At 43.5% G+C, this 57,671-nt stretch carries 52 protein-coding genes, 1 tRNA gene and 2 pseudogenes (2 of these 55 cut by a window edge); 12 read left to right on the forward strand and 43 right to left on the reverse strand.

Annotated elements, in window-relative coordinates:
* Positions 1 to 250 carry the 5' end (the start) of a Tex family protein gene (locus AB4X21_RS07375; protein ID WP_320910535.1) on the reverse strand. It extends 1,877 nt beyond the left edge of the window, so 250 of the gene's 2,127 nt are visible here — the first part of the coding sequence; its start codon is at positions 248 to 250; its stop codon lies off the left edge, out of view.
* Between the two features lie 178 nt (positions 251 to 428).
* Here AB4X21_RS07375 and AB4X21_RS07380 point away from each other — a divergent pair, with 178 nt between their 5' ends.
* The 4 genes from AB4X21_RS07380 (at position 429) to zwf (ending at position 3,955) form a co-directional block, all read left to right on the forward strand.
* Positions 429 to 578 (forward strand): SPJ_0845 family protein, encoded by a 150-nt coding sequence (locus tag AB4X21_RS07380; RefSeq protein WP_173018942.1) that lies wholly within the window; start codon positions 429 to 431, stop codon positions 576 to 578.
* A complete protein-coding gene (locus tag AB4X21_RS07385) occupies positions 578 to 1,483 on the forward strand; it encodes a permease (RefSeq protein WP_003005412.1) in 906 nt (301 codons plus the stop codon). Before AB4X21_RS07380 ends, AB4X21_RS07385 begins: the two co-directional genes overlap by 1 nt.
* On the forward strand, positions 1,480 to 2,295 hold the full coding sequence (locus tag AB4X21_RS07390) for a TIGR03943 family protein (RefSeq protein ID WP_134974107.1): 816 nt from the start codon (positions 1,480 to 1,482) through the stop codon (positions 2,293 to 2,295). The genes AB4X21_RS07385 and AB4X21_RS07390 overlap by 4 nt, the downstream gene beginning before the upstream one ends.
* A gap of 193 nt (positions 2,296 to 2,488) precedes the next feature.
* Entirely contained in the window at positions 2,489 to 3,955 is a 1,467-nt protein-coding gene (zwf, locus tag AB4X21_RS07395; protein ID WP_320910533.1) for a glucose-6-phosphate dehydrogenase, read from the forward strand.
* A gap of 91 nt (positions 3,956 to 4,046) precedes the next feature.
* Here zwf and ftsY read toward each other — a convergent pair whose 3' ends face one another.
* The 5 genes from ftsY to rnc are packed head-to-tail and all read right to left on the reverse strand — an operon-like array spanning position 4,047 to position 11,551.
* Complete coding sequence (gene ftsY / locus AB4X21_RS07400; RefSeq protein WP_369087740.1) at positions 4,047 to 5,708, reverse strand: signal recognition particle-docking protein FtsY; 1,662 nt, start codon at positions 5,706 to 5,708, stop codon at positions 4,047 to 4,049.
* A complete protein-coding gene (locus AB4X21_RS07405; protein ID WP_369087741.1) occupies positions 5,709 to 6,530 on the reverse strand; it encodes a Cof-type HAD-IIB family hydrolase in 822 nt (273 codons plus the stop codon).
* Positions 6,527 to 7,333, reverse strand: a complete 807-nt coding sequence (locus tag AB4X21_RS07410) for a Cof-type HAD-IIB family hydrolase (RefSeq protein WP_369087742.1) — start codon at positions 7,331 to 7,333, stop codon at positions 6,527 to 6,529. The genes AB4X21_RS07405 and AB4X21_RS07410 overlap by 4 nt, the downstream gene beginning before the upstream one ends.
* Entirely contained in the window at positions 7,323 to 10,859 is a 3,537-nt protein-coding gene (smc, locus tag AB4X21_RS07415) for a chromosome segregation protein SMC (protein ID WP_369087743.1), read from the reverse strand. The genes AB4X21_RS07410 and smc overlap by 11 nt, the downstream gene beginning before the upstream one ends.
* The gene (rnc, locus tag AB4X21_RS07420) at positions 10,850 to 11,551 is read right to left on the reverse strand and encodes a ribonuclease III (RefSeq protein WP_320910529.1); all 702 of its coding nucleotides are present in this window, start codon (positions 11,549 to 11,551) and stop codon (positions 10,850 to 10,852) included. Before rnc ends, smc begins: the two co-directional genes overlap by 10 nt.
* 333 nt (positions 11,552 to 11,884) lie before the next feature.
* Here rnc and AB4X21_RS07425 point away from each other — a divergent pair, with 333 nt between their 5' ends.
* The gene (locus AB4X21_RS07425; protein ID WP_320910528.1) at positions 11,885 to 12,346 is read left to right on the forward strand and encodes a hypothetical protein; all 462 of its coding nucleotides are present in this window, start codon (positions 11,885 to 11,887) and stop codon (positions 12,344 to 12,346) included.
* 251 nt (positions 12,347 to 12,597) lie between these two features.
* Here the strand turns inward: AB4X21_RS07425 and AB4X21_RS07430 are convergent, their stop codons facing one another.
* The 4 genes from AB4X21_RS07430 to yycF all read right to left on the reverse strand — a co-directional run bounded on the left by AB4X21_RS07430 (position 12,598) and on the right by yycF (position 15,967).
* A complete protein-coding gene (locus AB4X21_RS07430; RefSeq protein ID WP_320910527.1) occupies positions 12,598 to 12,984 on the reverse strand; it encodes a YbaN family protein in 387 nt (128 codons plus the stop codon).
* 119 nt (positions 12,985 to 13,103) lie between these two features.
* Positions 13,104 to 13,913 carry an MBL fold metallo-hydrolase gene (locus AB4X21_RS07435; RefSeq protein ID WP_369087744.1) on the reverse strand — a complete coding sequence of 270 codons (810 nt, stop codon included), beginning with the start codon at positions 13,911 to 13,913 and terminating at the stop codon, positions 13,104 to 13,106.
* A 7-nt stretch (positions 13,914 to 13,920) separates the two neighbouring features.
* Positions 13,921 to 15,273 carry a cell wall metabolism sensor histidine kinase VicK gene (vicK, locus tag AB4X21_RS07440; protein WP_003005638.1) on the reverse strand — a complete coding sequence of 451 codons (1,353 nt, stop codon included), beginning with the start codon at positions 15,271 to 15,273 and terminating at the stop codon, positions 13,921 to 13,923.
* A complete protein-coding gene (gene yycF / locus AB4X21_RS07445) occupies positions 15,266 to 15,967 on the reverse strand; it encodes a response regulator YycF (protein ID WP_003005102.1) in 702 nt (233 codons plus the stop codon). The genes vicK and yycF overlap by 8 nt, the downstream gene beginning before the upstream one ends.
* A gap of 501 nt (positions 15,968 to 16,468) precedes the next feature.
* Here yycF and AB4X21_RS07450 point away from each other — a divergent pair.
* On the forward strand, positions 16,469 to 17,518 hold the full coding sequence (locus AB4X21_RS07450) for a DUF389 domain-containing protein (RefSeq protein ID WP_320910525.1): 1,050 nt from the start codon (positions 16,469 to 16,471) through the stop codon (positions 17,516 to 17,518).
* Positions 17,519 to 17,729: 211 nt separating this feature from the next.
* Here the strand turns inward: AB4X21_RS07450 and thrS are convergent, their stop codons facing one another.
* The 4 genes from thrS to ccpA all read right to left on the reverse strand — a co-directional run bounded on the left by thrS (position 17,730) and on the right by ccpA (position 23,495).
* Complete coding sequence (gene thrS / locus AB4X21_RS07455; RefSeq protein ID WP_320910524.1) at positions 17,730 to 19,673, reverse strand: threonine--tRNA ligase; 1,944 nt, start codon at positions 19,671 to 19,673, stop codon at positions 17,730 to 17,732.
* Between the two features lie 353 nt (positions 19,674 to 20,026).
* Entirely contained in the window at positions 20,027 to 21,349 is a 1,323-nt protein-coding gene (locus AB4X21_RS07460; protein WP_125826745.1) for a glycosyltransferase family 4 protein, read from the reverse strand.
* Between the two features lies 1 nt (position 21,350).
* Positions 21,351 to 22,349 (reverse strand): glycosyltransferase, encoded by a 999-nt coding sequence (locus AB4X21_RS07465; protein ID WP_320910523.1) that lies wholly within the window; start codon positions 22,347 to 22,349, stop codon positions 21,351 to 21,353.
* A gap of 141 nt (positions 22,350 to 22,490) precedes the next feature.
* Positions 22,491 to 23,495, reverse strand: coding sequence for a catabolite control protein A (gene ccpA / locus AB4X21_RS07470; RefSeq protein ID WP_369087745.1), 1,005 nt, complete (start codon positions 23,493 to 23,495; stop codon positions 22,491 to 22,493).
* Between the two features lie 160 nt (positions 23,496 to 23,655).
* Between ccpA and AB4X21_RS07475 the strand changes: the two genes are divergently transcribed.
* Both AB4X21_RS07475 and AB4X21_RS07480 read left to right on the forward strand, forming a co-directional pair.
* The gene (locus AB4X21_RS07475) at positions 23,656 to 24,738 is read left to right on the forward strand and encodes a Xaa-Pro peptidase family protein (RefSeq protein WP_155172265.1); all 1,083 of its coding nucleotides are present in this window, start codon (positions 23,656 to 23,658) and stop codon (positions 24,736 to 24,738) included.
* Between the two features lie 21 nt (positions 24,739 to 24,759).
* The gene (locus tag AB4X21_RS07480) at positions 24,760 to 25,098 is read left to right on the forward strand and encodes a hypothetical protein (RefSeq protein WP_155172268.1); all 339 of its coding nucleotides are present in this window, start codon (positions 24,760 to 24,762) and stop codon (positions 25,096 to 25,098) included.
* Between the two features lie 126 nt (positions 25,099 to 25,224).
* Here AB4X21_RS07480 and AB4X21_RS07485 read toward each other — a convergent pair whose 3' ends face one another.
* The 4 genes from AB4X21_RS07485 to AB4X21_RS07500 all read right to left on the reverse strand — a co-directional run bounded on the left by AB4X21_RS07485 (position 25,225) and on the right by AB4X21_RS07500 (position 30,506).
* Positions 25,225 to 25,668: an Rrf2 family transcriptional regulator gene (locus AB4X21_RS07485; RefSeq protein ID WP_155172271.1), complete on the reverse strand. Its 444-nt coding sequence runs from the start codon at positions 25,666 to 25,668 to the stop codon at positions 25,225 to 25,227.
* 111 nt (positions 25,669 to 25,779) lie between these two features.
* Positions 25,780 to 26,622, reverse strand: coding sequence for a metallophosphoesterase (locus tag AB4X21_RS07490; RefSeq protein WP_155172273.1), 843 nt, complete (start codon positions 26,620 to 26,622; stop codon positions 25,780 to 25,782).
* Between the two features lie 445 nt (positions 26,623 to 27,067).
* A complete protein-coding gene (locus tag AB4X21_RS07495; RefSeq protein ID WP_320910521.1) occupies positions 27,068 to 29,791 on the reverse strand; it encodes an FtsX-like permease family protein in 2,724 nt (907 codons plus the stop codon).
* 13 nt (positions 29,792 to 29,804) lie between these two features.
* On the reverse strand, positions 29,805 to 30,506 hold the full coding sequence (locus AB4X21_RS07500; RefSeq protein ID WP_369087746.1) for an ABC transporter ATP-binding protein: 702 nt from the start codon (positions 30,504 to 30,506) through the stop codon (positions 29,805 to 29,807).
* Positions 30,507 to 30,674: 168 nt separating this feature from the next.
* On the opposite strand from AB4X21_RS07500, the pseudogene AB4X21_RS07505 reads away from it, so the two are divergent.
* A pseudogene (locus AB4X21_RS07505) lies at positions 30,675 to 32,018 on the forward strand (Nramp family divalent metal transporter).
* A 340-nt stretch (positions 32,019 to 32,358) separates the two neighbouring features.
* Positions 32,359 to 32,901, forward strand: coding sequence for a TetR/AcrR family transcriptional regulator (locus AB4X21_RS07510; RefSeq protein ID WP_003013462.1), 543 nt, complete (start codon positions 32,359 to 32,361; stop codon positions 32,899 to 32,901).
* Positions 32,902 to 33,029: 128 nt separating this feature from the next.
* Here AB4X21_RS07510 and tehB read toward each other — a convergent pair whose 3' ends face one another.
* The 15 genes from tehB to AB4X21_RS07585 form a co-directional block, all read right to left on the reverse strand.
* Positions 33,030 to 33,890 (reverse strand): SAM-dependent methyltransferase TehB, encoded by an 861-nt coding sequence (gene tehB, locus AB4X21_RS07515; RefSeq protein WP_155126781.1) that lies wholly within the window; start codon positions 33,888 to 33,890, stop codon positions 33,030 to 33,032.
* A gap of 128 nt (positions 33,891 to 34,018) precedes the next feature.
* A complete protein-coding gene (gene smpB, locus AB4X21_RS07520) occupies positions 34,019 to 34,486 on the reverse strand; it encodes an SsrA-binding protein SmpB (RefSeq protein ID WP_003005443.1) in 468 nt (155 codons plus the stop codon).
* Positions 34,449 to 36,809, reverse strand: coding sequence for a ribonuclease R (rnr, locus tag AB4X21_RS07525; RefSeq protein WP_003013344.1), 2,361 nt, complete (start codon positions 36,807 to 36,809; stop codon positions 34,449 to 34,451). Before rnr ends, smpB begins: the two co-directional genes overlap by 38 nt.
* 96 nt (positions 36,810 to 36,905) lie before the next feature.
* On the reverse strand, positions 36,906 to 37,139 hold the full coding sequence (secG, locus tag AB4X21_RS07530) for a preprotein translocase subunit SecG (protein WP_003005710.1): 234 nt from the start codon (positions 37,137 to 37,139) through the stop codon (positions 36,906 to 36,908).
* Between the two features lie 41 nt (positions 37,140 to 37,180).
* Entirely contained in the window at positions 37,181 to 37,330 is a 150-nt protein-coding gene (gene rpmG / locus AB4X21_RS07535) for a 50S ribosomal protein L33 (RefSeq protein ID WP_003013480.1), read from the reverse strand.
* Positions 37,320 to 38,519: a multidrug efflux MFS transporter gene (locus AB4X21_RS07540; RefSeq protein ID WP_303660010.1), complete on the reverse strand. Its 1,200-nt coding sequence runs from the start codon at positions 38,517 to 38,519 to the stop codon at positions 37,320 to 37,322. The genes rpmG and AB4X21_RS07540 overlap by 11 nt, the downstream gene beginning before the upstream one ends.
* Positions 38,520 to 38,535: 16 nt before the next feature.
* Positions 38,536 to 39,132, reverse strand: coding sequence for a dephospho-CoA kinase (coaE, locus tag AB4X21_RS07545; RefSeq protein ID WP_369087747.1), 597 nt, complete (start codon positions 39,130 to 39,132; stop codon positions 38,536 to 38,538).
* Positions 39,133 to 39,957 carry a DNA-formamidopyrimidine glycosylase gene (mutM, locus tag AB4X21_RS07550; protein ID WP_369087748.1) on the reverse strand — a complete coding sequence of 275 codons (825 nt, stop codon included), beginning with the start codon at positions 39,955 to 39,957 and terminating at the stop codon, positions 39,133 to 39,135.
* 46 nt (positions 39,958 to 40,003) lie between these two features.
* Positions 40,004 to 40,903: a GTPase Era gene (era, locus tag AB4X21_RS07555; RefSeq protein WP_003004993.1), complete on the reverse strand. Its 900-nt coding sequence runs from the start codon at positions 40,901 to 40,903 to the stop codon at positions 40,004 to 40,006.
* Between the two features lie 29 nt (positions 40,904 to 40,932).
* Positions 40,933 to 41,331: a diacylglycerol kinase family protein gene (locus tag AB4X21_RS07560; protein ID WP_369087749.1), complete on the reverse strand. Its 399-nt coding sequence runs from the start codon at positions 41,329 to 41,331 to the stop codon at positions 40,933 to 40,935.
* Positions 41,312 to 41,809 (reverse strand): rRNA maturation RNase YbeY, encoded by a 498-nt coding sequence (gene ybeY, locus AB4X21_RS07565; RefSeq protein WP_003005431.1) that lies wholly within the window; start codon positions 41,807 to 41,809, stop codon positions 41,312 to 41,314. Before ybeY ends, AB4X21_RS07560 begins: the two co-directional genes overlap by 20 nt.
* A gap of 96 nt (positions 41,810 to 41,905) precedes the next feature.
* Positions 41,906 to 43,642, reverse strand: a complete 1,737-nt coding sequence (gene tetB(46) / locus AB4X21_RS07570; RefSeq protein WP_369087750.1) for a tetracycline efflux ABC transporter Tet(46) subunit B — start codon at positions 43,640 to 43,642, stop codon at positions 41,906 to 41,908.
* Between the two features lies 1 nt (position 43,643).
* The gene (gene tetA(46), locus AB4X21_RS07575) at positions 43,644 to 45,368 is read right to left on the reverse strand and encodes a tetracycline efflux ABC transporter Tet(46) subunit A (protein ID WP_369087751.1); all 1,725 of its coding nucleotides are present in this window, start codon (positions 45,366 to 45,368) and stop codon (positions 43,644 to 43,646) included.
* Positions 45,369 to 45,761: 393 nt separating this feature from the next.
* Positions 45,762 to 45,834, reverse strand: a tRNA-Thr gene (locus AB4X21_RS07580).
* A 50-nt stretch (positions 45,835 to 45,884) separates the two neighbouring features.
* Positions 45,885 to 46,454, reverse strand: a complete 570-nt coding sequence (locus AB4X21_RS07585; RefSeq protein ID WP_003013062.1) for a GNAT family N-acetyltransferase — start codon at positions 46,452 to 46,454, stop codon at positions 45,885 to 45,887.
* 200 nt (positions 46,455 to 46,654) lie between these two features.
* Here AB4X21_RS07585 and ald point away from each other — a divergent pair, with 200 nt between their 5' ends.
* The gene (gene ald / locus AB4X21_RS07590; RefSeq protein ID WP_369087752.1) at positions 46,655 to 47,767 is read left to right on the forward strand and encodes an alanine dehydrogenase; all 1,113 of its coding nucleotides are present in this window, start codon (positions 46,655 to 46,657) and stop codon (positions 47,765 to 47,767) included.
* Positions 47,768 to 48,075: 308 nt separating this feature from the next.
* On the opposite strand, the gene AB4X21_RS07595 is transcribed toward ald, so the two are convergent.
* From AB4X21_RS07595 to rplK, 7 genes are all read right to left on the reverse strand, one after another.
* Positions 48,076 to 49,068 (reverse strand): PhoH family protein, encoded by a 993-nt coding sequence (locus AB4X21_RS07595; protein ID WP_302692389.1) that lies wholly within the window; start codon positions 49,066 to 49,068, stop codon positions 48,076 to 48,078.
* A 79-nt stretch (positions 49,069 to 49,147) separates the two neighbouring features.
* Complete coding sequence (locus tag AB4X21_RS07600; protein WP_369087753.1) at positions 49,148 to 49,363, reverse strand: YozE family protein; 216 nt, start codon at positions 49,361 to 49,363, stop codon at positions 49,148 to 49,150.
* 10 nt (positions 49,364 to 49,373) lie between these two features.
* Positions 49,374 to 50,228, reverse strand: a complete 855-nt coding sequence (cvfB, locus tag AB4X21_RS07605; RefSeq protein WP_003005366.1) for an RNA-binding virulence regulatory protein CvfB — start codon at positions 50,226 to 50,228, stop codon at positions 49,374 to 49,376.
* Between the two features lie 99 nt (positions 50,229 to 50,327).
* Positions 50,328 to 50,885, reverse strand: a complete 558-nt coding sequence (gene frr, locus AB4X21_RS07610) for a ribosome recycling factor (RefSeq protein WP_023918770.1) — start codon at positions 50,883 to 50,885, stop codon at positions 50,328 to 50,330.
* 19 nt (positions 50,886 to 50,904) lie between these two features.
* Positions 50,905 to 51,636: a UMP kinase gene (gene pyrH / locus AB4X21_RS07615; RefSeq protein ID WP_369087754.1), complete on the reverse strand. Its 732-nt coding sequence runs from the start codon at positions 51,634 to 51,636 to the stop codon at positions 50,905 to 50,907.
* Positions 51,637 to 51,799: 163 nt separating this feature from the next.
* A complete protein-coding gene (gene rplA / locus AB4X21_RS07620) occupies positions 51,800 to 52,489 on the reverse strand; it encodes a 50S ribosomal protein L1 (RefSeq protein ID WP_369087755.1) in 690 nt (229 codons plus the stop codon).
* 97 nt (positions 52,490 to 52,586) lie between these two features.
* Complete coding sequence (gene rplK, locus AB4X21_RS07625; RefSeq protein WP_003005369.1) at positions 52,587 to 53,012, reverse strand: 50S ribosomal protein L11; 426 nt, start codon at positions 53,010 to 53,012, stop codon at positions 52,587 to 52,589.
* Between the two features lie 160 nt (positions 53,013 to 53,172).
* Here rplK and AB4X21_RS07630 point away from each other — a divergent pair, with 160 nt between their 5' ends.
* On the forward strand, positions 53,173 to 53,517 hold the full coding sequence (locus tag AB4X21_RS07630; RefSeq protein ID WP_369087756.1) for a DUF3397 family protein: 345 nt from the start codon (positions 53,173 to 53,175) through the stop codon (positions 53,515 to 53,517).
* 186 nt (positions 53,518 to 53,703) lie between these two features.
* Here the strand turns inward: AB4X21_RS07630 and AB4X21_RS07635 are convergent, their stop codons facing one another.
* The 3 genes and pseudogenes from AB4X21_RS07635 to AB4X21_RS07645 form a co-directional block, all read right to left on the reverse strand.
* Entirely contained in the window at positions 53,704 to 56,022 is a 2,319-nt protein-coding gene (locus AB4X21_RS07635) for an HAD-IC family P-type ATPase (protein ID WP_369087757.1), read from the reverse strand.
* A gap of 8 nt (positions 56,023 to 56,030) precedes the next feature.
* Positions 56,031 to 56,417 carry a VOC family protein gene (locus tag AB4X21_RS07640; protein ID WP_003013472.1) on the reverse strand — a complete coding sequence of 129 codons (387 nt, stop codon included), beginning with the start codon at positions 56,415 to 56,417 and terminating at the stop codon, positions 56,031 to 56,033.
* Between the two features lie 67 nt (positions 56,418 to 56,484).
* Positions 56,485 to 57,671, reverse strand: a pseudogene (locus AB4X21_RS07645) (DNA translocase FtsK); it runs 1,169 nt beyond the window's last position.

The following is a 57,671-nucleotide window of genomic DNA, read 5'->3' on the forward strand; positions in this document are numbered from 1 at the left end:
GCGCCTCTGTCAGTTTGCCTTGTTCCTCAATCTTAGCAAGGACGGTTTCCTTTCGTTCGGCCAGAACCGTTAAGGATTTGTCACGGTCAATAATGGCCTTGATCGCTACTTCATCTAAATTTCCCGTCATATCTTTTCGATAGCGGGCAATGAAGGGAATGGTTGAGCCTTCTGCGGTCAGACTCAATACGGTATCGATTTGTTTTAAGCTAACACCCAATTCTTGGGCTATTTTTTCATATTTATCCATAGCTTCTATTATAGCATATTTTGCTACCATCAAGGGGTGAGATCGCCTGTTCTGGTCTCTGTTTCAGGGATTTTCCATAGAATAATTTTGACCCTATTGATCTTTCCTTTTATACTCCATTTCCCCCTTGCTCTTTCCTTTTTGTTATAATGAAAGAAAATAAAAAGGAGGCCTAACAATGGCTATTAAATTCTCAAAAACAGATGATCTTGATAAAATGTTTGAAAATTTTGCGAGTTTTCCGGATGTAGAAAAGAAAGTAGAATTTCCTGAAGAGAAAAAGAAGGCAGAAACTGCTACAACTAAAGAATCAAAGAAGGCTAAGTAATGACATTCTTTCAACACCTTCCCTCTAGCGTCTTGCAGGCTGGGGCTATTTTTCTCTCGATTATTATCGAAGCCCTACCGTTTGTCCTAATCGGAAGTATCATTTCAGGGATTATTGAGGTCTATATCACCCCCGAGAGGGTCTACCGCTTTCTTCCCAAGAATAAATTTGGGCGGATCTTCTTTGGGACATTTATCGGCTTTATCTTTCCTTCCTGTGAATGTGGGATTGTTCCCATTATCAATCGCTTTCTAGAAAAGAAAGTCCCAAGTTATACTGCTGTCCCCTTTTTGGTGACAGCACCTGTCATCAATCCCATCGTTCTCTTTGCGACCTACTCAGCCTTTGGGAATTCTGTCAAGATGGCCCTCTACCGAGCCCTTGGTTCCCTACTGGTCGCAACGGTGCTAGGGATCTTTCTTGGTTTTATTCAAACAGATTCGATCCAAAAAGAACATCGTAAGGCTGTACATGAACATGATTTTAGGAACTTGAGCAAAGGTCAGAAGCTCTTCCAAGTCTTGGTGCAAGCCATTGATGAATTCTTTGATACGGGACGTTACCTGGTATTTGGTTGCCTCTTTGCCAGCCTCGTCCAAGTCTATGTCCCAACACGGATCCTCACTTCGATCAGTGCGACACCGGTTATTGCTATTCTCCTTCTCATGGTCTTGTCCTTTCTCCTCTCACTTTGTAGCGAGGCGGACGCCTTTGTTGGATCCTCTCTTCTAACAAGTTTTGGAGTAGCGCCTGTTCTTGCCTTTCTGGTGATTGGGCCTATGCTTGATGTCAAAAATCTCCTCATGATGAAAAATTATCTCAAGACCCGTTTCATCTGGCAATTTATCGGGATTGTGAGTGGAGTTGTGCTCCTTTATGCTTGGTTTGTGGGGGTAGTGCTATGATTCGTTTCTTGATATTAGCTGGCTATTTTGAGCTCACTATGTACCTGCAATTATCTGGTAAGCTCAATCAATACATCAACTTACACTATTCTTACTTGGCTTATATTTCCATGTTCTTGTCCTTTGTTTTAGCTCTTGTGCAGCTGATCATCTGGGTCAAGCAGATGAAGATCCACAGTCATCTCTCTAGCTTCTGGGCAAAAGTGGCGAGTATTTTCTTGCTCTGTATTCCTTTATTTGTCGGGCTATTTTTCCCTACAGTGACACTGGATTCCCAAACAGTCTCTGCCAAAGGCTACCACTTCCCGGTTGCTGCTGGTTCTTCCAAGGAAATCCAGCAGGACGAAGGAACAACTACCCAGTATCTCAAACCAGATACTAGTAGCTATTTTACCAAGTCAGCCTATGAGTCAGAAATGAAGCAGGCGGCAAAAAAATATGTTGATAAAAAAGTGATCCAGGTGACCACTGAGAATTACATGGAAGTCATGGAAGTGATTTATGATTATCCTGACCAATTTGCAGGAAAGACGATCGAGCTGACCGGTTTTGTATACAATGACCCCAATAACAAGGACAGCCAATTCCTCTTTCGCTTTGGGATCATCCACTGTATCGCAGATTCCGGAGTCTACGGTCTCTTAACGACAGGTGCTCCGCAGCATTTCGAAAACAATACTTGGATCCATGCGAAAGGAACCTTGTCCATTGAATACCACAAGCAGCTCAAACAAAGCTTGCCTGTCCTCCACATTAGCGATTGCCAGACCATTACGAAACCGGATAATCCTTATGTCTACCGCGTATTCTGATGGAGCTTCTGTTGTAGATCCAAACACCTTGTAACCGTTCAAGCTAGAATCCACATTGATTCTAGCTTTTTCTATGCTTTCCTCTCAAATCCTCTAATCCAAGCGGAAAATATTCGGAACAACGATTCCATCAAAGAAATCTTGTAGATTTTATGGTAAAATATGGTTAATAAAATAGGAAATAGGTACTTAAATGTCTTCAAAAGTTATTGTAACCATTTTCGGGGCCAGTGGAGATTTAGCTAAGCGCAAACTCTACCCATCCCTTTTTAGACTCTATAAATCAGGAAATCTATCTGAAAACTTTGCGGTTATCGGAACAGCCCGCAGACCATGGAGCAAGGAATACTTTGAATCAGTCGTGGTAGAATCCATCACAGATCTGGCAGATAGCCCTCAACAAGCTCAAGAATTCGCTAGTCATTTCTACTACCAAAGCCACGATGTCAATGATACCGAACATTACATCGCCCTGCGCGAATTGCAAAACAGCTTGGATGAAAAATACCAAACGGAACACAACAAGGTCTTCTTCTTGTCCATGGCTCCTCAATTTTTTGGAACCATTGCTAAACACCTAAAATCAGAAGGGATTGTAGATGGACAAGGTTTTGAGCGCCTGATCGTTGAAAAACCTTTTGGTACAGACCTAGAAACGGCTAGTCAGCTCAACAAGGAATTGGAAGAAACCTTTGATGAAGAACAAATCTTCCGGATCGACCATTATCTTGGAAAAGAAATGATCCAAAATATCTTTGCCATTCGTTTTGGAAATCTTATTTTTGATAATCTTTGGAACCGAGATTTTATTGACAATATCCAAATTACCTTTGCTGAACGCTTGGGGGTTGAAGAACGCGGTGGCTACTATGATCACTCAGGGGCCCTTCGGGACATGGTGCAAAATCATACCCTTCAGCTTTTGTCATTGCTTGCCATGGATAAACCAGCTACCTTTACTAAGGATGCGATTCGGGCAGAAAAGGTTAAAGTTTTTGAGCAATTGCACAATCCAACAGATGACGAATTAAAGAAATTCTTTATCCGTGGTCAATACCATTCAGGTACGATCGAAGGGAAAAAAGATATCTCTTATCGCAGTGAGCCCAATGTCGACCCTGAATCTACTACGGAGACCTATGCTTCTGGTGCGTTCTTTGTTGATAGTGAGCGCTTCCGCGGTGTGCCTTTCTTCTTCCGTACCGGAAAACGCTTGACCCAAAAAGGAACCATGGTCAATGTGGTCTTCAAGCAAACCGATTCCATCTTTGGACATAGTTTGCAACCAAATGTCTTGACCATTTATATCCAACCAAACGAAGGTTTCTCATTGAGCATCAACGGAAAAGAGGTCGGAGAAAAATTCAGTATCGCACCGATTTCCTTTGACTACGAAACAGATGCGACCGCAACTGGGGCTTCACCAGAGCCTTATGAAAAATTAATTTTCGACGTTTTAAACAATGACTCAACCAATTACAGCCACTGGCACGAAGTCCGTGCTTCATGGCAATTGATTGACCGGATTGAAAAACTATGGGCCGAAAATGGAGCACCGCTCTATGAATACAAGTCAGGATCCATGGGACCAACTGCATCCGATGATCTCCTTGCAGACTACGGAACCGAGTGGGTTTGGAAACCTGAACCTAAGAATTAAGGAAGGCCACCTTCGGGTGGTTTTTTTGATAGCGCAAGGAAACAAAAAGACAAATTGTTCTTCCAACAATTTGTCTTTTTCTATTTGACTCTTAAATCAAGCCTTCCAAGAGACCTCTCATGAAGTTTTCTGAGTGGAATGGTCCGATATCATCAATCTTTTCTCCGAATCCAATCAACTTCACTGGAATGTCCAACTCTTCACGGATCGCAAGGACGACCCCACCTCGAGCTGTTCCATCGATCTTGGTCAATACAATTCCTGTCACAGGTGTAATTTTTGAAAATTCTTTTGCTTGCACCAAGGCATTTTGACCGGTTGATGCATCAAGGGCCAGTATGGTTTCATGCGGTGCATCAGGTACCACACGCTTGATAATCCGGCCGATTTTTTCAAGCTCTGCCATGAGGTTGTCCTTGTTTTGCAGACGACCAGCTGTATCAATCATCAGAACATCGATGTTTTCAGCGATCGCGCGTTCCATTCCATCAAAGACGACGCTAGCAGGATCTGATTTTTCAGGACCTGTTACAACTGGAACATCTACGCGGCGTCCCCATTCTGCCAGTTGAGCCACTGCTCCTGCACGGAAAGTATCTGCTGCAACCAACATGACTTTCTTGCCTTCTTGTTTGTAGCGGTGGGCTAACTTCCCGATAGAGGTTGTTTTACCAACTCCATTGACCCCAACAAAGAGCATGACCGTGAGACCATCTTGAAAACGAATGGCTTCATTAAATTGGCCATCCTTTTCATACAAGTCCACTAATTTTTCGATGATCACGCGCTTGAGAGCATCTGGTTTTTTGGCATTTTCCAAACGGGCTTCATAACGCAACTCTTCGGTTAAATTAGAGGCCACTTGAACCCCAACGTCACTCATGATCAAGAGTTCTTCCAATTCTTCAAAGAATTCTTCATCAACTGAACGGAAATTAGCAAAGAAGGCATTGAGACGTGCTCCAAATCCAGTCCGTGTCTTTTTCAAGCTACGATCGTATTTTTCCTGAATGGTTTCTTGCTCTGACTCAACCTCGTCTGGAATTGGCTCTTCTGCCTCTTCAACAGTTCTTTCTTCAACTGCTGATGCTGCTTCTCCTTGAGGAAGTCTGGACTCGGCTTCTGCTACTTCTGAAGTTTCCTCCACTTGAGCGATCTCTTCTGATACTTCAGGTTCTGGGACCTCATCCTGAGCTTCTACTAGTTCTAGAACCTCCTCTTCTGTCGTGCTCCCTTCTACTAGCTCAGCTTCAGATGATGGAGAAGCAATTGGTAACTCTTCTTCCATTTCTGAACCGTTAGCCCCATCTGCTTCCTCACCATTTTCAGTTTCTTCCGCTTCCATTTTCACTTCTTCAAGAGGCTTAGTCTCCTCCGTGTCATCAGCTAGTGGTGAAACTTCTTCAGGACTTGCTTCTGTTTGAGCAGGTTCAAAGACCACTGGAGACTCCTCTACTGGTACTTGGTCTTCATTAGTCTCTGATGTCACTTTTTCTTCTACAAGAGGTTCCTCTGCCGGCTCTTCTTGAGCGACGGTTAAAACAGGTTGATGAGTGGCTGCAATTCGCGCTTTAAGCTCTTGGTAGTAAGCCTCCATATCAGCGATTTTTTGCTCTTCCTTGTCATTTAAGGTAGCCGCCGGCTCCTCTTTGACAGTTTCTTCAACCTTCGTACTGTCCGTCACTTCTTCAGAAGACGGAAGTACTTTTTCAGTTTCTTCTTTTTTTCCAAATAAACGATCAAATAATCCCATTTATTCACTCTCCTTTAGCACATAATTTTCAATTGCCCATGCGACGGCATCCTGGTCATTGGTCACAGGGGCCACAAGCGCTGCAACTTCCTTCACTGCTGGAATCGCATTGCCCATGGCAACCCCCAGTCCAGCCCACTGGATCATAGACAGGTCATTGGCTTCATCTCCACAGGCCATGACTTGATCTGCCTTAAGACCCAAAATAGCTGCCAGTGCCTCTAAACCTGTCGCCTTGTGAACATTTTTAGGGCACCATTCCAGCAACATTTCCCGAGATTTAAAAATTTCATAGTCTTGAAATAACTCTGGCTTGATCTGCTTTATCGCTACATCTAAAAAGTCTTGATCGACAGCTGTCACACACTTGTTGTAGGAAATCGTGGATGGTAGGTCTTTTAAATCTGTCTCAATAAAGTTCAGGTAGGGATTGTAAAGGGAATAGAGAGACTTTCGTTCTGCATGAATCTCATAAACCGTTCCCTCACTGATAGCATCCAGCGGAAGGCCTAGACGGGCGGTTTCATCATGAATGGTTGCGACATCTTCTGGTGCCAAGACAACTTTTGAGAGGATTTCTCCATTATTTCGCTGCACTAGACCACCGTTGAAGGTAATCGTATACTCTTCTTTGAGGCCTGCTGTTCCCAATTCTTCCAAAAGAAAATCCATGGCTTTCAAGGGGCGACCAGTGGTTAGAACCACCTTGACACCTTGGGCCTGTGCAGCGCCGAGGGTCGCTCTATTGCGAGGGGAGATCTTTTTTTCTGAATTGAGAAGGGTCCCATCTAAATCCAGCGCAATCAAGGAAATCTGACTCATACAATTTCCTCCATGTAGCGGAGGACAGAACCCGTCGCATGGTGGCCGATGACTTTTTCAGCAATCGCTAAGATTTCAGGACGTGCATTTTCTGGCGCTACAGGATGGCCCACGACTTGCATCATATGGAGGTCATTTAGGTTATCTCCAAAAGCCATCACCTGATCCATCGAGATCCCTAGTTTATCCACTAAGGCGGTAATGGCCACTCCCTTATCGACATAATCGAGGACAATATCAATCGATTCAAAACCTGTCGTCATCGCTTTGACACCGGGGATATTCTCAGTGACCCATTGCTCACCTTCAAGCACAAGAGCTGCATCAAAGTTGGTGGTCAATTTGAAAATTTCATCCTGAATATCCGCTAGGCTTTTCACTTTTTGAATATTTTCATTGTAGTTTTGACTCAAGGCCAGATAGTCGGGATCTACTGTTTCTAAGACATAGCTTCCTTTTTTCCCAGTCAAAAGCAGTTTATTAGGGTCTGCATAAGGGGAGGATTTCAAAGCTTCAAAAACACTCAAATAAAAGTCTTTGGACATGGTCGCTTCGTAGAGATCTTCTCCATGAAATTCTACCACACTACCATTTTCAGCAATGAAAATCATCTGGTCCTCAAATCCTTTAAAGAGGGATTTGAGAGAAAGAAGGGCACGGCCACTTGCAGCAGCAAAATAGATGCCTTTTTCTTTGCAGCTTGCTAATACCTTGCGTAAAAGGTCTTGATCGTACTGATGTTGGTCATTTAGAAAGGTTCCATCCATATCCGTAGCGATCAATTTAATATCATTATTCTTCATTTTCTAAGTCTTTCAATTTTACTGAGACGATTTTAGAAACCCCAGATTCTTGCATGGTCACACCATAGATGGAATCAGCAGCCGACATGGTTCCCTTCCGGTGTGTCACGACAATAAATTGGCTTTCCTTATCAAAGCGGTTCAAATAATCCCCAAAGCGCTTGACATTGGCCTCATCTAGGGCAGCCTCTACCTCATCCAGAATGACAAATGGAATGGTCTTGACACGAATAATCGAGAACAAGAGAGCCAAGGCAGACAAGGCCTTTTCTCCACCACTCATGAGGTTTAAGGATTGGATCTTTTTACCAGGTGGCTGCACAGAAATCTCAACACCAGCTGTCAGAAGATCTGGCTCTGTCAGAATCAAATCAGCAGAACCCCCACCGAACATTTGACGGAAAGTGACTTTAAAGGATTCACGAATGGCTTCAAAAGTTGATTTAAAGCGTTCCTTGACTTCGTCATTCATGTCGTTGATAGTAGACAGAAGCATGTTTTTCGCAGCCAAGACATCCTCCCGCTGGCTTGAAAGGAAATCAAAGCGCCCCTTCACCTCGTCATACTGCTCAATCGCATCCACATTGACTGGACCAAGTGCCTTAATATCTTTTTCGATGCTCTTGAGCTGGTTTTCAGCTGCTGCAAGATTTTCAACAGGTTTGGCCTGCTCTTTGGCTTGGTCAAAGCTTTGCATGAATTCATCGGTAATTTGCGTTAAGAGCTTGTTCAAACGATCCGCATGCTTTTCACGTGTCGCTTCAGCCTTGGCTTGTTGACGAATCCACTCTTCGTTTTTCTTGCGAGTTTGTTCCATCTGTTCTGCAACATCTTCGGCCTGGCCTTCCAAATCATCCAGCTCAAAGCGTTTCCGAATGACTCCTTGTTCCAAGTCCGTTTTCTTGGCTTGGGCCTGCATCAATTGATTGGCTAGCTGCTCCACATCCACTGTCTGAACTTGAGCCTCGCCTTGTTCAATCAGCAATTGCAACTGATGCTCTTCTACTTCCAACTGGGAGATCGTTTCTTCCAAGCGACGAGCATCTGTTTGCTCATAGCTTTGTTGGCTCTTACATTCCGTCTGTTGAAGTCGCAATTCTGCTAATTGCTCTTGCAAGTTTTGTATCTTTTGTTGCAAGACATCTTTGTCCGACTTCATGGTTTCAATGTCGCGATTTAAGTTTTCTTTTTGAAGCTCAATTTCTGCCAATTGCTCAGTAAGGGACTCCAGCTCTTCTTGGAGAGATTGGGTCGCATCTGTTGCCAATTCTGACTTCAAAGCTTCTAAGAGTTCCTGAATTTCTTTCAGCTGCTCTTGGCTTTGTTGGTAGGCCAATTGGGCCCGCTGTTGTTCCAGACGCGCTTGTTCACCTTGGCTTTGAATAGAGGCCAGGTATTCTTGCGCCTGCTTGAGCAGATTGTCCTTGGTCTCGACCTCCTGCTCAGCTTCTCTCAAACGAGCATCCAGAGCTTGCATTTCCTGCTTCAAACTATCCAATTCTGGTTTGACAAAGACCGTATTTTGGGAGCGATTGGCACCACCGGCATACGATCCTCCGGTCCGCAATTCGGTCCCATCCAAGGTCACCATCCGAACTTGATAGTTGACTTTACGAGCCGCCTCACGCGCATGCTCCGTCGTGTCAAAGATGGCCGTTACTCCAAGCAGGTTTTGGAAAATCTGTTCAAAACGATGCTCATAGGTCACTAAGTCACTCGCAATTCCTAGAAATCCTGCACTTGCTTGAATCAATTCCAGATTCCGAGGGGATAGTTGACGGGCTTTGATCGTCGTGAGCGGAAGGAAGGTTGCCCGTCCCAAGCGATTGCTTTTCAAGAAATCGATCGCTCGAGTTGCGACCTTTTCATCCTCGACAATGATCTGTTGGTCGCTAGCTCCCAGAGCAATTTCAAGCGCCGTCTGGTAGTCTTTTGAGAAACTCAAATTCTCACTAACAGCCCCACAGATGCCTCCTAACCGTTCTGCTTCTTGTAAGACACTCTTGACGCCTGCATAGAAGTTACTATGGTTCTTCTGAATAGCTTCCAAACTATTGATTCGCGCCCGCTTATTCTTGCTCTCATCCATCAAGTCAAACATGGCCGCTTGAGCCTCTTGGTAGGCAGCTTTGGCCTGCTCCACTTTTACCAATTGCTCTTGGTATTCTGCTAATAGGCCTTTGACCGTCGCTTGGGCCTGATCCAACTCTTCCAATTGTCGGACTTCTTTTTCCTTGGCAGTTTCAAAGTTTGTTTGTGCCTTGGTCAAATCCTCTTGACGATGGCTTGATTCTTGCAGGAGTGCCTGGATCCGGCTCTCAATGGCTGTCCGCTCATTCGATTTTTCAGCCTCCGTCTGCAAGAGCGCGACATACTGCTCGCGTAGATGCTCAATGACTTGTTCCGGATCTTCTTCGTAGTTGGCTAATTCTTTTTCCAACTCTTCTTGTTGCTGACGGTTCTCTGTCAGTCTTTGTTGAAGCACAGCTAGCGTCTCTTGTTTTTGAGCCAGCTCTTGTTTCGCTTCTTCCAGACGGGCCAAAATAGCATCCAACCGCTCAAGATTTTCCTTGCGACTATGGGCCGCTTGACTCGATTGCAACTTAGCTACTTCGATTTGCTTTTCCAAATCACTGATCAAACGAGTGACCTCAAGCAAGCTCGCCTGGTCCTCAGCTAAGCTCTCATCCAACTGATGACGGGCTTTCTTGATGCGTACATTCTCTTCTTCTAAGACCTGACGACGTTGGTAATAAGAGGCCAACTGTTCTTGAATAGCTTTTTCTTCTTGATCAGCCTTTTCGTAGAGCTCTTTTGTCAGATCGACTTGAGCGACCAAAACATCCAGCAAGAGAACCTGCCGTTCTTGGTCTAATTCCAAGAAACGGCGAGCGACCGTTGCTTGCTTTTCAAGAGGTTGGATCTGTCCTTCTAATTCATAGAGGATGTCTTCCAGACGGTCCAAATTCTCCTGGGTCTGATTAAGCTTAGTCTCCGTTTCCTTGCGCCGCGTCTTAAATTTCAAGACACCGGCAGCTTCTTCAAAGATAGCCCGGCGTTCTTCCGGTTTGGAGTTAAAGATCTCCTCTACCCGACCTTGGGAGATAATGGAGAAGGAATCACGTCCCAATCCCGTATCCATGAACAAATCATGAACATCTCTGAGACGTACTTTCTTACCATCGATCTTGTACTCACTGTCTCCTGAACGATAAATATGCCGTTCGACACGAATTTCTTTCCCTGCCTGTTGGATAAAACCATCCTGGTTATCTAAGACAACTGTGACACAGGCATAATTCAGCGGTTTACGCGATTCTGTCCCTGCAAAGATGACATCGGGCATCTTGCCCCCACGTAGACTCTTGACACTGGATTCCCCCAGGGCCCAGCGCAAGCTCTCCGTGATATTTGATTTTCCAGATCCATTAGGCCCTACAACGGCAGTGACCCCTTTGTCAAATACGACTTTTGTCTTATCCGCAAAGGATTTAAAGCCTTGGATTTCAATCTCTTTTAGATACATGGGCCATCATACCTCGTTTCAACTGCATTGCGGGCTGCTTCCTGCTCCGCTAACTTCTTGGAACGACCATGACCACGTCCCATCGTTTGACCGTTCACGAACACTTCTACTTCAAACTCTTTCGCATGTGCAGGACCGGACTCGCTAACCACTTGGTATTGGATCTCCACATCTCCGTGAACCTGTAACAGTTCTTGCAGGCGGGTCTTGTAGTCAATGACCTGAGAAAATTGACCCGTTTTAACCTTTGGAATCATGACCTGATAGATGAAGCGTTTGACTGCTTCCACTCCTTGATCCAGTAAAAGAGCACCTAAAAAGGCTTCAAATAAGTCTCCAAGAATCGTATCACGGTCCCGACCACCAGATTTTTCTTCGCCCTTGCCCAGTTTGATGAAATGGTCAAATTGGCAATCCCGAGAAAAGCCAGCCAAACTCTCTTCACGGACAATCATAGAACGGAATTTGGACAAATCTCCCTCCGGTCTGTTGGGGTGTTCCTTATACAAATATTCGGAAATAACTAATTGAAGAACAGCGTCTCCTAAAAATTCCAAACGTTCGTTATGTGAAATTTTTAAGAGGCGGTGCTCATTGGCATAAGAGGTGTGCGTAAAAGCGGTATCTAATAAACTGCTATCTGAAAAAACGATCTGAAACCGTTCCGATAACAGGGCTTGTAATTTCTCCATGGGAAGCCTTCTTTCTAATAAATTTATACTCTTAAGTATACCAAAATTTTAATACGATTACCATTAGATATCCATTAGATACAGCTAATTGCTTTTACTATATTTTAGGTGTATTTAGATATCGAGCGAATAAGTTGCATATCACGTTTTGTAAGTTTGCTCCATGAATTTTAAGTTTCTTCAACTTTCGCATTTCTATATCTTACCAACTTAATGCCCACTTCTTATAGTGAATTTTATTTCTTTACCTCGTTATTATTTCATTCCCCTTCGTTATTTGATATAATTAAAACAAAAGAGTTTGGGATTGAAATAATAATAAGGAGTATTACTATGAAAATAGGAGTTATAAAACCCAGTCTTTCAAAGAGTTTAAAAGCTCGGACAACATCGAAATTAAAGAGACAGGTTAAACGAGCAATCATTCCAACATACGGCCAAAAAGGGACAGGCCTTATTAAAGATCCTAAACGTGCAATATACAATAAGGTATATAACAAAACCACTGTGGATGCTTTCAGCAGTGTTAAGAAAGGAAATATAAATTACCAACGAACAAATCGTGGTCTTTATACATATAGAGGGGCAAAGGTATATCCAGCTTCTTCTTGGTATTTTCCTGTAGGATTATCTGCATTTTGTAGCCTTTTATACTTTACCATTAACCCTGTTATCGCTTGTATTTTTTTGATTATCACACTCATTCTCTTTGTTAAGAAAATAAAAAATAATCCTTTCAAGACGCAAAAGGATATACAAGAAATGTTAGAAAAGATAACTGAGTTAGAACAATGATATAATAGATACATATCACAATAATAGATATTTAATAAAAGATGGATCAACTCTTAAATATACTTTAATCATATTTAAGAGTTGATCCTTTTATAGAAAACTAAAAATCCTAAAGTAGATCGCTTATTAAAATTTCTTGAAGCGTAGTCAACGCACCAAAACCCTTGATACACAAGGGTTTTTTCTTTTATACAAAAAAAGAAGCACGAACGCACTTCTTTTCCTAGTTCTAGGGCCTGATTTCTCCATTTTTAATCAGGATCTTCGTCTGTTGGATTTTCAGGCTTATTAGGGATCACTTTTAAGAGATAAAAGGTGATAAAAATCGTCAAAGCCCCTAAAGCAAGCTTCACCCAAATAATCGGGGCCAGATAGATCGAAATGCCCATCAGGATGTAGATCTGAAGAAGGATCCATTTTTTCCGTTCTTTGGCAATCGATTTGGTCTCTCGATAATCCGATACATAGGTTTGATAAAGCTTGGTTTGGTAGAGCCAAGTTTCAAAGCGTTTGGAACTTTTAGCAAAGCAAGCCATAGACAACAGTAAAAAGGGAGTCGTCGATAAAATCGGTAATGGAATCCCAATAATTCCTAATCCCAAAGACATAAAACCAATCGTAAGATAAACAAGGCGCATTTACTTCTCCTTCACACAATACAAATTTCGAACCTTTTCAGTAAACAAAAAAATAAAAAACCTACATCTATATTTAAAAAAGGAAGCAACTAACAAGGTGACAGTTGCTTTTCTCTATTTTATATCTTCGTCAAAGGGGTCGCGGTATCTGGCGAGGTATCTAACACCTCAAAATCATGGCCGACAGCTAGATCTGCTCGAGCCAGTTGATTCTCCATGGTCATATGAGCCAATTCTTTAATATTGTTCTCTTTTGACAAATGCCCCAGATAAATCTTCTTGGTGCGATTTCCCAAGGTTCGGATCATGGCATCGGCACCATCTTCGTTAGAAAGGTGGCCTAGGTCTGACAAGATCCGCTGCTTCAAGCGCCAAGCATAAGAACCTGCTCGAAGGATCTCTACATCATGGTTGGACTCAATCAGATAGCCATCAGCATCCGCGACGATGCCTGCCAAGCGATCACTCACATAGCCCGTATCCGTCAGCATGACGAAGCTCTTTCCATCCTTCATAAAGCGATAGAATTGAGGGGCAACAGCATCGTGACTGACCCCAAAACTTTCAATATCGATATCGCCAAATGTCTTGGTCTTCCCCATTTCAAAAATGTGCTTTTGAGCATCATCGACCTTTCCTAGATACTTGGTGCCTTCCATAGCCTTCCAAGTTGCTTCATTAGCATATAGATCCATGCCGTATTTCCGCGCTAAAACACCCACACCATGGATATGGTCTGAGTGTTCGTGCGTAATCAAAATGGCATCTAAGTCTTCTGGTTTGCGATCAATTTCAGCCAATAGTCCCGTAATCTTTTTCCCTGATAGCCCTGCATCAATAAGCAGTTTTTTCTTTGGCGTCTCAAGGTAGAAAGAATTCCCACTAGAACCTGAAGCTAAAATACTATACTTAAATCCCTCTTCTGTCATTGACTCCTTATTCTTCCTCTTCTGTATCCCAGTCGTCTTTAATAGCGTCTTTGTCGTACGGCAAGACAATGGTAAAGGTAGATCCCTTGCCATATTCACTCTTGGCCCAAATAAAGCCTTTGTGTTGCTTAATGATCTCCTTAGCAATGGCTAGGCCTAGACCAGTCCCACCTTGGGCCCGGCTACGCGCCTTATCCACTCGGTAAAAGCGATCAAAAATGCGAGGCAAGTCTTTCTTGGGAATTCCCAAGCCCTCATCTGAGATGGAGATAATCAACTGGGCATCAGTTGTTCTCATCCCTACCTTAATCTTTCCACCATCAGGTGAGTACTTGATGGCATTGTTCAAGATATTGTCGATCACCTGGGTCATTTTATCCGTATCAATTTCAACCCAGATCGGTGTGATCGGGTATTCCCGGATCAGTTCATACTTCTTGGTATCTTCTTGCGATTGACTCTTGATCTTATCAAATCGGTTTAAAATAAAGGTGATAAAGGCCGTAAAGTTGGTCAACTCGATGTCCAACTGACTGGTTTCATTATCAATTCGTGACAAGCTCAATAGATCTGTGACCATACGCATCATGCGGTTGGTTTCATTGAGTGAAACCTTGACAAAATCTGGTGCTACTGGCTCTGACAAAGCGCCATCGTCTAGGGCTTCCAGATAGGATTTCACACTGGTCAAAGGTGTCCGTAATTCATGACTCACATTGGAGACGAAGAGGCGACGTTCCCGCTCTTCCTTGTCCTGCTCTGTCGTATCGTGCAAGACAGCTACCAGACCAGAGATAAAACCTGACTCGCGACGAATCAAGGCAAAGCGCACACGAAGACTTAAGTATTCCCCATTTTCATCCTGGGAATCAATGGTCAACTCTGGTACTTCTGTAATCAAGCTTCGCAAATCATAGTCATCTCCAAGCGAAAGCAAATCCAGAATACTGGTATTGAGCACCTCATCTGGATTAACGTTCAATTGCTTGGCTGCCATTTCATTGACCATGATGATCTGACCACGTCTGTTGGTCGCAAGTACCCCATCTGTCATGTAAGAAAGAATACTGGTCAAACGCTTGGTTTCTTGTTCCAAGTTTTCATGCGTCAGGCGAATAACTTCAGACAGATCATTGATACTATTGGTCATATCCGTCAGTTCTGGACTTCCTTGCATATCGACCACTTCGGAATAATCCCCTGCAATCAGATCCTTAATTTTAGCGTTTAATTGTCTGAGCTTGATATTGTCCCTACGGTTTTCCAGCAAAAGCAAGGCAACCACAATGATAAACCCAACCGTAATCAGCACAAAGACAAAGTTCGACGACATGACAAATTGTTTTAGTTGATCAATCATTGTTTCTCATATAATATCCAACACCACGGCGGGTCAAGATATATTCTGGACGTCCCGGTGTGTCCTCGATTTTTTCACGCAAACGACGAACCGTCACGTCCACCGTCCGAACATCACCAAAGTAATCATAGCCCCACACCGTCTCAAGAAGATGTTCACGGGTCATCACTTGACCGACATGGGTCGCAAGGTGATAGAGCAACTCAAACTCGCGATGAGTCAAGTCCAATTCTTTGTTGCCTTTTCGAACCAAGAAAGCGTCTGGAAGAATGTGAAGATCGCCAATGACAATTTCTGTATCGGCATCTTTTTCAAACTGAGGATCAGCCGCAAACTCCGAACGACGCAACAAGGCTTTCACACGCGCTTGTAATTCCCGATTAGAGAAAGGTTTGGTCACATAGTCATCCGCCCCGATTTCAAGCCCGATGACCTTATCAAATTCCGTATCCTTAGCAGATAGGACAATGATGGGCACATTGCTGGTCTTACGAATCGTCCGCGCCACTTCCAAGCCATCAATCTCTGGCAACATCAAATCTAGAATAATAACATCTGGGTTTTCAGCTGAAAAGACTTCTAAAGCTTCCCGCCCATCAAAGGCCGTTAAAACTTCATATCCCTCTTTTGCCATGTTAAATTTGATAATATCTGAAATTGGTTTTTCATCATCAACTACTAATATTCTTTTCATCTTACATACCTGTTTCTAATGCAACTTTTCCTTATCAATCTCTATCTTCTTATTATATCAAACTTATGAAGAAATGTGGAGTCTCAATTGCTGGACTTTCCAGGAAGAAAAAGCAAAAAGACTGAGATCATTACATCTCAATCTTTTTATTTTTTCATTATTTCTCAACACGTGATTTGTTGGAGATATCAGCTAGGATTGCTGCTACATACTCATCATGTTTAAACATTAAAACGGTATCTACTTTCAGAGGAGATATCGTTTTTCTTCTTCGGATAAGGATACAAAAATTTCTGCCTTCACTATCTTTTAAATTGATTGAGTTCTTCAGAGAAAGACTGTAAACTTTTTGATATAATATCAAGGATAGACTGATGGATATTTAAAAAATTATGTTCAAAAGAATGACAGGTGAGAATTAAAAATATGTCAGTTTAGACAGAGGTCTCTCTACCATCGTCTATGCAGAAACAAGATTATATGAAATAAAAGGAGCAACCAATGACCGGAAACTATTCAACACGTGAATACCGTGAGAAATTATATGATGACCTTCATGTTCGATTAAGAGATACAGTGATTTTGATGTGTGCGATTTTTATTGCCTCTATCGGACTAAATATGAATTCAACAGCTGTCATTATTGGAGCCATGCTGATTTCTCCTCTTATGACCCCGATTGTTGGACTGGGATTCGGTTTAGCTATTTTTGATACGCGTTTAATCAAGCAATCTCTAAAGGTTTTATTTACTCAAGTATTGGTCAGCTTGCTTGTCTCGACTCTGTATTTCTGGATTTCTCCCTTATCTTATGCAAGTAGCGAGCTGATTGCACGAACCTCTCCAACCATTTGGGATGTTCTCATTGCTTTTGCTGGTGGGATAGCAGGTGTCATTGGTTCAAGGAAAAAAGAAGCAAACAATATCGTGCCAGGAGTAGCCATTGCAACAGCTCTGATGCCACCTATCTGTACTGCAGGCTATGGTTTAGCTAATGGAAATGTACGATTTTTATTTGGAGCTCTCTATCTTTTCTTGATCAACTGTGTCTTTATCATGCTAACCAACATTGTTGGAACAAGAATTTTGATGAGAAAATCTCCCTTAAGTTCATTTAAAGAGCTAAACATTAAAATGAGAATTGGGTTGATATCCTTGATTGTATTATTGATTCTTCCGGCCAGCTATTCAGCAGTCACTCTGACGATAGATCAAGCACGAAAAGAAGGGATTAAACAGTTTGTAGGCAAAGAGTTCTCTAATCATACGATCATTAATCAAGTCTACAAGTCAAGTAGCAATGAATTAGTCTTGACAGTTGTTGGAGATCCGATTTCAGAAGAAGAATTAGAAACAATTCGCCAAAAGCAAGCCTCTTACGGTATTCAATCTGTTCAATTGAAAGTCAATCAAGTCCATAATTCGACAAAATTAGATAGTGAGATGACCAAGGAATTTTATGAAACCATTAACAAGTATATCGATCAAAAACTCTCTGAAAAAGATTCTCAAAAAGATCTCGTAAAAGAAAATGAAGCAGACAAGGATTGAGGATATTGACCTTATCTAACTCGAGGAAGCAAATCTTGGGAGGATATCCTATATCCAAAAGTTAGTGGATAGAAAGAATTGTTGATGAGGATACTATTTGTGGTGGTTTGACAGATCACTACTAGCTCAGCTTAATCAAAATGTAAAAAAGCAACAACTATTTCAGTTGTTGCTTTTTAGGTGGCTGAGATTTTGTTCTAGGTTAAATGGTTTATTTCTCAACACGGGATTTATTTGCAATATCTGCAAGAATCAATTCTACAAATGCATCCACTGACATGGTTTCTGTTTCTTTTTGACCATAACGACGTACGTTTACAGCCTTGTCTTCCATTTCCTTGTCACCAACAATCAATTGGTAAGGAATTTTTTGAGTTTGTGAAGCACGGATCTTGAACTGCATTTTTTCATTGCGTTCATCCACATCTGCACGAACACCACGGTCACGAAGTTTCTTAGCCACTTCCCAAGCATAGTCCACGTGTTTTTCGTTCGATACTGGGATAAGGGTTACTTGGTGAGGAGCAAGCCAGGTTGGGAAAGCTCCCTTGTAGTTTTCAATCAAGATCGCAGTAAAGCGTTCCATCGTTGAGATAACCCCACGGTGGATCATAACTGGACGGTGTTCTTCTCCATCTGCTCCAATGTAATGAAGATCAAAGCGTTCTGGAAGCAAGAAGTCCAATTGGATGGTAGAAAGGGTTTCTTCTTTACCAAGAGCTGTTTTCACTTGGATATCCAATTTTGGTCCGTAGAAGGCTGCTTCCCCTTCAGCTTCATAGTACTCAACACCCATATCATCAACAGCGGCTTTCAACATGCGTTGAGCATTTTCCCACATTTCATCGTTGTCAAAGTATTTGTGTTTGTCTTCAGGATCACGGTAAGACAAGCGGAAACGGTAATCTGTCAAGTTAAAGTCTTCATACACATCGATGATCAATTGAAGGATCTTCTTGAATTCTTCCTCGATTTGTTCTGGAGCTACAAAGGTATGACCATCATTCAGAGACATTTCACGGACACGTTGAAGACCAGTCAAAGCACCAGATTTTTCATAACGGTGCATCATACCGATTTCAGCGATACGGATTGGCAATTCACGGTAAGAGTGCACATGGTGTTTGTAGACTTCAATGTGGTGAGGGCAGTTCATTGGACGAAGAACAAACTCTTCTCCATCCCCCATATCCATTGGTGGGAACATGTCTTCGCGGTAGTGATCCCAGTGACCTGAAGTTTTATAAAGTTCTACAGAAGCAATTGGTGGAGTGTAGACGTGTTGGTAGCCTGCTGCTACTTCTTTATCAACGATGTAGCGTTCCAACTCACGACGGATGGTCGCACCATTTGGCAACCAGAATGGAAGACCTTGACCAACTTCTTGAGAAATCATGAAGAGATCCAATTCTTTACCAAGCTTACGGTGGTCACGTTCTTTAGCTTCTTCACGCATTTGGAGATAGTTCTTCAAGTCTTTCTTGTCAAACCAAGCAGTACCATAGATCCGTTGCATCATCGCGTTGTCGCTATTTCCACGCCAGTAAGCACCTGCTACATTGAGAAGGTGGAAGATTTGGATGCGACCAGTTGATGGGACGTGTGGCCCACGGCAAAGGTCAACGTATTCACCTTGACGATAGATGGTCAAACCACCTTCGTCATCTGAGTGTTCTTCAATCAATTCCAATTTGTATGGATCATTTTTGAAGATTTCACGCGCTTGGTCTTTAGTCACTTCTTCACGGATTGATGGGAAGTTTTCCTTCACGATTTTCTTCATTTCTTCTTCGATACGAGGAAGGTCTTCGTTAGAGATTTGACCCGCTTGGTTATCTGTATCGTAGTAGAAACCATCTTCGATCGCTGGACCAACACCCAAGTAAATATCTGGGAAGAGGCGACGAGCTGCTTGTGCAAACAAGTGTGCCGCTGAGTGACGCAAGATTGGAAGAGCATCTTCGTGATCAGGTGTCACGATTTCAATGCTTCCATCTTCAGTAATGGCACGAGTTGTGTCAATCAATTTGCCGTTGAATTTACCAGCAAGGGCTTTTTTAGCCAAAGAATTGCTGATAGATTGAGCAATTTCAAAAGTAGTAACGCCAGATTCGAATTCACGAACAGCGCCATCTGGGAAAGTAATCTTAATCATGATTTTCTCCTTATAAAGTTTTTAGTAGCTAAATGGGTGGGAGGTGTCTTTGAACATTGGAATCGTCACTCCTTTTGATTTCCTCATTAAAAAATCAAAAAAGCGACCTCCTCGAAAGGACGTCGCAACGTGGTTCCACCTTCATTTATGTTCCTCAAAAAAGAGGGACACCTCTGATTGGCTCTAACGTAGCCACCGTTTTATGTTTGCATAAAAGAATCACGAGTAGTCCCAAACCTATCCTCTACGCGATTTCCAGCCCCACGCGCTCTCTATCAGATTTCCTAGATTTGATATGTCTCTGTCAGTTATTATAGCACGATTGAAAAATTTTGCAAGAAAAAGTTTCATTTTCAATCAAAGAAATGTGTGATTTTACGGATTTTCTTCACTTGTTTGACCGAAGCCTTCATCATTTTCACAGATCCATTGACCGGAAGAGCAATCACCTTGGTCGGTATTTTCACAATGGTCTTAGACATCCGCTTGACCCGACTTTGTTCAGGATTCAAATCATTTGAGAAGTCTTTAGAGATGATTTTATCCAGGTAAAATTCGTAGACCCGACGGCCAAAGGTTGCTGCAGAAATATCATCGATCTTTTCCGCCCACTTGGTTTCATCAATTGCAGGCATCTCGTCAATCGCTTCAAGAATTGCTTGGGCCAGATCGCTCTCCTCATAAAAGAGCTTTCCAAACATAGGGTCATCAATCACATGTTCGAGATAAGGATTGCCATGAGCAATAATCGGGGTACCACTAGCAATACTCTCTAAATAGGTCAAACCTTGCGTCTCACTCGTTGAAGCTGAAATAAAGAAGTCAGCCGCCTTATAGTAGAGAGCTGTTTCATTGGGTGGGATCATCCCTGTAAAGACAACCGCATCTGAAATCCCCAGTTTCGCTGCCTGTTTTTTCAAATCATCCAAATAAGGACCATCTCCAGCGACAATCAACTTAACTTTTTGATTGACCTTTAAGACGTCTGGAAGGGCCGCAATAACAGCCTGAATATTCTTTTCATAAGAAACCCGCGAAAGGCTCAATAGAAGCGTTTCATCTTCTGCTACTTCATATTTTTCACGAAGAGCTGCTGTCTCTGTCGGAGTAATTTCCGGTCGGTCAAACTTGGCCAAATCAATCCCTGTCGGAATAATGCGTTTTTCTGCCTTAACCTTGTACTTTTGGAGCAAGTCATAGACGATCTCGCTTGGACAGATCACTCCGTCCAAATCATTCATATAGCTTCTCACAATGTATTTGACCATACTTGGGCGAATGACCATGCCTCTCGCAATATAGCGGACATAATCCTCATACTGGGTATGGTAGGTATGAATGACAGGAATCCTCAACTCACGTCCAATCCATACTCCTAAAAGTCCCAGTGAAAACTCAGTCTGGGTATGGATAATATCCAGCTGGTATTGCTTGGCAATGGCAAGCGCCTTTGAGAAGCCACGATAAGCGACCCGACGGTCCTTAAAGGCGAAGAAAGGCACACTTGGAATTCGAATAATCTGCCAATCTTCATAGCGGTTGACATCTTTATCCGTTGTCGTAAAGATAAAGACCGTGTGACCCAATTTTTCTAATTCTGTTTTGAGCGTCCGAATACTGGTCGCCACTCCCGAAACTTGCGGGAAATAGGTATCTGTAAATAACCCTACACGCATCTTACATCTCCAAAACTGTTTGATAGGCTTCGACCAATTGATGTGCCACTAAGTCGATCGAACGACTTTCAGCGACCTTGTAGCCCGCCTCTCGCTTGTCTACTTGTCCGTTCAAGACCTTATTCAAGGAATCCACAAATTCGTCTACATTGTGGCACAATTCAGATGACATCTCGTCGATCCAGCCATTGTATACTGGAATATCCCTCAAGACCGTGTGCTGATGACTGGCCAAGGCTTCCAAAACAACGATACCTTCTGTTTCTTCATAAGAAGGGAAAAAGAAAGCATCTGAACCCGTCATGGCCCCTTGGAAGACCGCTCCCTTGAAGTAGCCAGGGAATTCCACATTACTAGGATGATCCTTTTCCACGATACGACGAATCTTACGCGGAATGATCCATTTGTTGATAGAACCTAGCCAAATAAAGCGCACATCCGGCATGCGACGGGCTACTTCTACAAAGTCTTCGATCCCTTTACGTTTAAAATAAAGCCCGGCACAGATAACAACCTTTTGGCCTTCTTGGATATTAAAATGCTTGCGAAAGACTTCTTCTCTTTTCGGATCCTTCTCATATTTTTCCAAATCAATCCCATTGGAGACCGCAATAATCGGTGTGGTCACCCCATAAGACTGAATCAGGTGTTTGGAATACTCAGATGGTGTGATCACATAGTCTGCCTTTTGGTACATGTGAGCCAAATACTTCCCAAACAAGGGCGCAAAAAAGTTAGACCCGATAAAGGAATTTTCAAAATCCTCACGGGTTGAATGGCCATGCATGATGACTTTCTTTCCACGACGCTTTGCTGCATGGAGCAAAAGGAAACTCCGTGGGCCATAGGTATTGATATGCACCACATCATAATCTCCTAAAATATCTGTCGTATACGGAATACCAGCCAAATCAAGTGCATGCATTTGATGCTGCAAGGCTCGACCAATTCCTGATTTTTGTAAGACGGATTTTCCTTCTAAATACAGTAAAACTTTCATACCTTCTATTATACCGAAATAAAGAGTGCCCAGCAAGTCTCTACCTGTTTGCAGTATAAAAAAGAGGCTAGAACAGTTCTGTTCTAACCTCTCAGACTAGTAGACACGTCTTCCCAAGTCGAGACTCTATTCTACTAATCCTTATTTTTTGGTCGTTCCACGTTGGTTGATCGTATGAGACAACAGTACCTCGCGTTCTTCCAACTCTTCTTTGTGCATGATCTTGGTCAACATACGCATACTGATTGCACCAAGGTCATACAAAGGTTGGCCAATCGTTGATAGATTTGGACGCGTGTAACGAGTTACTTGTGAATCATCGCTGGTGATAATTTCAAAGTCTTCTGGTACCTTGATCCCTTTATCAGACAAACCGTTCAAGAGACCTGCAACCAATTCATCACCTGTTACAAAGGCGACTGTTGCTTTCGATGCAATGATGCGTTCTGCCAAGTTATATCCTTCATCGTAACGGTACTTGGATTCAAACACAAGTCCTTCGCTATAGCTCAATTTTTTCGCTTTCAAAGCTTCTTTGTAGCCTGTCAAACGAATTTTTCCATTAATATCATCCACCAATGGGCCGCTTACAAAAGCAATTTTCTTGTTGTGTTTTGCCAACTGTGTAACAGCATCAACGGTTGCTTGCTTGTAGTCAATATTGACACTTGGTAATTGGTGTTCAACATCCACTGTCCCAGCAAGGACAACCGGCGTACGAGAGCGTGAAAATTCTGAGCGAATCTTTTCTGTCAAATGATAGCCCATGAAAATGATGCCATCCACTTGTTTTGAAAAAAGGTTGTTTACCACTGAAACTTCTTTGTCATCGTCTTCATCGCTATTTGCAAGAACAATATTGTACTTGTACATTTCAGCAATGTCATCGATCCCCTTAGCCAATGTAGAGAAATAGCTGTTCGTGATGTTTGGAATAACAACACCGACTGTTGTGGTTTTCTTGCTGGCAAGACCACGCGCAACAGCATTTGGACGGTAATCCAAGCGTTCGATCACTTCTAATACTTTTTTACGTGTATTTTCTTTAACGTTCTTATTTCCATTCACTACACGACTAACGGTTGCCATTGAAACCCCTGCTTCACGGGCGACATCATAAATCGTTACTGTATCGTCTGTATTCATAAGATTTCCTTTCATTATTGAAAATTTCGTTTTCACTCTCTAATTAATCCTATTTTATCATGGATTGTAAACACTTTCAAGTATTTTGGTAAAATTTTGTAAACTCTTGCTTTTTTGGGGAAAATTTGACAAAATAGATCCATAGAAAGAAGGTAGCATTATGTCTAAATTAGATCAAATCGTCGATTTTCTTGAAACTGAAAAAACAGATGTCGCTGTTGTATCCGATCCTGTCACCATCAATTACTTGACTGGATTTTACAGTGATCCCCACGAACGTCAACTCTTCTTGTTCGTTTACACTGACCATGAACCACTTCTCTTCGTTCCTGCACTTGAAGTGGAACGGGCGACTGCAGTTGTCGATTTCCAAGTGGTTGGCTATGTGGATTCTGAAAATCCATGGGAAAAGATTAAAGGGGCTATCGCAAAACCAGATGCTAAAACCGTTGCACTTGAATATGATAACTTGATCCTTACCAAATACAATGGCTTGCGTACTGTCTTTGAAAAAGCAACATTTACCAACTTGACACCACGGATTAACCGGATGCGCTTGATCAAATCTGCTGATGAGATCCAAAAAATGTTGGTGGCTGGTCAATATGCAGATAAGGCTGTCAATATGGGATTCGACGCCATCTCACTGGATAAAACAGAAACTGATATCGTAGCAGAAATCGACTTTGGTATCAAACGATTGGGTTATGAAATGAGCTTTGAAACCATGGTCTTGACTGGAAATAATGCAGCTAACCCACACGGAATTCCAGGAAGCAACAAAGTCGAAAATGATGCTCTCTTGCTCTTTGACCTTGGCTGTATGGTCAATGGTTATGCGTCAGATATGACTCGTACTGTTGCGGTTGGGAAACCAGATGATTTCAAAAAAGAAATCTACCACTTGACTTTAGAAGCTCAACAAGCAGCCATTGACATGATCAAACCAGGTGTAACAGCTCACGACGTCGATCGTGCTGCACGCAGCGTCATCGAAAAAGCTGGCTATGGTGAATACTTCAACCACCGCCTCGGACACGGGATCGGAATGGATGTGCATGAATTCCCTTCTATTATGGAAGGAAATGACATGGTTATCGAAGAAGGAATGTGCTTCTCAGTCGAACCAGGAATCTATATCCCAGGTAAAGTCGGTGTCCGTATCGAAGACTGTGGCTATGTGACAAAAAATGGCTTTGGACTCTTTACAGAAACTAGCAAAGATTTGCTATATTTTGATTAAGATAGAAAAGGAGATTGTTTTATGATTGTTTGGCGTGGTAAAGGCTTGCTCGTTGTACTTGCTTTATTTATTGGAGGAGCTGTCTCCAACCTTGCTATTTATGTCCTTCATTTTAATGTCGCTAATCGAGTTCATGGCTTTCTGATGGGGATCATGTTTAGCCTATTTACAGCAGCCACAAATTATTTATTAACAAAAAGATTTGTTTCAGATGAAGTTCGTTATCTTATTGATGAAGAGACAGGGCAACGAATCGCTTACCGTGATTCTTCTTCTTTCATGTTTATTCCCAATCGCTATTGGACCTGGATCTTCTTAGGTTTATCCCTCATTCCATTATTAGTGTCCTTCATCAATTAATAAAAAAATTTCAGTATCTAAGGTACTGAAATTTTTTATTTTAACGTATCTATCAATGAATCAGCAAGTTCCTATCGGTAACTTTCTCTCTTGCTTACCAGAGATTGATAGCTTCTGTTTATTGGACTAAGAGGCTACTTCCATCTTCATTTTAGCTTCTTTCACTACTTGCTCTAGACTTATTTGTGCCATTTCTTTTTCCATGGCCAGCTGAATCTCTTCCAGCTTCCCATCTAGAACGTCATGGATGCTATTTCCAATTGGACAAGCAGGATTTGGATGTTCATGGAAGCCAAATAATTGACCTGTCGAACCTAAGCATTCTACCGCTTGATAGATATCCAGCAGGCTGATCTCATCGGCTGCTTTTGCGAGCTCAGCTCCGCCTGTCCCACGCGCTACATGGATTAATCCGGCTTTCTTCAACTGAGACAAGGTCTTTCGAATAATAACAGGGTTCACGCCGACACTTCCTGCCAAAAAATCACTGGTTACTTTTGTTTTTTCTCCTTGTAGAGCAATCATGATCAAGACATGAGTCCCAATGGTAAAGCGACTCGAAATTTGCATAACTTCACTCCTTTCTACCCGTTTTGAAGGTAGAGTCTATTGAACAACCGTCAAGAGACGACTTTCGTTATTCCTATTATACTCTTTTTAGTTGTAATGTCAACAGTTACACTATTGAAAGAAGTCCTCTAGCCAAGCATCGATTTCTCGATCATGACCTTCTCTCTGCTCAATTTCATGAAGGAGCTCATGATTGTGGGTATGATGAATGCCATTGACCAAACTTTCATAATACACTTGGTAATAAGGAAGATGGAGGTCTTTTGCAAGTTGCAGTTCTTTTTGGACATCATAGTCCACCCGTCTAAAATCTACATCTTTTAACCCCATTTGATCAAATTCAAGAATAGCATACATGGCCCGAAGGTCCTTGCGAAGATTCTTTTCTAAAAAGAAAGGTTGACCGATCGAGCCAGGATTGATAATCAGTTCTCCTCCTGTCCCATAGCGGAAAAACTGCTGGTGAATGTGTCCGTAGACTGCAATATCACAAGACGGGTTTGTCACCAAACGATCAAAATCCTTCTGCTCACCAATATGGATCAATTCGCGACCCCAATTCTTATCAGGTAAGTGGTGGGTAATGCCGATCTTTAAACCTGCGATTTCTCTATGGACTTGCATGGGCATTTTCTGCATGTCTTCAATTTCCTGGGGCGTGATTTCTTCCAGAATATATTGACACTGGCGCATGAGGTAGCGATGACTGGATCTAGTCTCATCCAACATCCCCCTCATAGCCCGCCAAAGACTATCTTCCCAGTTTCCAAGGACTTTGACCGTAATAGGTAACTCCTCTAACAGCTCCAAGAGGGCCCGTCTCCCTGTTCCAGGCATCAAACTATCTCCTAAGAGCCAATATTCATCCATCTTGGCTTTTCGACTATCCTCTAGGACAGCTTCCAATGCTGTCGTATTTCCATGAATATCTGAAAGTAAAGCAATTTTAGTCATGATCTTCTCCTTCTCTCCATTATAACAAAGAGAAGAAAAACTTCCACCCAAAGGTGAAAGTTTTATGAACATTCCATGCTGCTAGAAATGAAAAATAAGGCTAGAGGGCCTGTCGCTATCAGCTACAGGCTTTGTATCTTAGTGAATTGCGCCAGGATGAGAGAGGATCGATACTATCCTCCCGAAGAGTTAGTAATTCGTGTAGGCAAGCCACCATAGTGCTTGCCGTTACACGAATTGAACACGCCCTAAATGCTGGGTGAAAAACGCAAACTGTAATAGTACTAACTTCAAAGGCACAGTAGCTGATTGGATTTTTCTCTCGCTTTAAGAGCTCGGAAAAATCCTAATCAGCCTTGTGGGGGCAGGACAACGAAGCATTCTATACAACAGTGCTTCTGTCCTGCTCCCTATTTTCCTTTGAGTTGCTTAACGGCTTTGTATCTTAGTCTACTGATTTGAGGGCTTCGAGCATGTCTACTTTTCGGAGATAATGGTCAACATAAATTCCTAACAGGATCAAGAGAAGGAGCATTCCTCCGACAGGAAAGAGAAAAACGCCAAGTCCCACTTTAGGGTAAAAGAGAATGGCATCTGGTGCTATCATGGCAATGAGGAATTGATGAAGATAATAGCCACCTCCTAATCCAATGAGGATCCCTATGATAGACAATAAGATGGTTTCGCGGTAAATATAGAGCGTCACTTCCTTATTATGGAATCCTAAGACCTTAATGGTCGATAATTCCCGGATCCGCTCTGCCACATTGATATTGGTTAAATTATACAAGATCACGATAGCTAGCAAGATCGATACGACTACCAGAATCATCATAGTGGTGTCCAAGGATTTGGCAACTGAGTTAAAGAGGGAAATCATCGAAGCATTCTGACTAACCGCCTTCACAGCTGCAAGATCCATCAGATCTTGACTGACAGTCTGCACTTGTTGTGTAGAAGGATTTTTCAACTTCAGCAAATAGCTATTTGCTGAAGTCTGCTTTCCGTAGATTTTTTGGTAACTTGCTTGATCCATATAGATAAAATGGCCGACATAATTTTCAGTGATCCCTGCTACCTTAAAAGTATGGTCATCTAAGGTCAGTCGATCGCCAACTGTAACCCTAGCTAGTTGTGCTAGCTTACTACTGATGATGACTCCTTTCTTGAGAGACAAGGGCTCTCCTTGTTTGAGAGAACGCAGGCTGACAAAGGGAGAAAAATCTGTACGATCTGTTACCATCATCGTAATGGTCTGCTTGTCGCGTCCACCCTTTAAAGATGCTTCGACGACCTTACTATAGATCGGTCGATAATCTTTGATATCTGATTTTTCCAGACGATTGGTTAGTTCCTTGCTTTCTCGGCTTGATGCATTCGTTTTTTTGACTACAATCAACTCATAAGATAGGATCTCTTGAAATTGGCGTTTAGAAACACCTCCTACAGAGGATTGAATTCCTAGCCCTGCGAAGAGAAGAGCAACAGAACCTGCCACTCCAAAAATGGTCATCAGCATCCGTTGTTTGTAACGAAAGAGATTACGAGCAGTGACCTTGTGGGTGAAACTCAGACGCTTCCAAATAAAATGGAGACGCTCTATGAAAATCTTCGAACCGGATACCGGTGGTTTAGGAAGCAATAGAAGATTGGCCTCTTCTTTTAATTCCTTACGCGAAACCCAGTAAGCCGGAAGCACACTCGCAACGAAAGACAGTCCGAGCGCAATTAGAGTCATATCCCCATAAAAATACTCTCTGCTCTCTCCAATCACCATCCCTTGCGTGATAATGTTGGAAATGATCCCCGATAGGAAATAATGGCCCAGCAAGGTTCCTAGAAGGGTACCGATCGTCCCTGCAAAGAATCCATAGAGAACAAATTTGAGAATGATGTCCCTGGTACGATAACCCAGCGCCTTAAAAATACCTGCATTGGTTCGCTCTTCATCGACAAAGCGGGTCATCGTGGTAAAGGTCACCATGGCGGCTACTAGATAAAGAACAACCGGAAAAATATTTCCGACAGCGGAAATACTGCTACTGGCATTGCTATACATCAGGTAACCTTGTCCACCTGGCATGGTCTTGCGGTCATAGACATGATAAGTTGGAATCTCCAGCTGATCTCGCTCCCTTTGGGCTTTTTTTAGCTCCTCCTCTTTTTTTGCAAGCTCCGTTTCACCTGTAGCCCAGTCTTTCTTTTTCTGATCCAGTTGTTCTTTGGCTTGATGGATCTTTTCTTGACTGGCTGCTTGCTCTTTAGCTGGCAGAAATGGAGCTAGTTCCTTGAACTGGGCCTCCTGCAAATCTAATTGCTGTTGATCCTGATCGATCTGACTCTTGGCTGACTGGAGTGTTCCCTTGGCACGACTGAGTTCTTTCTGGCCTTTTTGAATCTGCCCATCAGCCTCCTGCTTGAGTCTTTGATAGCGGGCCTTTCCATTGTCTTTCAGAAGTTTTTCTAACTCTTCTTGATGAGCTTCGAGCCGTTTTTGGTAGACTTGCGAAAAAGAATCTAAAGACCTCAGATCATCAAACTGGATCCGCGCCATCGCGGGAAGTTTGGTGGTGAAGACTTCTTTTGAAACCAGAGCATAGGCATCCAGATTCCCACTGCCACTCATGGCAGTGCCTAAATTCTTTTGAGACCACATCTCAGAGGATTGTACAAAGCCAACAATGGTAAATTGCTTTCGCTTTAAACTAGAGCGAGTTCCAGCCTTTTCTTCAAGTGTGAGGGTATCCCCTATCTGATAGCGATCCTCCCAAAAACTCGCTAGGGCCAGTTCCCCTTCTTTTTTGGGCAGGCGCCCCTTGGTCACACGAAAAGAAGAAAGGCTCTTTGGAGGAGAAAAAAGTCGAATCGCCTCTCCTGTTCCTTTCACCGTCAGATCCAGCAGTAAACCAAATTCGACACGCGCTCCTTTGACTCCTAAAAGTTCCTCTTGGTCTGCCTGATCTAATCCCAAGTCCCCCATGACAGCAAGATCTAGCATCTTTTGTTGCTGAATAAACTGGTTAGCCGTTCGGTGCATATTTGGAGTGGTCACCTTTAAGCCAACTAAGGCCAAGCTTCCCAATAACATCAAGGTTAAGATGGAGAGAAAACGTCCTTTTGAATGTGTAAAGGAAGCAAATAGATCCTTCCAATAGACTTTTCGTTTCATGCTACCACCTCTTCTAATACTCTAGTGTAGCAATATCTTGAGGAAATTCATTGATTTCTACCGACTTGACCTTGGCATCATGCATGCGAATCACACGGTCTGCAATCGGAGCTAGGGCACCATTATGGGTTACGATGATGACCGTCGCTCCCTTTTTTCGAGACATATCCTGTAAAATCCCCAATACTTGCTTACCCGTCTGGTAATCCAAGGCTCCCGTTGGCTCATCACAAAGGAGAATTTTAGGGTTCTTCGCCACTGCCCGAGCAATCGCCACTCGTTGTTGCTCTCCCCCTGACAATTGGGCAGGAAAATGATCAAGACGATTGCCAAGTCCTACTTCTTTTAAAACAGCTTCCGAATCTAGAGCATCAGAAACAATTTCTGAAGCCAACTCAACATTCTCCTTAGCTGTCAAATTAGGGACCAGATTATAAAATTGAAAGACAAAACCAACATCATCTCGTCGATAATTGGTTCGTTGATGAGCATTGAGCTTTGCAATATCCACCCCATCAATCAGAACCTGACCCTCGTCATTGGTGTCCATCCCTCCTAAGATATTGAGGACCGTTGATTTTCCAGCTCCTGAAGCTCCTAAAATAATGACCAACTCACCTTTTTCAATCTCAAAGGAAACATCCTGGTTAGCGAAAATCTCAGTCTCCCCACTCGTATAGCGCTTGTAACAATGCTGCATTTCGATATAGGCCATTTCTTCTCCTCCCTCCTACTTCCTAACTCTATTATAGTCCTTTTCTGATAGATTACAAAGAAATCGAGGTAGCAGAAAACAAGGTTATCCTAAATTATCATGAACTATTATAAATTTTATGCTATAATTAGAGACAAATTTGATTTATTCTTAGAAAGAAGGCTCATCGTGAGTTTACAACAGTTTGAAAGGAAATCACTTCAAGAAATCAACCAATCTATTGACGTGCCAAAAGGGATCCCTTTTTGGAAGACCCTCCTGCTCTTTTCAGGACCAGGAAGTCTAGTAGCTGTCGGCTATATGGATCCGGGAAACTGGATTACTAGTGTCGTCGGAGGGGCCCAATACCGCTACCTCCTCTTATCAGTGGTTCTTCTCTCATCTTTAATCGCCATGCAGTTGCAACAAATGGCTGGTAAACTAGGGATTGTCCATCGTAAGGATCTGGCCCAAACAACCGCCCATCATTTGCCAAAATGGCTTCGCTATACCCTTTGGATTGTGATCGAGCTTGCCTTGATGGCGACAGATTTGGCTGAAGTCATCGGATCAGGGATTGCCCTCCACCTTCTTTTTGGCTGGCCCTTGCTCTTTTCTATCCTGATCACCATCTTTGATGTCTTCCTATTACTAGGACTCATGCATCTAGGATTTCGAAAGATCGAGGCCATCGTTTCAACCTTGATCCTCACGATCCTTGCAATTTTTGGCTATCTGGTTTTCCTATCGAAACCAGATATCGGAGGAATCTTCGCTGGCTTCCTCCCTCAAAAAGAGGTGCTGGGAATTGGACTTCCAAAAGGAAATGAAGCCTTAACCTTGGCGCTTGGGATCATCGGTGCAACCGTAATGCCTCACAACCTCTATCTCCACTCTTCCATTTCGCAAACACGAAAAGTCGATTACAAGGATCCAGCAGATATCAAACGGGCAGTGCGCTTTATGACCTGGGATTCAAATATTGAATTGAGTTTGGCTTTCGTCGTCAACTCCTCCTCTTGATTCTTGGAGACCCTCTTCTTTGGTCACGGAGATAAGATCGGTGCTTTCTCTAGCATGTACAACGCCCTCAAGGATAACCATATTGCTGGTGCTATCGCCAGTCCCTTCTTGTCCACCCTCTTTGCCATCGCTTTGTTAGCCAGTGGTCAAAATTCAACCATTACCGGGACCCTAACCGGTCAAATCGTTATGGAAGGTTTCTTGAGATTCCGCCTGCCACAATGGGTCGTTCGTCTCATGACTCGGATCATTGCCCTTCTTCCTGTCATCATCGTTGCGATCTTATTTGGAGATCAGGAACATGTCCTCGATGACCTTCTGGTGTATTCTCAAGTCTTCCTATCAGCTGCTCTTCCTTTCTCTATCTTCCCTCTGGTTTATTTCACCTCCAACAAGGAAATCATGGGAGAGCATGTCAATGCGAAATGGAATACGTTCTTAGGATATCTCGTTGCGATTGTCTTAACCATCTTAAATTTCAATTTGATCGTGACAACTTTTATCAAATAAAGAAACCAGCACTTCAACGGTGCTGGTTTTTGTTCATTACACAAGCTTCTCCATCTTGTTTCTTCATTTCCTAAAAATTTCCTGACCATTTTTTTAGGAGGGAATTATTTTAAATCACTAATTGTTGTGAGGTTTTCACAAAATCTTGTCAGTGCCCGTCATTCATAAACTTGTAAAATTTTTGTACACTTTTCGTTATCTGTACAAAAATGAGAAATATTGTCTAATTTATTTTTTTGGAGTATAATGCTATTTGTTGTGGCGTTAAATTATTTAAGAAATAAATTATTTTAACGTCAAATAAATAGAAATCGATTGATACAACTACAGAAGGGAACATATGGCACGCCAAAGACACACGACAACCAAGTCAGACTTACGAAATGCGCTCTCAAAACTGCTCTTGCAACAACCGTTTGATAGCATCACTATTCGACAATTAACTGAAAGCGCTGGGATAAACCGAGGGACCTTCTACTTGCACTATGTCGATAAATACGACATGTTTGAGCAAATGAAAATGGACATGATGCAAGAATTAGATAGCCTCTTCGTTGAAGGAAGCCCTGTCAAGGTGAACTTTCTCAATGTCTTGACAGCTATTAAAGAGAATTATGATTTTATTTATGCATTGTCACAATCCTGTTGCTCGGACTTCCGTAAATTAGTAAGAAGTTTTACTCTCCATGCACTAGACGATACTCCCCATGCAAAGGAACATATCATTTCAGACTTTCAAGTTCCATACAAGTATGGTCTAGAAATTTTCATCGCTACGATTGAATCTGTGATTGTGACCTGGTTAGAATCCGGTGCGAAAGAAGAGCCAATCGAAATCGGGACGATCATTCTCAGCGTCTGCGACTTTGCTAGCTGGAACTAAATTCCCCAACCTTCTCCTACCTTTATGGAGAAGGTTTTTCTTTTTGGCAAATGAACAACATTCAGATCACCTTGTTCAACTTGTTTGTAGAAAGCAAAAAAGCAGGATGCTAGGATCCTGCTTTTTCTCTATTTTCTCTTTGCCAACATGGTTGCAAATCGAAGTTGAATCCGATGGCCATTCTCATCTCGACGATGGAGATGGCCAGGATTTTCATTGTATTTGACCAATTCCCAATCCTTGTAATACTCCGCCAATTCTCCTTCTTTAAAGGTGAACGAGAAAGGCATCTGGCAAGGATAATCTTCTGTATCCATGGCACAGACAATGAGATGGTAGCCACCTGGATTGGTATGCTCTTGCATATTGCGGATAATCGCTGGAATCCGATCAGCGTCTAAAAACATGAGGACCACAGTCGATACGATGAAATCATAGTTTTGGGTGAGTGCAGCAGCATTGATATCATAGAGACCCACAGGCATCTCTAGATCTTCCTCAGCGACAATACTTTGTAAGATCTCAAGAGCCAGTTCATTTTGATCGACGGCCGTCACGTCAAAGCCATGTTGGGCCAAAAAGAGGGCGTTGCGTCCTTGCCCGCATCCTAGATCCAATGCCTTTCCAGCGGGGACAATTCCCACTGCTTCTAGCACTTCTGAATGGACAGGATTGGTGTTGTATTTTTTGGGGAAATAGTCTTTTGGCTCACAGTAAAATTCCAGGTACCACTCCACATCGTCAGTCGCCGCTTCGACACGATGCCAGGCCTGGGGCTCGGCCATGGGGGTCTCTGCTCCTGCTTCAAAGAGGTGGCTCGCGATTTCTTCCCCCTCTTCGGTCAATTCAATAAATCGTAACTGACCCTTTAAAACTGTAATCTTTCCCCAGGTTCCTACCTTAGTATTGTGCTTTCTTTGAAGAGCTTCTGGCATGGTATCCTTGGTCCAGATAGGCATGCGCTTGTAAGCAATCAATTTTTGTGTCATGCTGCTTCTCCTTTTTCTTTCACTACCCTTATCATACATAAAAAAGCCCCTTTTTACAAGTTGGAAAAAGGAGAACCCGTTACCACAAAAAGACAGATCTGAAACAAGTTTCAAAACTGCCTTTTTCTTTAACGTGTATTGTACTGTTTCATGACCCGTGCGATGTCTCGGTTTTGTTCCCGACGTTTGATGGACTCACGCTTGTCATAATCATGTTTCCCTTTAGCGAGCCCCAAAAGCAATTTGGCATAGCCATCCTTGAGATAGACCTTCAAAGGCACCAAGGTCATTCCGGTCCCTTTGGTGTCTTGGTCCAGCTTTTGGATTTGCTTTTTATGAAGCAGGAGCTTGCGACGACGGTCTGGATCTTGGTTCCAAATATTGCCTTCCTCGTAAGGGGCAATGTGGACATTGCTAAGCCAAACTTCGCCATTTTTTACTTGTGCAAAACCATCTTTCAAGTTAATGCGTGCTGCACGGACACTTTTGATCTCTGTCCCCGTCAGCACCATCCCTGCTTCTATTGTATCCACGATGGTGTAGTCATGTCTCGCCTTTTTATTTTGCGCGACTACCTTTCCTTCGCCCTTTGCCATGTTTGGCTCCTTTCTTTGCTACTTCCTTGTAAAATGGTTTCTTCCCTTTTTTCTTTTTGGATTTAGATGAAGAATCTTTCCGTTTGTCATCTTTTCTAGCGGTTGATCCCTTAGAAACTTTTTTGTCCTTGCGTCTGCGATCCCTGCGATTACCATCTCGGTCACGCCCTTTAGCCTTGAGGCCTTTTTCGACGACATCCCATTCACTTGGAATATAAGAGAAATCAATCTCTCCTGTCATCTTGTCGGCTCTTTCTACCTTGATTCGGATTTGCTGACCGACACGGAAGGTCACTCCCGATTTTTCTCCCCGAAGGGTGAGATCTCTTTCGTTAAAATGGTAGAATTCAGGAAGATTGGTAATATGGATCAAGCCTTCAACTGTATTTGGCAACTCCACAAAGAGGCCAAATTTCACCACACTGGAAACCACGGCATCGTACTCTTCCCCAACATAGTCTTCCATGTATTCTGCCTTCTTCATGGCTTCTACTTCGCGCTCTGCATCAATAGCTCGGCGTTCCCGACTAGAGGATTGGCTGGCAATGTCTGGAAGAACTTGCTCAAAGTGCTCTGCTACTTCTTGGGATTTTCCATATTCGCGCACCATTCGATGAACCATCAGGTCCGGATACCGACGAATGGGACTGGTAAAGTGGGTATAATACTCAGCAGCAAGCCCATAGTGGCCATGGTTATGCTCTGAGTAGCGGGCCTGCTGCATCGAGCGCAACAACATCATTGAAAGGACATCTGCATAGGGTTCTCCTTCGACCTTGCGCATAATTTCTTGCAGGGCTTCTTGGCTCATCTCACTAGCCGTTCCGTAGATTTGGATCCCAAAGCTAGAAGCATAATCGATAAACTTCTGTACTTTTTCTGCTTTTGGATCTTCGTGAATCCGGTAGATGAACGGCAGTTTCAGTCGTGTAAAGTGCTCCGCCACTGTCTCATTAGCAATCAGCATAAAGGACTCAATCATCCGCTCGGCAATTCCTCTTTGACGAAGGACGATATCGACCGGTTTTCCTTCTTTATTGACCAGAATTTTAGCCTCATTGGTATCAAAATTAAGGGCTCCGCGGCGAATCCGCATACTCTCTAAAATGCCGTGCAAGGTGGCCATTTGATGAATACTTGGGACAATTTTCTTAAAGATTTGAGCCTTTTCTTCGTCTCCTGCTAAGATATCATTGACGTCGCTATAGGTCATTCGGAAGGTTGTCTTGATCACTGTTTGGGTAATGGTATGCTTGACAACCTTGCCATGAGGATCAATCTCCATGATGGCAGACTGGGTCAGGCGATCCACATTCGGATTTAAAGAACAAATCCCATTGGAGAGACGCTCTGGCAACATGGGCACTACTCGGTCAGTCACATAGACAGAGGTTGCCCGATTCAGAGCTTCCTTGTCAAGTGCTGAACCTTCTGTAACATAATAAGAAACATCTGCGATATGAACGCCCAGCTCAAAGTTGCCGTTCTTGAGTAGCTTGATATGGACCGCATCGTCCAAGTCTTTGGCATCTGCCCCATCAATGGTAAAGGTGATCTCATCTCGCAGATCCAAGCGTCCCTCTAAATCCATAGCAGACGGTGCATCTGGAACCTGCGCAGCCTCTTTCAGCACTTCTTCTGGAAATTCTGAGACGATGTCCATGGATTCTAACACTTCCAAGACATCGATTCCTGGATCTGTCACATGACCGACCACATCCCGTACCGTCGCTACAAAATAATTGTGCTTGCGGCTCGGGTATTGATCAATTTCGACCTTGAGGATTTCGGTCCCTTCCAATTGGATGGCTGGCTTCTTCACATAGATCAGCTGGCTGATTTTTTGATTTTTCGAACGAATGTAGCCGGCATATTTAGGTTTTTCCTCATCCAGGACAATTTGTCCAACTACCGTTTTGATGCTATGTTCCAAGACATCAATAATCTTAGCTTCTGCTGCCGTTCCCTTGTTTCGGTCTGCTACCTTGGTAATAACGATCTCAACGGTGTCGCCATCGATAGCGTGGTTGACATCATTTCGGCCAACAAAGAGGTCCTCTTCTTCGCCCTCTAAACTGACAAAGCCAAAGCCATTTTTATGGGCATGAAAAATCCCCTTGAGAGTAATGGCTGGGGCCTTCTTTTGAGCCAAACGAAGAGAGCCATCATCTTCGAATTTCAACTCATGACGGCGTTCCATCAGAGAGATGGTTTTGACCAAGTCACGGAAATCCTTAGACCCTTCTTTTCCTAGAGCCGCTGCCAGATCATTGATCTGGACTTTGTCATGCTCTTGTAAATATTCTTTAATACTTGTTTTCATGAATGTATTTGCTGGTTATCCAGCCTCCTTTTTTCTATCTGGTTGGGATATCGTTTTGCAAAATAAAAATAGGCAAAGACATTGTCTGAGCCTATCTTATCTACTAGAAAGTACCATTAAAATCATCGCAATCAATAACCAAAAGAAGATCATAACAGCTGTTAAGCGTTGCATCACGGCTTCAAACCCGCGCGCTTTTGATCGTTCAAATAAGTCATTTGAGCTTGCGTCAAAGACGTTGCTCGATTGGTTTTTCGTTGGTTGCATAAAGATTGCAATAATAATCAATACTGATAATACTAGTAAAATAGTTGTTAATGCTCCGCTCATAATTAAAACTCCTTAAAATCTAAACTATTATATCATGAAAATCATTTTGATTCAATATGTAAGATTACTTTTCTTTCCTTGGGACAATACTTCAAGACCTGGATCTTTTCAGGATGGGTTTTGGTATTCTTACTGGTCAAATAATTCTGACTCCCACAGCTGGTGCAAGTCAATTGAACTTTAATTCGCACGTACGTCTCTCACTTTCAAATACTTTCTAAATAAGAACAAGAGGAACATCAAATCGGTAAAAGCCAAAAGGGCTGTACCGTAAAATACCCAATGATAGCCAAAATGCATGAAAATACTCGATCCCATCATTGGCCCTAACACGCCACCTAAGTAATAAAAGAGCTGGTTGTAGCTAAAGATCCGAGAAATCCCTTCAGGAGGGGTTAAACGATTCAATAATGCAGAAACTCCAGGTAGTAGGGCTCCTGTCCCGATCCCAAAGAGGAAGCGTAAAATCCCTAATTGCAGGGGTGTTTGCGCTTGGGCACAAAGGATATAGAGACAGCCACTATAAAGAAGGGCGATTAATAAGAGCCGGTGATTCCCGATTCGGTCTCCGAGTTTTCCCATCCAACCTGAAAAAAGCATACTGGAGACTCCCATAGCTGAAACAATCATCCCCGATACAAAGATCAGGTTATCTCTTTGTCCCAAAGCCCGCACATAAAGAGGCAGGATCGGAGAAATAGATTGAGCGATCATTTGAATGGTCATGCTGGTCAAAAAGAGGCCTAAGAGGATATCTTTTTGCTGAATAGATTTGAGCAACTCCCAACTGGATTTTTGTTCTTCTTTTGGAAGGGGCTCATAGTCTTCCTCAATGCCCCAGAAGGTTAAGAGGGAAACCAAAAATAAGAAGAAGCCGACCAAGAGAAAGACATTGCGCATGCCTAGATTTTCAGCAATGAGTCCCCCAATCAAAGGCCCCATCAAGGTTCCAGCCACGACACCAGTCGATAAAGTCCCTAGAGCATAGCCAGATTGGTCCTTGGGAACTTGACTGGCAATCAGAGCTGTACTATTGGGGACAAAGCCTGAAAAGACCCCATTGAGCAAGCGTAGGACCAAGAGCCAAAAGACGGAAGGGACAAAGGCAATGCCTCCCATGGTCAGCGTCATGGCAATGGAAGCTCTAAGCATCATGGGTTTTCGACCATAGCGGTCGGCCAAGCTCCCCCAGATGGGGGACATGATCGCAGAGGTTACAGAAGAACTTGCGACGGCAATGCCAGCATAAAAGGGAACAGCCTTGCCCGTAACACCCAACTCTTCCACAAAGAGGGCCATAAAAGGGACGACTAAAGAAAGGCTGGCTCCGATGAAAAAGCACCCGATCCAGGCAATATATAGATTTTTACGCCAATTGATTTCTCTTGTGATAAAATCATCTTCTTTCTAATTGTTGTAGGGTCGCATCTAATTGGGCATAGAGGGCGACAAGATCGTCATTATTGTCTAGAACCAGATCTGCATGGGCTCTTTTTTCATCTAGTGGCATTTGAGATGCGATGCGTTCCTGGGCCTGCTGTTCCGATAAGTGGTTGCGTTCCATCAGGCGCTTGAGCTGGATTTCTTTTGATGTAGCTACCAACCAGACAGATTCAAACCACCCTTCATAGCCTTGCTCGATTAAGAGAGGAATATCCATAAAAAAGAGATCGGATTGTGCAGCTTGTCTATCTCTTACCTTAGCTAGAGCCTCACGAATGAGCCTGCCTTGGATGCGATTGGACCAGTCTCGTTCACTAGGGTCTGAAAAGATCCGCTGACCCAAAGCGACGCGATCCAGCTCTCCTTCTTTGGTAAGGATCTCTCTCCCAAAATGATCCACTAGGACACGGTAGAGTTCTCCACCTGGCGCCTGCAAGTCATGGACCACTTGATCCGCATCAATGACAGGATACCCTTTTTCTCTCAAATAGGAGGTGACAGTGGACTTTCCTGAAGCAATCCCTCCTGTTAATCCGATGATTCTTGCCATCTAGTTCTCCTTTTGACAGTGGGGGCAAAAATGGGTTCCGCGTCCCCCCAGCTGGATTTTCTCGATCGGTGTCCCGCAGCGCAAACAAGGCTGGCCGGTTTTCCCATAGACCTGGTGTTCTTCCTGCATGGTGCCATCCTCACCAAAAGCATTGCTGTAGGAGCGAATGGTGGAGCCACCCTTTTTAACAGCTTGAGCAAGCACAGCAATCGTTTCTTTGCGGATTGCTTTAGCTTCTCTAGCAGTCAAGCTTTGACCCAAACGAGCTGGATGAACCTTGGCTCGATAAAGGACCTCATCCACATAGATATTGCCCAGACCAGCCACTAATTTTTGGTCTAAAAGAGCTGATTTAATGGGTTTCTTTGATTTTTTAAGAGCTGCTTGGAAGGCCGGTTCTTTAAAATCCACTTCTCTCGGCTCTGGACCAATCTTTTTCGCCAAAAAATAGCTGTCGACAAGCACAGGTACTAAGACTTCCATGGTCCCAAACTTGCGGACATCCTCATAGACCAGGGTGCTACCATCTGTAAAATGAAAGAAGACATGGGCGTGCTTGCGAAGAGGGACTTCGTCTGGATAAAAGAAATACTTACCTTCCATCCGCAAATGCGAGATGAGAACCAGATCCGTCAGATAAAACAAGAGATATTTCCCACGGCGCCCCATGGTCCGAATTTCTTGACCTGGGAGATCTTGTCGAAAAGCATCCAGATCCGTCTGAATCATCTTTGGATACTTTACTTCCACTGACTGGATGGTTTTCCCAAGAATTAATTTCTCAAGACCTCGTCGAACGGTCTCTACTTCTGGTAATTCAGGCATAGAACTCCTTTCAAAAACAAGAAGCAGGCCTTCTGCCCACCTCTTCTTAATATTCTTTTTCGTTGTATCCGAAATCGGCAAGATCCAATTTCTTATCCCGCCAATTTTTCTTGACCTTGACCCATGTTTCTAGGAAGACCTTGTCCCCTAGCATGAGCTCAATATCCTTACGCGCAAGGGTTCCGATCTTCTTGAGCATGGCGCCGCCTTTTCCGATGACAATACCTTTTTGGCTATCGCGCTCGACCATGATGGTTGCTCGGATATGGACCTTATCTGTCTCTTCATCCCGCTTCATAGAATCCACAACTACTGCAACAGAGTGGGGAATTTCTTCCCGCGTTAAGTGCAAGACCTTCTCGCGGATCATTTCAGAAACCAAGAAACGCTCTGGGTGGTCAGTGATTTGGTCAGCAGGGAAATATTGGAAACCTTCTTCTAAGTTTTCGCTCAAAATATCAATCAAACGCGAAACATTGTTTCCTTGGAGGGCTGAAATCGGCACGATTTCCTTGAAATCCATCTGACTACGGAAATCATCGATTTGCGCCAAGAGTTGGTCTGGGTGCACCTTGTCGATCTTATTGACCACAAGAATAACCGGCACCTTAGCAGCCTTGAGGCGTTCGATAATCATGTCATCGCCCTTACCACGCGGTTCATCTGCTGGCACCATAAAGAGAACCGTATCCACTTCTCGAAGGGTGCTATAGGCCGACTCCACCATGAAGTCTCCAAGCGCTGTCTTGGGTTTGTGAATCCCTGGGGTATCGATAAAGACGATCTGTTCCTTATCTGTCGTATAAATCCCCATAATCTTATTGCGCGTTGTCTGCGCTTTGTCACTCATGATGGCAATTTTTTGCCCCATAACGTGGTTCAAAAAAGTTGACTTCCCAACATTGGGACGTCCTAAAATGGCTACAAAACCTGATTTAAATGTCATATTATCCTTTCACGAGGGCATACTCCCTCTTATCCAAATACCAAGGCCCAGAATTTGGGCATAAAAATCACCAGTCCTGTTAGTAGGGCAAAGCCTGATACGACGAGGACTGCTCCAGCTGCCATGTCTTTGGCATTCTTTGCCAACATGGAGAAATGGTAGTTACTAGCTAAATCCACCACATTTTCAATGGCTGAATTCATAATTTCAAAAGCAATCACCAAGGTGATGCTGAGCAATAAAAAGAGCCATTCTGTCGCAGAAATCCTAAATACCAAACCAGCAAGAATTGCTACAAGGGCTGATAAGGCGTGCTTGCGCATATTGCGTTCTTCTTTGATCGCCGTGAAAATTCCTGTTATCGCAAACTCCAGACTTGAAGTGAAGTCCCGATTTTTCCATTTTCGCTTATTGTCTTGTGAGTCCATAGGCTGTCAAAATCTCTTCCTGTAAGCCAAACATTTCCTTTTCTTCCTCCGGCGTATAGTGATCATAGCCATTGATGTGAAGAAAACCATGCACTGCTAAAAATCCCATTTCGCGCTCAAAGCTGTGGCCATATTCTTCGGCTTGCTCGCGCGCCTTGTCAATTGAAATAAAGAGCTCACCAATATAGGTATCGAATTCAGCCATCATCTCTGCCAATTCTGGATTTTCTGCAAGGTCTTCCTCATCAAAAGAAATCTCCATCTCTGGCTTGTATTCTAAACTGATGACATCCGTCGGACGATCCGTATCACGGTATTCAAGATTTAGTTCATGACTGCGTTCATTGGTTACAAAAGTCACAGCCATTTCCTTGTCTTCTTTCCCAATTTTTTGAGCAGCAAATTCTAAAATTTCTTGCGTTTGTTTTAAAATTTCGTCAGAGACTTGACCAGTCTCATCTACCATTTCAATATACATCTGGATCACCTCACTATTATCACTTCATTATAGCATAAAACCAGCCTATATACTAGATACAGGCTGGTTTTCAATCTTTTTCTTTACACGACAATCTTACACCACTGTTTGCTGGATGGCATTCATCTGGGCATAGATCCCGCCTTGTGCAACCAGTTCCTCGTGTCTACCACGCTCCACAATGCGTCCTTCAGATAAGACTAAGATCTGATCCGCATCTTGGATAGTGGACAAGCGATGGGCAATGATAAAGGTGGTCCGGCCCTTTTGCAGGACTGCCATAGCCTTCTGGATGATTTCTTCTGTTTCCGTATCAATGTGAGAAGTTGCCTCATCCAAAATCAGAATTTGCGGATTCATATAGAGCGTCCGCGCAAAGGAAATCAATTGGCGCTCGCCACTTGAAAAGGCAGATCCTTTTTCTACGACTGGATGGTCTATCCCCTTTTCAAGGCGCTCTACAAAGGGACAAGCTCCGACTTTTTTCAAGGCATCTTTGACCGCATCCCGATCAATGTGATCCTGATTCATGGCCACATTACTAGCAATGGTTCCTGTAAATAGATAAGGATCCTGCAGGACAATCCCCATATGGCTTCGTAGGCTCTCACGAGAAACTTGGCGAATATCTTGACCATCGATCAAAATCGCTCCTTCTTGAGGATCATAAAAACGATAGAGCAGGTTCATAATCGAAGACTTACCCGATCCAGTATGGCCCACAAGAGCGATGGTTTGACCTGGACTAGCCTGAAAGGCAATATCCCGCAGAACTGGCTTGCCTTCTTCATAGGCAAATTGAACGTCGTCAAACACGACTTGAGCTTTTTCTATCTTCAGTTCCGATGCACCATCGGCCTCTAAGGGTTGGTCTAAGAAAGCAAGGACGCGACTCCCCGTTTCTAAAGATCGCCGAATATTTGGGAATTGACGACTAAGATTGGCCATGAGATCAAATAGATTAATCACATAGTTAATATTGATAAATAAGAAACCAGCCGTCACACCGATATTGCCTTGTAGGAAAGAAATCCCAGCGATGGTCAAAATGCCTGCAATCACTAAAAACTTGAGCAATTCCGTCAAGGTCCAAGAAGCAATAGAATCGGCTAAGAGAATTCGATCATTGGCTCCTAACATCTTCTGAGTAGTGGCTTCAAACTCATCCACCACACCAGGTTCTTGATGATAGAGTTGAATCATACTGGCACCATGCAAGAGTTCATTGACCTGGGTATTGACCTCACTTCTCGCATCAAAGAAATCCTTCATAGGCTGGTCCGTCATGACCTTGTAGAGATACTGGATCCCATAGAAAATCGGAAAGACCAAACACAAGAGAAGGCCCATCATAGGACTCAGGTAAAAGAGAATCCCTAGAATAAAGAGAAAGCGTACCAAATAGATGACTAAAATCATACAAGAGTTATAAAACTGGGTCCGCAAGGTCTCTGTATCATTGACAATTCTTGTCGCGATCTTCCCAGCCGGCTTATCATCAAAATAAGAAATAGGCAGCTCTTGCATGACTTGAAAGGCTTGGTCTCTCAGACCAGCGGTTACTTGATTACTTCCATGTAACAAGATCCGATTGCCCATGTAGCTAATCAGCTGCCCCAGGCTCAAGACCAAGAGATAGAATCCTCCCATCTGAAGCAAGTCCCCTTGCCCTCCACCGTGGGTCAATGCAGTCAAAGGCCCATCGATCATCTTTTGGAGAAGAAAGGGAGACAATTCAGAAAAAATGGTGGCTAGTAAGAGGCAAATAAAGCCAGCAAGAAAGACAGTTGGATAAAGCGTGATCCTCGATAATAATCGTTTTAAAACTTTCATCTTATTCTCCTTCCTGTTTTTGTTGCCGTTGGTATTGTTCATAATACCAGCCCTCTTGAGCTAATAAATCACTAGCCCTGCCTTCTTCTACAATACGCCCTTGATCCAAGACGATGATCCAATCCGCCTGATGAACAGCCGACAAGCGATGAGAAACAATGATGGTCGTCTTGTCTTTTCGTTCCTTTTGAATCGTGTCAATAATGGCCTGTTCAGTCTTCGCATCCACCGCCGAAAGGGAATCATCTAACAGCAAGAGCTCAGCATCTCTTAAGAAGGCACGCGCCAAAGAGATCCGTTGTTTTTGACCTCCTGATACAGAGACCCCTTTCTCACCGATCAGGGTGTCCATTCCCTGAGACATCCGCTCAAGATCATCCACAAAAGCAGCTTGGGCTACTGCTTCCACCAAGTCCTCTTGGCTGGCTCCTTTTTTACCAAGCGCTATATTTTCACGGATAGACTTGGAAAATAAAATATGTTCTTGGGAAACATAGCCAATTTTTTCTTCGATGGAGTGTCGGTTGTAGTCCACGATCGGTTGCTGGTTGACCAAGAATTCTCCCTCACCAACTGGGTACTGCCGCAAGAATTGTCGAACCAGGGTAGTCTTTCCTGCACCGGTACGACCAACAATTCCAACCGTTTGTCCTTTCTGGATAGTCCAATCAATGCCTGATAGGCTCTTTCGCTCAGCACCAGGATAGCTGAAAGAATAGTCCTTAAACTGCACCAAATCAATCTGCTCTAGGTAATGAGAACCATCTGGCTCCAGATCATCCGTTTCATCAATCACTTCTTTTAATTTTTTATAGGACATTTGCCCTGTCTGGTAGACCAAGATCAAGTCCGCCATCATCCACATAGGCTCAATTAAAAAGACCAAATACAGCTGTAAAGCCAATAACTTGCCAAGGCTCAACTGCCCGCTTGCCAGGGACTGGCCTCCAAATAGTAGGAGCAAGACCGTCGAGAATCCAATAAACAACAGGGCTAAAGGTCCAAAAGAATACTGGATAGAGGCAATTTTATCCCCTGTTTTGGATAGACTGGCTGTTTTCTTCTGAAACTGTTTGACCTGCTGGTCCCGTCTACTATAGGCCCGCATGACCCGAATTCCTTCGATGGACTCCAAGACTTCATCGTTCAACTGAGCGACCGCTTCCCGGTTTTGCTCAACATACTCCTCCTGCTTTCTACTCAAAAAATAGGTAGAGACGACGAGGAAGATCATGGGAATAAAGGAAATCAAGGTTAATTGCCAAGAAATGAAAAACATGGTCGAAATAATAAAGGCAAACAAGCCACCGCCAAACAGGAGCACCATCATCCCGTAACCAGCCATATCGGCCATTCCATCCACATCTGTCGTGAACCGCGTCAAGAGATCCCCTGAACGGAATTTCTCAAAAAAGGGACGCCGCATAGCTACTAGCTTACGAAACGCTTGTCCCTGAAGGGTTGCCTTGAAATGGACTGACGACTGAAAGAGTCGCAACTGCCAATAAAAAGCTGTCAGGTAATTAAGGATGGCTGACCCTACCAAGAGGACCATATCCCATACAAAGTTGGATTGCGTCAGCGTCTGCTGACTCAAATGATCCACTAAACGCTGGATAACTTGCGTCGGGATCAATAAGGTGTAATCATAAAGAATCAGGACCATAGCGATCTTCACATATCGCCACTTGCGTTCCCTGATATACTCCCAAATAGCTCTGATCATATATTCTCCTTTTCAAAACGGCACAGAAAAAACCCAAGCAAGGAGCTGAGTACGTGCTCAGTCCACACTTGGGCCTTCTGATGCCTCTCACCAATTCAGTTAAGGCAGGTAAAAATGCATACAAAAAACCCAAGACAGACTCCTCCATCTTGGGTTCCATTTATGGTTTACATCGAACTCAACTGAGATTGGAGAAGTTGTGTATTCAATTGTGTCATCAAGAATGCTACTTTGTTCATGATGGTTTTCTCCTTTCTCTTTGTTGTTCTAACTTTACCACGTATTTTTGTGCTTGTCAACGCTTTTTTGAAAATTGTTGAAAAAAGCAAAATTTTTAAGATGGACTCGCAAAAAAAGAAGCCTAGATCCTCTCTAAGCTTCCCTCTTCTTCTATGCTAGTTGCCGGGATTGAACCGGCGACCTCATCCTTACCATGGATGCGCTCTACCGACTGAGCTAAACCAGCAGTACCTATCTACTATATCATGGAGATAGGCCTTTTGTCAATATCCTGACTCATTTTTCTGACAAATATTCTTCCTTAGTGAGGACATAGTGGACTCTTGTCACCATTCTCCCTTCTTCATGCAGGTCTAGCATCGCGTAGGGCTCCTCGTGAGAATATTTCATCCCTGATTTGGCCATCACCCGTCCAGAAGCTGGGTTGTCCTGATCATGAACAGCAATGAGCTTGTTCATCCCTAACTGTTCAAAAGCCAAGTCAATGACTGCCTTGGTAGCCTCTGTCGCAAGACCTTGGTTCCAATAGTCTTTATTCAGAACATAGCCGATACTCCCCTTCTTCAGACAAAGATCCAAATCCAGTAAATCAATCGTCCCGATAAATTTTCCATTTTCTTTGAGCTCGATCCCCCATTTTCCAAGTGGGCTCGCTAGGTAAAAGAGGGCAATATTATTACGCGTCTCTTCTAGACTTTGATTGGTTGGAAACGTATAGCGTGTAACTGTCTCATCAGAAGCGTACTCAAACATAGCCGGTGCATCTTCAAGAGTGACCGGACGCAAGTGCAAACGCTCTGTCTCCACTTCACGATAAGCCACTAACTTCACATATAAATTTTCCATTTGACACTCCTTCTTTAGGGATTAGTTTAGCAAATAACCTAAAGGAAGGCAAGCTCAAATTTTTCTTGCTTTTTATTCTACTTTTCTATACAATAATATCAATCAAAACAATCGGATAAGGAGTAAAAAGGTCATTGAGTCAAGAGAGCAATCTCACAACAATGGCCTTTTTACACCTAAATCTGAGCAAGGAGGCAAGAATGCCCATTGGAATTCCTAAAGAAATTAAAAACAACGAAAATCGGGTCGGTTTGACTCCCGCAGGCGTACAAAGCTTGGTCAAGAAAGGACATCAAGTTTTAGTGGAAACAAATGCTGGGCTTGGTTCTGGCTTTGCGGATGAAGATTACACGAAGCAAGGGGCAACCATCGTTGCGACTGCTGCAGAAGCTTGGGCCGCTGAGATGGTGGTCAAAGTCAAAGAACCCCTCGCTGAAGAATATGGCTTCCTTCGCGAAGACCTCTTGCTCTTTACCTACTTGCATATGGCTGCTGCACCAGAATTAGCGGGCGCTATGGTCTCAGCTAAAACAACAGGTGTGGCCTACGAAACGGTGCGTGACCTTGATGGACAATTGCCACTCTTGGTGCCAATGAGTGAGGTTGCTGGACGGATGGCCGTGCAAATCGGTGCTCACTTCCTGACCAAACAAGAAGGTGGATCAGGAGTCCTCCTAGGTGGGGTACCAGGTGTTCCCAAAGGAAAAGTCACCATCATCGGAGGCGGGGTCGTTGGAACCCACGCGGCTCGTATCGCCCTTGGACTTGGTGCCCAAGTGACCATCTTAGATATCAGTGCTAAACGTTTGGCTGTTCTGGAAGATGTCTTTGGTCACCAAATCCAAACCCTTATGTCCAATCCATTTAACATTGAGGCCAGCGTCCGTGATGCCGATGTTGTCATCGGTGCTGTCTTGATTCCTGGTGCTAAAGCTCCTAAATTAGTGACAGACGATATGGTTAAACAAATGCGTCCCGGTTCAGTCATCGTCGATGTGGCCGTTGACCAAGGTGGGGTTATTGAAACAGCAGACCGTGTCACAACGCATACCGAGCCAGTTTACGAAAAACATGGTGTGCTCCACTATGCCGTTGCCAATATCCCAGGGGCTGTCGCTCGTACCTCTACTATCGCCCTTACCAATGTGACCCTTCCTTATGTCGAATCCCTAGCTGACAATGGCTTCCACAAGGCCATCGCCCTAGACGAAGGCCTGCGTCAAGGGGTCACCACTTACCAAGGTCACATCACTAGCCAACCCGTTGCTACTGGTTTAGAGCGTGACTTCACACCAATTGATGAATTGGTTTAAACTATCATAAAAGAATCACCATCGAAAAAAACAAACAACTTATTTTTTTCATATGAACTAATTAAAAATGTTTTGGAAAAAACAAGTTGTTTTGAATTTTTTAAATCATTTTCAGAGACTTTCCGCCGTGAGAAAAGTGCTTGAAACAATTTAGTTTCAAGCACTCGGAATAATTGAGACCTTAGGCTCAATTATTAGTCATGGAACTTCTACGAAGTTCGCTGACGTCCGTTCTCACCTAAGGAAAGGTTAGAAGATGATTTTATCGTCAATTTAAGGCAAAGATCTGATGATCTTTGCCTTTTCTTTTATTCTTCTTCCACATCCGGTTCTTCTTTGAGGACTGGATTCGGAATGGGCTCGTAGGCCCGGATAATCTCTGCTACTACTGGATGACGAACGACATCCTTGGCAGAGAAATGCACAAAGTCAATCTGAGAAATGTTCTTCAATTTCTCCTGAGCATCAATCAAGCCGGATTTGACATTTCGCGGAAGGTCAATCTGGCTAGTATCTCCATTGACAATCATCTTGGAATTAAAACCAAGACGGGTCAAAAACATCTTCATCTGCATGATGGTGGTATTTTGAGCTTCATCGAGGATGACAAAGGCATCGTCCAAGGTCCGCCCCCGCATATAAGCCAAAGGCGCAATCTCGATAATCTCCCGCTCCATCATCCGAGTTGTTTGGTCTTTCCCTAAAATCTGGTAAAGAGCATCATAGACCGGTCGTAGATAAGGGTCCACTTTTTCTTTGAGATCTCCTGGTAGGAAACCAAGGCTCTCTCCAGCTTCTACAGCAGGACGGGTCAAAATGATCCGCTTGACCTGACCACGCTTGAGGGCAGTCACGGCCAAGGTCACCGCTAGGAAGGTTTTCCCAGTCCCCGCTGGTCCAATCCCAAAAGTGACATCATGGTTCTTGACACTATCGACATAGATCTTTTGACCAAGCGTTTTAACTCGAATGGGCTTGCCGTAACTATCCTTGATAATCTCTTCTTCATAGAGAGCGATGAACTTATCCAATTCCCCATTTCTCACCATGGTAATGGCGGTCACCACATCCGGCGTTCCAATGGTCATGCCACGGTTGACGAGGACCAAAAGAGCCTGGATGACTTGACGAACTTGCTCGCAGGTTTCTTCTTCCCCAATAATTTGGACGATTTCTGTCCGGGCGTGAATAGTTACCCCAAATTCTTGCTCCATCAAACGAAGATGGCGTTCGTTAGATCCAAACAAATGAAAGAGATCGTCTGGATGCGTTAATGTAATTTCAACTGAATGTTCTTGCAAATAAAGAACCTCTCTACCTGTGTTTTTCTATTATTATAACAAAGAGGCCGAGAAAAAACCATCCTCGACCTGTCCTTCTCTAGTGGGCTTGGTATTCTTCCCAAATCGTATCAAAATCGCCAAGATTAAAGGAAAAGCTGGCATGCTCTTCTAGATAGCGACTGACCTCGTCGAAGTCATCTGTATGCTTGGGAAAAGCAGACTCGTGAAATGCAAGATCTGCTAGAATGGCTTTAGGAGAATTGCTTTTAGGATTGCGCTCCGTCATCAACCAAGTATAAAATGATTTTCGCATAAGCCTCCTCTTAGATCAACTCTGTTCCAAACTGGTCTTGCTTGATTTTTTTAGCCTTCATCAAGCCACCCAAAGCCTTTTTGAACTGGCCTTTTGAAATCCCAAAAGTTGCTTTGATTTCTTCTGGAGACGACTTATCATTCAAGGTCATAAAGCCTCCATTAGCTTCCAAATAGGTCAAAATCATTTGGGCATCGTTTTCCAACATTTCAAAGGAGCGTGGCTTCAAAGATAGATTCAAGGTCCGGTCCACCTCACGAAAACCAATGACGCGAGCATTTAAGACCTCTCCCAAACGAGGTTCTGCATAGCGCTCACTTGGGTGGATAAAGCCCAGCATATTATTCTCTGGAAGGTAAACAAAGGTTCCAGACAATTTCAAGCGGTAGACAATGGCTGGCCAGTTTTGGTTTTGCATATTGTTATAGGCTGGACGAGCCAAACGCTGGAAATCTTCCTGGTAGGCTAAGATCCCCCAAATCCGATCTTTCTTATCAACTTCTAGTCGAATATAGAGACGATCGCCCTTTTTAGGCCATAGATCTTTGATCTCCGGTAGGATATCTAGTGAGACAACAATCTGCTTATCTGGAAGCCCTGTGTCCACAAAGACTCCCAAATCCTTGCGTACTTCCGTAACCGTTCCCCAGCCAAAGCTTTCTTGAGTTGCTGTGACTTCAAGTGTCGTGAGTCGGAGCTTTTGCTTCATATCTGTATAGGCAAAGCCCTTGACACTTTCTCCGACTTGATGGGGGCCTTCTGCTTTATCAAGCGCGTAGGTCTGGCCATCTTTTTGAACAAAATAGAAGTGATCATTTTCATCAATGACCATTCCCATGATGTAGCTTGCTAGATTCGTATTCATGTTTCCTTCTTTCCTCTTGCCTCTTCACAAGAATGATGGAAATAAAACCCAGCCAGCAGTGCCAACTGAGTCTTTCTTTCCTGTAGTGGTTGGGATGGATTAAACTTCCATCAATTCTTTTTCTTTGTGAGCTGTCATTTCATCCACATGCTTAACAGCGTCATCCGTTACTTTTTGGATCTCTTTTTCAAGACCTTTCAATTCATCTTCTGTGATTTCTTTAGCTTTTTCTTGCTTCTTCGCTTCATCCATCGCATCACGACGGATGTTACGGATCGCTACTTTTGCATTTTCACCCACTTTTTTCACTTCTTTTGCCAATTCACGACGAGTTTCTTCTGTCAATGCTGGGATGACCAAGCGGATGACAGATCCATCGTTGGCTGGAGTGATGCCAAGGTCAGATGCATTGATGCTGTGCTCGATGTCTTTCAAAGATGATTTATCAAATGGAGTGATCAACAAGACACGTGCTTCTGGAATAGTGATAGATGCCAATTGGTTCAAAGGAGTCTCTACTCCGTAGTATTCTACGAAAATACGATCCAAAAGACTTGCGTTTGCACGTCCAGCACGGATGCTACCAAATTCACGTCCCAAACTTTGGTGAGACTGGGTCATTCTTTCTTTTGCTTTTTCTACGATTGGGTTTGCCATAATCTTCCTCTATTTTCTATTATTTTTCTACGTTATTTGATACGGTTGTACCGATATTTTCACCAAAGACAACGCGTTTGATATTGCCTGGTTCATTCATATTAAAGACAACCAAGTCAATGTCGTTGTCCATGGAGAGAGTAGAGGCTGTTGAATCCATGATGCGAAGACCTTTGTTGATCACATCACGGTGAGTCAATTCCTCAAATTTCACAGCTGAAGCATCTTTTTTCGGATCGGCATTGTAAACACCATCGACCCCATTTTTGGCCATGAGAATGGCATCTGCTTCAATCTCAGCTGCACGAAGGGCTGCGGTCGTATCTGTTGAGAAGTAAGGAGAACCGATTCCTGCACCAAAGATCACGATCCGATCTTTTTCGAGGTGACGAAGGGCACGACCACGGATATAAGGTTCTGCGACTTGTTGCATAGCAATCGCAGTTTGAACACGGGTATCAACGCCAACTTGTTGAAGCGAATCAGCCATCACAAGGGCGTTCATAACAGTACCGAGCATCCCTGTGTAGTCTGCTTGGACACGATCCATCCCTGCTTCAGCAGCAGGTTCTCCACGCCAAAGGTTTCCCCCTCCAATCACCAAGGCAATTTCAATTCCAAGTTCATGAACTTCCTTGATTTCTTGGGCCATATTTTGGACAGTTTTGATATCGATTCCGATACCACGTTCGCCGGCAAGAGCCTCACCAGATAGCTTGATTAAGATACGTTTATACTTAGGTTCTACCATTTTCTCTCTCCTTTTTTGATCTGTATTATTTTACCATAAATTACGCTTTTTATATAGTCATATCCATCAAAATTTTCTTTTTTCCATCCGATTAGTTTTACCAACTGTAGCAAATAAAAATGGAGTACAAAAAAAGCTACCCGAAGGCAGCTTTTCATTTCAATTAAAGTGAGTTAACATCCACTTTGATACCAGGACCTTGAGTTGTAGTCAAAGTCAAGCTAGTTACGTAAGTACCTTTAGCTGTAGCTGGTTTTGCTTTTTGGATTGTGTCGTTGAAAGCTTTAAAGTTTTCAACCAATTTAGTATCATCGAATGAAACTTTACCGATGATCGCTTGAACGATACCTGCTTTATCAGCACGGTAAGTGATTTTACCACCTTTAGACTCTTCAACTGCTTTCGCAACATCCATTGTTACTGTACCAGTTTTAGGGTTTGGCATCAAGTTACGTGGTCCAAGGACACGTCCAAGACGTCCAACAAGAGCCATCATGTCAGGTGTAGCGATAACTACGTCGAAGTCCAACCAACCATCGTTGATTTTCGCAACAAGGTCATCTTCACCTACGAAGTCTGCACCAGCAGCTTTTGCTTCTTCAGCTTTTGCACCACGTGCAAATACAAGTACGCGAGCTGTTTTACCAGTTCCGTTTGGCAATACCATTGCACCACGGATTTGTTGGTCAGCTTTTTTCACGTCGATGTTCAAGTTGTAAGAAACTTCTACAGTTGCGTCAAATTTTGCAAAGTTAGTTTCTTTTGCAAGAGCTACAGCTTCTTCTACGCTGTAGACTTTTGTGCTGTCGATTTTTTCAAGAGCAGCACGAAGTTGTTTGCTTTTTTTAGCCATTTTATCTTTCTCCTTGTAATGTGGTCATATCGATTTTCATCTCCCACGTCACTCGTCATTTGATCAAGTGTATTGCGGGCAAATAGGATTGTTACAATTAGTCAGTAACAGTGAATCCCATAGAACGAGCAGTACCTTCGATCATACGCATTGCAGACTCAATGTTTGCAGCGTTCAAATCTGGCATCTTAGTTTCAGCGATTTGTTGTACTTGTGCACGAGTTACAGTTGCAACTTTCGTTTTGTTCGGTGTACCTGAACCTTTTTCAACACCTGCAGCTTTTTTCAAAAGAACAGCAGCTGGTGGTGTTTTTGTAACGAAATCGAATGATTTATCTTCATAAACAGTGATAACAACTGGGATGATCATACCAGCTTGATCAGCTGTACGAGCGTTAAACTCTTTAGTGAATCCCATGATGTTGATACCTGCTTGACCAAGCGCTGGACCAACCGGTGGAGCTGGAGTAGCTTTACCAGCAGGGATTTGCAATTTTACAAGTTTTTCGACTTTTTTAGCCATTTCTTAAATCCTCCTTTGTGGTTTTGGCGGTAATTACAGATTTTTACCTCCCACAAGTATGCTTTGTGCATACCTTTCTATTATACACGATTTCTCTTTTTTTGCAAGAAAAAATTAAAATATAGTAAACTTTTTTTTCGTTTTATGATAGAATGAAGCTATGTTAATCAAAGTTGCTTCTGTATTATTTATTTTTTTAACGCTGATTCTGAGCGGCATCATTGTTCACCTCTTTAAACTCCAAAAAAGAGGATGGCGATCTACCGATATTGCCTTTCCTTTATTTGCCTTGGAGTACTACCTGATTTCAGACAGCGCTTTTTACCACAGCCTCTTACCGCTGCTAGCCTTGAGTCTTTCTCTTTTGGCCTTGGGGCTAACGGTTTATTTCTTAAAAAAGAAAAAGAGTTTTTATTATCCTAAATTTATCAAATTCTTCTGGCGCGCTGGATTTCTGGTCACCTTCTTGCTCTATCTGATTTTAACCGCTAGTTTGTTTATCTAATGCCAAAGAGGCTGGGACAAAAGTCCTAGCCTCTCAATTATTTTTGGATTGTCGAGCAAGACGCAGTGGTTGAGTGGGCTCTACTACGCTGATTTCATCAGCTTTTACAGCCCTACTCAACTGTGCGGAGGTGGGACGACGAAATCGAATTCTAACGAATTACCGATTTCTGTCCCACTCTCTCTTTTATTTCTTCCGATGAAAGAGCCAGCCCACTAACTTCTTGAAAACTTGAATCAAGATGAGAGCAAGAACGGCCATGATGGCGCAGATAAGCAGCGTTTGAAGCCTCAAGGGGCTCATGTTAAAGAATTTCCCTAGGATACTACTTGATACCAGAAAAGCTAAGATATTTCCTAGAAGAACCAGTCTCTTGTAGTGATTGAGAGGCTGGGATTCTTGGTAGATGATGGTAAAGCCAACGAAGGCCATCAAGCAGATGGCTGCACTTGAGAGCTCTTCCGACCTCATGCCAAATGTAGAAGACAGCAAGACCAGACTAAAAATCAGTATAAAATCCGTCAAGGCAGCAGGTAGTGCATTTTTAAAGACCGTTTCGATAAAACGCCCTTTGATGCGCTCGCTATTGGGCTCAAGCGCTAGAAAGAATCCGGGAATCCCAATCGTAAAACCACTGATCAAAGACATCTGCGACGGCATGATGGGATAGGTAAAGGCTAAGAGCGTCACTGAGATAGCCAACAAAATAGAAAAGATATTCTTGATCAAAAAGAGACTGGCTGATCGTTGAATATTATTGACCACCCGACGCCCTTCTGCCACGATGGACGGCATCTTCCCAAAGTCAGAATCCAGTAAGACCACTTGCGCCATCTTCTTGGTCGCATCGTTTCCAGATTCCATCGCAATACTACAATCCGCTGTTTTGAGGGCCAGAATATCGTTGACGCCATCTCCAGTCATGGCGACTTTATGTCCCTTTGCCTGCAAGCCTTCAACAAGGCTTTTCTTTTGCTCTGGTGTCACCCGACCAAAGACCGTATATTGACTCGCTGCTTGGTGCAAGTCTTCTTCCGTCAGTAAGGTTCTGGCATCGATTAACCCCTCTGCTCCTTCAATGCCTGCTTTTTGTGCAATAGCTGAAACCGTAGCTGGGTTGTCCCCTGAAATGACCTTAATGGTCACTCCTTGTTCTTTAAAGTAGGCGAAGGTTTCTTTGGCATTTTTTCTCAAAGGATTGGAGAGAATAATCCAGGCCACCAAGTCTACAGGAGCCTCTAAAGTTTCTCTTAGGTGTTCTCCCTTATATTTCCCAAAGGCCAAGACCCGATTACCTGCCTGAGTAGCAGGAGCTATCTCTTTTTCAAGCTCAGAGAAGCCCTCTCGTAAAACAAATTCTGGTGCGCCTAATACATAGATCCCAGATTCAAAGGTAATGGCCCCATACTTTTTCTTAGACGTAAAGGGCTGAACGTCGAGAGTCTTCCAAGGCCGGCTGACTGGAATCTTGTGGAAATTACGGATGGCATCCATGGTATCGTTTTGATCCATACTAGCCTCTACATACTGAGCTAGAGCTTCCAAGTCTTGAGTGTCTTTAACTGGACGAATCTCTGTCACTTCCATACCCGGCTCTGTAATAGTCCCTGTCTTATCGACACAAAGGACATCCACGCGCGATAAGGTCTCAATCCCCTTCATGCTATTGAGCAGGACCTTTTCCTTGGCTAATCTGACAGCGCCTAGAGCCAGTGCCAAGGTCATCAAGAGATACAAGCCTTCTGGGATCATCCCGATCAAGGCTCCGACTGTTGAAGTCACACTGAGCTTGAGACTATCGCCTAGGCTGATATAGCTGCGAAGAAAAAGGAGCGAACCTAGCGGAATAATAAGGAGACCAATGATCCCCACGATTTGGTTGACCGCATGGACCATGTCAGACTCCTCATGAGACTTGACTTGCTTGGCTTCCAGGCTCAATTGGTTGATGTAGGAGTCGTTCCCAACTTTTTCTAGTCTCGCTAAACCTTGACCAGCGATCACAAAACTACCTGACATGAGTGCGTCTTGTGCTCCTTTTTTGACCTCATCGGCTTCACCCGTCAATTGCGACTCATCGACTTTTAGATCGCCCTCCAGCAAGACCCCATCCGCATAGATCTGGTCTCCAGCTTGAAAGCGAACTAGATCGCCCTCCACCAGCTGATCGATAGGTAGAGAGACTTCTTTTCCTTCGCGAAGAACGATCGCCTCACTCATATGCAGAAATTGCATCTGACGCAAAATCCGTCGAGAGCGGACTTCCTGCACAATTCCTACCAAGGAGTTGACTACGACGACAGGGACAAACAAGAGATTGTTCCAAGACTTCACTGCTACAAGCAGGACCGCTAAGACCAGGAAAATCAGATTAAAGTAGGTAAAGACATTGTCTCGAATGATCTGCCCTACACTTTTTTCTGTCTTGATCGTGACCTTATTTTGCTTGCCCTCTTGGATCTTTTTCGCTACTTCTTCCTGACTGAGTCCTTCTAATCTATTCATTTCTTTCCTCACTCATGTATTTCCAAGGGCAATCCTTCTGGATCAAAGAAAAATGCCATCTTCTTACCATCAAAGTCATCATGGCGAAGGCCTGTATTCTCAATACCTAGCTGATCCAATTTAGCTAGATACGTCTCTACATCGTCCACTTTAAAGGCCAGATGACGCAGTCCCGCATGCTCAGGCAAGGGGAACTTCGGACGTTCTGGGGCCGTCGATTTGATAAAGAGTTCTAAAGTCAGCTGGCCCTGACGGAGATTGATCAAGATATCTCCGCGTTCGGGACGGTCATACTCACTGACAATCGCAAAGCCCAACTGGTCCACATAAAAATGCAACATAGCATCGCGATCCCGTCCAATGATGGCAATATGATGAATCGTGTCTAACTTCATCTGGTCCTACTTTCTATTTTCTATAAAAAGAAAAGGGAGTGGGGCAAGTGCCCTCTTCCCCCTAAACTTATTGTTGCAATACTTTTCGAGGCTTGGTCCCTTCAGCTGGTCCAATCACACCTGCTGCTTCCAACTCTTCCATGAGGCGGGTCGCCCGGTTAAAACCAACCGATAAGCGACGCTGGATCATCGAAGCACTGGCTTTTTGGGTCTCGATGACGAGTGCTTTGGCCTCTTCAAAGAGAGGATCACCCTCTTCTGAGCCACCCATGCCTCCGTCAAAGTCTGACTCGGATACTTCACCTGGATCAAAGGCATCATCATAATCGGCTTCTGCCTGCTCTTTGACAAAGTTGACAATCCGCTCCACATCGTCATCTGAGATAAAGGATCCTTGTAGACGGATTGGATGATTTTCATCGATCGGTTTAAAGAGCATGTCCCCACGACCGAGCAATTTCTCTGCGCCATTTTCATCCAAGATGGTCCGTGAGTCGGTCCCAGATGATACCGCAAAAGCGACACGGGAAGGCACATTGGCCTTAATCAGACCTGAGATAACGTCAACCGATGGCCGTTGAGTCGCAAGGATCATGTGGATCCCCGCCGCACGCGCCTTCTGTCCAAGGCGAATAATGGCATCTTCCACTTCTTTACTTGCGACCATCATCAAGTCTGCCAACTCGTCAACAATGACAACGATCAATGGGAGGGGCACTTGCTTCATCTCAGACTGGGCATTGTACTCAGCCACCTTGGCATTAAAGCCAGCAATATTGCGAGCGCCTACTTTCGAGAAGAGCTCGTAGCGATTTTCCATCTCATCGACAACCTTTTGCAGGGCCCGACTGGCCTTACGTGGGTTGGTCACCACTGGAATCAAGAGGTGAGGAATATCATTGTAGACAGAAAGCTCCACCATCTTTGGATCGACCATCATAAACTTGACTTCGTCCGGACGGGCCTTCATCAAGATACTCGAAATAATGCCATTGACCGCTACTGACTTACCAGATCCGGTAGACCCCGCTACCAAGAGGTGGGGCATCCGAGCCAAATCAAAGGTTCGAGCTGAACCATCTACGGCCTTTCCAAGAGGAATCTCAAGGAGTTTAGCCGGATCTGTTTTAGACTGCTCCCACAATTCACGGAAGGAAACCGTTGCAATCTCTGAGTTGGGCACTTCAATCCCTACCAGAGATTTCCCTGGAATCGGCGCTTCAATCCGCACATCCTTTGCTGCTAGGGCTAGGG

It is taken from the genome of Streptococcus sp. CP1998, assembly GCF_041026655.1.
GTDB lineage: Bacteria > Bacillota > Bacilli > Lactobacillales > Streptococcaceae > Streptococcus > Streptococcus dentalis.

Coding starts and splice junctions, on each gene's coding strand:
- AB4X21_RS07380 (WP_173018942.1), top strand. CDS start 429: ATGGCTATTAAATTCTCAAAAACAGATGATCTTGATAAAATGTTTGAA.
- AB4X21_RS07385 (WP_003005412.1), top strand. CDS start 578: ATGACATTCTTTCAACACCTTCCCTCTAGCGTCTTGCAGGCTGGGGCT.
- AB4X21_RS07390 (WP_134974107.1), top strand. CDS start 1,480: ATGATTCGTTTCTTGATATTAGCTGGCTATTTTGAGCTCACTATGTAC.
- zwf (WP_320910533.1), top strand. CDS start 2,489: ATGTCTTCAAAAGTTATTGTAACCATTTTCGGGGCCAGTGGAGATTTA.
- ftsY (WP_369087740.1), bottom strand. CDS start 5,708: ATGGGATTATTTGATCGTTTATTTGGAAAAAAAGAAGAAACTGAAAAA.
- AB4X21_RS07405 (WP_369087741.1), bottom strand. CDS start 6,530: ATGAGTCAGATTTCCTTGATTGCGCTGGATTTAGATGGGACCCTTCTC.
- AB4X21_RS07410 (WP_369087742.1), bottom strand. CDS start 7,333: ATGAAGAATAATGATATTAAATTGATCGCTACGGATATGGATGGAACC.
- smc (WP_369087743.1), bottom strand. CDS start 10,859: ATGTATCTAAAAGAGATTGAAATCCAAGGCTTTAAATCCTTTGCGGAT.
- rnc (WP_320910529.1), bottom strand. CDS start 11,551: ATGGAGAAATTACAAGCCCTGTTATCGGAACGGTTTCAGATCGTTTTT.
- AB4X21_RS07425 (WP_320910528.1), top strand. CDS start 11,885: ATGAAAATAGGAGTTATAAAACCCAGTCTTTCAAAGAGTTTAAAAGCT.
- AB4X21_RS07430 (WP_320910527.1), bottom strand. CDS start 12,984: ATGCGCCTTGTTTATCTTACGATTGGTTTTATGTCTTTGGGATTAGGA.
- AB4X21_RS07435 (WP_369087744.1), bottom strand. CDS start 13,913: ATGACAGAAGAGGGATTTAAGTATAGTATTTTAGCTTCAGGTTCTAGT.
- vicK (WP_003005638.1), bottom strand. CDS start 15,273: ATGATTGATCAACTAAAACAATTTGTCATGTCGTCGAACTTTGTCTTT.
- yycF (WP_003005102.1), bottom strand. CDS start 15,967: ATGAAAAGAATATTAGTAGTTGATGATGAAAAACCAATTTCAGATATT.
- AB4X21_RS07450 (WP_320910525.1), top strand. CDS start 16,469: ATGACCGGAAACTATTCAACACGTGAATACCGTGAGAAATTATATGAT.
- thrS (WP_320910524.1), bottom strand. CDS start 19,673: ATGATTAAGATTACTTTCCCAGATGGCGCTGTTCGTGAATTCGAATCT.
- AB4X21_RS07460 (WP_125826745.1), bottom strand. CDS start 21,349: ATGCGTGTAGGGTTATTTACAGATACCTATTTCCCGCAAGTTTCGGGA.
- AB4X21_RS07465 (WP_320910523.1), bottom strand. CDS start 22,349: ATGAAAGTTTTACTGTATTTAGAAGGAAAATCCGTCTTACAAAAATCA.
- ccpA (WP_369087745.1), bottom strand. CDS start 23,495: ATGAATACAGACGATACAGTAACGATTTATGATGTCGCCCGTGAAGCA.
- AB4X21_RS07475 (WP_155172265.1), top strand. CDS start 23,656: ATGTCTAAATTAGATCAAATCGTCGATTTTCTTGAAACTGAAAAAACA.
- AB4X21_RS07480 (WP_155172268.1), top strand. CDS start 24,760: ATGATTGTTTGGCGTGGTAAAGGCTTGCTCGTTGTACTTGCTTTATTT.
- AB4X21_RS07485 (WP_155172271.1), bottom strand. CDS start 25,668: ATGCAAATTTCGAGTCGCTTTACCATTGGGACTCATGTCTTGATCATG.
- AB4X21_RS07490 (WP_155172273.1), bottom strand. CDS start 26,622: ATGACTAAAATTGCTTTACTTTCAGATATTCATGGAAATACGACAGCA.
- AB4X21_RS07495 (WP_320910521.1), bottom strand. CDS start 29,791: ATGAAACGAAAAGTCTATTGGAAGGATCTATTTGCTTCCTTTACACAT.
- AB4X21_RS07500 (WP_369087746.1), bottom strand. CDS start 30,506: ATGGCCTATATCGAAATGCAGCATTGTTACAAGCGCTATACGAGTGGG.
- AB4X21_RS07510 (WP_003013462.1), top strand. CDS start 32,359: ATGGCACGCCAAAGACACACGACAACCAAGTCAGACTTACGAAATGCG.
- tehB (WP_155126781.1), bottom strand. CDS start 33,890: ATGACACAAAAATTGATTGCTTACAAGCGCATGCCTATCTGGACCAAG.
- smpB (WP_003005443.1), bottom strand. CDS start 34,486: ATGGCAAAGGGCGAAGGAAAGGTAGTCGCGCAAAATAAAAAGGCGAGA.
- rnr (WP_003013344.1), bottom strand. CDS start 36,809: ATGAAAACAAGTATTAAAGAATATTTACAAGAGCATGACAAAGTCCAG.
- secG (WP_003005710.1), bottom strand. CDS start 37,139: ATGAGCGGAGCATTAACAACTATTTTACTAGTATTATCAGTATTGATT.
- coaE (WP_369087747.1), bottom strand. CDS start 39,132: ATGGCAAGAATCATCGGATTAACAGGAGGGATTGCTTCAGGAAAGTCC.
- mutM (WP_369087748.1), bottom strand. CDS start 39,957: ATGCCTGAATTACCAGAAGTAGAGACCGTTCGACGAGGTCTTGAGAAA.
- era (WP_003004993.1), bottom strand. CDS start 40,903: ATGACATTTAAATCAGGTTTTGTAGCCATTTTAGGACGTCCCAATGTT.
- AB4X21_RS07560 (WP_369087749.1), bottom strand. CDS start 41,331: ATGGACTCACAAGACAATAAGCGAAAATGGAAAAATCGGGACTTCACT.
- ybeY (WP_003005431.1), bottom strand. CDS start 41,809: ATGTATATTGAAATGGTAGATGAGACTGGTCAAGTCTCTGACGAAATT.
- AB4X21_RS07585 (WP_003013062.1), bottom strand. CDS start 46,454: ATGGAAAATTTATATGTGAAGTTAGTGGCTTATCGTGAAGTGGAGACA.
- ald (WP_369087752.1), top strand. CDS start 46,655: ATGCCCATTGGAATTCCTAAAGAAATTAAAAACAACGAAAATCGGGTC.
- AB4X21_RS07600 (WP_369087753.1), bottom strand. CDS start 49,363: ATGCGAAAATCATTTTATACTTGGTTGATGACGGAGCGCAATCCTAAA.
- cvfB (WP_003005366.1), bottom strand. CDS start 50,228: ATGAATACGAATCTAGCAAGCTACATCATGGGAATGGTCATTGATGAA.
- frr (WP_023918770.1), bottom strand. CDS start 50,885: ATGGCAAACCCAATCGTAGAAAAAGCAAAAGAAAGAATGACCCAGTCT.
- pyrH (WP_369087754.1), bottom strand. CDS start 51,636: ATGGTAGAACCTAAGTATAAACGTATCTTAATCAAGCTATCTGGTGAG.
- rplA (WP_369087755.1), bottom strand. CDS start 52,489: ATGGCTAAAAAAAGCAAACAACTTCGTGCTGCTCTTGAAAAAATCGAC.
- rplK (WP_003005369.1), bottom strand. CDS start 53,012: ATGGCTAAAAAAGTCGAAAAACTTGTAAAATTGCAAATCCCTGCTGGT.
- AB4X21_RS07630 (WP_369087756.1), top strand. CDS start 53,173: ATGTTAATCAAAGTTGCTTCTGTATTATTTATTTTTTTAACGCTGATT.
- AB4X21_RS07635 (WP_369087757.1), bottom strand. CDS start 56,022: ATGAATAGATTAGAAGGACTCAGTCAGGAAGAAGTAGCGAAAAAGATC.
- AB4X21_RS07640 (WP_003013472.1), bottom strand. CDS start 56,417: ATGAAGTTAGACACGATTCATCATATTGCCATCATTGGACGGGATCGC.